General features: G+C 66.5%; 50 protein-coding genes, 1 other RNA gene and 1 pseudogene. 27 read left to right on the top strand and 25 right to left on the bottom strand.

The genetic code is table 11. From position 1 onward, the window contains the following. Positions 1–329 precede the first annotated feature (329 nt). Positions 330–1,262 carry an SURF1 family cytochrome oxidase biogenesis protein gene (locus AB0N05_RS14270; RefSeq protein ID WP_364692709.1) on the bottom strand — a complete coding sequence of 311 codons (933 nt, stop codon included), beginning with the start codon at positions 1,260–1,262 and terminating at the stop codon, positions 330–332. Continuing rightward, positions 1,259–1,759, bottom strand: a complete 501-nt coding sequence (locus tag AB0N05_RS14265) for a low molecular weight protein-tyrosine-phosphatase (RefSeq protein WP_364692706.1) — start codon at positions 1,757–1,759, stop codon at positions 1,259–1,261. Before AB0N05_RS14265 ends, AB0N05_RS14270 begins: the two co-directional genes overlap by 4 nt. A 401-nt stretch (positions 1,760–2,160) precedes the next feature. On the opposite strand from AB0N05_RS14265, the gene cobC reads away from it, so the two are divergent. Then, complete coding sequence (gene cobC / locus AB0N05_RS14260; RefSeq protein WP_364694550.1) at positions 2,161–3,222, top strand: Rv2231c family pyridoxal phosphate-dependent protein CobC; 1,062 nt, start codon at positions 2,161–2,163, stop codon at positions 3,220–3,222. A gap of 60 nt (positions 3,223–3,282) precedes the next feature. Next, positions 3,283–4,413, top strand: a complete 1,131-nt coding sequence (locus AB0N05_RS14255; RefSeq protein WP_364692703.1) for a Nif3-like dinuclear metal center hexameric protein — start codon at positions 3,283–3,285, stop codon at positions 4,411–4,413. Positions 4,414–4,521: 108 nt separating this feature from the next. Here the strand turns inward: AB0N05_RS14255 and AB0N05_RS14250 are convergent, their stop codons facing one another. Further along, positions 4,522–4,962 (bottom strand): OsmC family protein, encoded by a 441-nt coding sequence (locus AB0N05_RS14250; RefSeq protein WP_364692700.1) that lies wholly within the window; start codon positions 4,960–4,962, stop codon positions 4,522–4,524. A 165-nt stretch (positions 4,963–5,127) separates the two neighbouring features. On the opposite strand from AB0N05_RS14250, the gene AB0N05_RS14245 reads away from it, so the two are divergent. Continuing rightward, the gene (locus AB0N05_RS14245; RefSeq protein WP_364692697.1) at positions 5,128–5,865 is read left to right on the top strand and encodes a C4-type zinc ribbon domain-containing protein; all 738 of its coding nucleotides are present in this window, start codon (positions 5,128–5,130) and stop codon (positions 5,863–5,865) included. Positions 5,866–5,995: 130 nt separating this feature from the next. Then, positions 5,996–7,444, top strand: a complete 1,449-nt coding sequence (locus AB0N05_RS14240) for a bifunctional RNase H/acid phosphatase (RefSeq protein WP_364694547.1) — start codon at positions 5,996–5,998, stop codon at positions 7,442–7,444. A 59-nt stretch (positions 7,445–7,503) separates the two neighbouring features. Here the strand turns inward: AB0N05_RS14240 and AB0N05_RS14235 are convergent, their stop codons facing one another. After that, entirely contained in the window at positions 7,504–8,391 is an 888-nt protein-coding gene (locus AB0N05_RS14235; protein ID WP_364692694.1) for an alpha/beta fold hydrolase, read from the bottom strand. A gap of 30 nt (positions 8,392–8,421) precedes the next feature. Here AB0N05_RS14235 and rnpB point away from each other — a divergent pair. The 5 genes from rnpB (at position 8,422) to AB0N05_RS14210 (ending at position 12,202) form a co-directional block, all read left to right on the top strand. Beyond that, an RNA gene (gene rnpB / locus AB0N05_RS14230) (RNase P RNA component class A) lies at positions 8,422–8,832 on the top strand. A gap of 88 nt (positions 8,833–8,920) precedes the next feature. Beyond that, the gene (locus AB0N05_RS14225) at positions 8,921–9,853 is read left to right on the top strand and encodes a slipin family protein (RefSeq protein ID WP_364692691.1); all 933 of its coding nucleotides are present in this window, start codon (positions 8,921–8,923) and stop codon (positions 9,851–9,853) included. Between the two features lie 389 nt (positions 9,854–10,242). Then, complete coding sequence (locus AB0N05_RS14220; protein WP_364692689.1) at positions 10,243–10,575, top strand: hypothetical protein; 333 nt, start codon at positions 10,243–10,245, stop codon at positions 10,573–10,575. Positions 10,576–10,589: 14 nt separating this feature from the next. Continuing rightward, the gene (locus AB0N05_RS14215) at positions 10,590–12,059 is read left to right on the top strand and encodes an RNB domain-containing ribonuclease (RefSeq protein ID WP_364692686.1); all 1,470 of its coding nucleotides are present in this window, start codon (positions 10,590–10,592) and stop codon (positions 12,057–12,059) included. Beyond that, complete coding sequence (locus tag AB0N05_RS14210) at positions 12,056–12,202, top strand: hypothetical protein (protein WP_364692683.1); 147 nt, start codon at positions 12,056–12,058, stop codon at positions 12,200–12,202. The genes AB0N05_RS14215 and AB0N05_RS14210 overlap by 4 nt, the downstream gene beginning before the upstream one ends. Before the next feature lie 125 nt (positions 12,203–12,327). On the opposite strand, the gene AB0N05_RS14205 is transcribed toward AB0N05_RS14210, so the two are convergent. After that, positions 12,328–13,410: a DUF4436 family protein gene (locus AB0N05_RS14205; RefSeq protein WP_364692680.1), complete on the bottom strand. Its 1,083-nt coding sequence runs from the start codon at positions 13,408–13,410 to the stop codon at positions 12,328–12,330. 98 nt (positions 13,411–13,508) lie between these two features. Beyond that, a complete protein-coding gene (locus tag AB0N05_RS14200; RefSeq protein ID WP_364692677.1) occupies positions 13,509–14,459 on the bottom strand; it encodes a DUF4436 family protein in 951 nt (316 codons plus the stop codon). Between the two features lie 153 nt (positions 14,460–14,612). On the opposite strand from AB0N05_RS14200, the gene AB0N05_RS14195 reads away from it, so the two are divergent. Then, a complete protein-coding gene (locus AB0N05_RS14195; RefSeq protein WP_364692674.1) occupies positions 14,613–15,332 on the top strand; it encodes a TIGR00645 family protein in 720 nt (239 codons plus the stop codon). A 9-nt stretch (positions 15,333–15,341) separates the two neighbouring features. On the opposite strand, the gene AB0N05_RS14190 is transcribed toward AB0N05_RS14195, so the two are convergent. The 4 genes from AB0N05_RS14190 to panB all read right to left on the bottom strand — a co-directional run bounded on the left by AB0N05_RS14190 (position 15,342) and on the right by panB (position 18,695). After that, complete coding sequence (locus AB0N05_RS14190) at positions 15,342–16,232, bottom strand: CHAD domain-containing protein (RefSeq protein ID WP_364692671.1); 891 nt, start codon at positions 16,230–16,232, stop codon at positions 15,342–15,344. Continuing rightward, complete coding sequence (gene pip, locus AB0N05_RS14185) at positions 16,233–17,189, bottom strand: prolyl aminopeptidase (RefSeq protein WP_364692668.1); 957 nt, start codon at positions 17,187–17,189, stop codon at positions 16,233–16,235. Continuing rightward, positions 17,189–17,653 carry a hypothetical protein gene (locus AB0N05_RS14180; RefSeq protein ID WP_364692666.1) on the bottom strand — a complete coding sequence of 155 codons (465 nt, stop codon included), beginning with the start codon at positions 17,651–17,653 and terminating at the stop codon, positions 17,189–17,191. The genes pip and AB0N05_RS14180 overlap by 1 nt, the downstream gene beginning before the upstream one ends. A gap of 190 nt (positions 17,654–17,843) precedes the next feature. After that, on the bottom strand, positions 17,844–18,695 hold the full coding sequence (gene panB / locus AB0N05_RS14175) for a 3-methyl-2-oxobutanoate hydroxymethyltransferase (protein ID WP_364694544.1): 852 nt from the start codon (positions 18,693–18,695) through the stop codon (positions 17,844–17,846). 221 nt (positions 18,696–18,916) lie between these two features. Between panB and AB0N05_RS14170 the strand changes: the two genes are divergently transcribed. The 3 genes from AB0N05_RS14170 to AB0N05_RS14160 all read left to right on the top strand — a co-directional run bounded on the left by AB0N05_RS14170 (position 18,917) and on the right by AB0N05_RS14160 (position 25,076). After that, positions 18,917–20,428, top strand: coding sequence for an alpha/beta hydrolase (locus AB0N05_RS14170; RefSeq protein ID WP_364694541.1), 1,512 nt, complete (start codon positions 18,917–18,919; stop codon positions 20,426–20,428). Between the two features lie 64 nt (positions 20,429–20,492). After that, on the top strand, positions 20,493–21,833 hold the full coding sequence (locus AB0N05_RS14165) for a glutamine synthetase family protein (protein ID WP_364692663.1): 1,341 nt from the start codon (positions 20,493–20,495) through the stop codon (positions 21,831–21,833). Between the two features lie 231 nt (positions 21,834–22,064). Then, the gene (locus AB0N05_RS14160) at positions 22,065–25,076 is read left to right on the top strand and encodes a bifunctional [glutamine synthetase] adenylyltransferase/[glutamine synthetase]-adenylyl-L-tyrosine phosphorylase (RefSeq protein WP_364692660.1); all 3,012 of its coding nucleotides are present in this window, start codon (positions 22,065–22,067) and stop codon (positions 25,074–25,076) included. Positions 25,077–25,093: 17 nt separating this feature from the next. On the opposite strand, the gene AB0N05_RS14155 is transcribed toward AB0N05_RS14160, so the two are convergent. Both AB0N05_RS14155 and AB0N05_RS14150 read right to left on the bottom strand, forming a co-directional pair. Beyond that, positions 25,094–26,527 (bottom strand): hypothetical protein, encoded by a 1,434-nt coding sequence (locus AB0N05_RS14155; RefSeq protein ID WP_364692657.1) that lies wholly within the window; start codon positions 26,525–26,527, stop codon positions 25,094–25,096. Positions 26,528–26,597: 70 nt separating this feature from the next. Next, positions 26,598–27,437 carry a class I SAM-dependent methyltransferase gene (locus AB0N05_RS14150; RefSeq protein ID WP_364692653.1) on the bottom strand — a complete coding sequence of 280 codons (840 nt, stop codon included), beginning with the start codon at positions 27,435–27,437 and terminating at the stop codon, positions 26,598–26,600. Between the two features lie 114 nt (positions 27,438–27,551). Here AB0N05_RS14150 and AB0N05_RS14145 point away from each other — a divergent pair, with 114 nt between their 5' ends. Together AB0N05_RS14145 and AB0N05_RS14140 are read left to right on the top strand one after the other, a co-directional pair. Continuing rightward, positions 27,552–28,688, top strand: coding sequence for an endonuclease/exonuclease/phosphatase family protein (locus AB0N05_RS14145; RefSeq protein WP_364694538.1), 1,137 nt, complete (start codon positions 27,552–27,554; stop codon positions 28,686–28,688). Positions 28,689–28,792: 104 nt separating this feature from the next. After that, a complete protein-coding gene (locus AB0N05_RS14140) occupies positions 28,793–30,244 on the top strand; it encodes a metallopeptidase (RefSeq protein WP_364692650.1) in 1,452 nt (483 codons plus the stop codon). Between the two features lie 6 nt (positions 30,245–30,250). Here AB0N05_RS14140 and AB0N05_RS14135 read toward each other — a convergent pair whose 3' ends face one another. From AB0N05_RS14135 to AB0N05_RS14125, 3 genes are all read right to left on the bottom strand, one after another. Further along, positions 30,251–31,090, bottom strand: coding sequence for a lysophospholipase (locus tag AB0N05_RS14135; RefSeq protein WP_364692647.1), 840 nt, complete (start codon positions 31,088–31,090; stop codon positions 30,251–30,253). 163 nt (positions 31,091–31,253) lie between these two features. Then, on the bottom strand, positions 31,254–32,861 hold the full coding sequence (locus AB0N05_RS14130; protein WP_364692644.1) for a M20/M25/M40 family metallo-hydrolase: 1,608 nt from the start codon (positions 32,859–32,861) through the stop codon (positions 31,254–31,256). Beyond that, the gene (locus tag AB0N05_RS14125; RefSeq protein ID WP_364692641.1) at positions 32,858–34,612 is read right to left on the bottom strand and encodes a CocE/NonD family hydrolase; all 1,755 of its coding nucleotides are present in this window, start codon (positions 34,610–34,612) and stop codon (positions 32,858–32,860) included. The genes AB0N05_RS14130 and AB0N05_RS14125 overlap by 4 nt, the downstream gene beginning before the upstream one ends. Positions 34,613–34,660: 48 nt before the next feature. On the opposite strand from AB0N05_RS14125, the gene AB0N05_RS14120 reads away from it, so the two are divergent. Further along, positions 34,661–35,221, top strand: a complete 561-nt coding sequence (locus AB0N05_RS14120) for a GyrI-like domain-containing protein (protein WP_364692638.1) — start codon at positions 34,661–34,663, stop codon at positions 35,219–35,221. Positions 35,222–35,412: 191 nt separating this feature from the next. Here the strand turns inward: AB0N05_RS14120 and AB0N05_RS14115 are convergent, their stop codons facing one another. The 3 genes from AB0N05_RS14115 to AB0N05_RS14105 all read right to left on the bottom strand — a co-directional run bounded on the left by AB0N05_RS14115 (position 35,413) and on the right by AB0N05_RS14105 (position 37,181). Then, positions 35,413–36,327 carry an oxygenase MpaB family protein gene (locus AB0N05_RS14115; RefSeq protein WP_364692635.1) on the bottom strand — a complete coding sequence of 305 codons (915 nt, stop codon included), beginning with the start codon at positions 36,325–36,327 and terminating at the stop codon, positions 35,413–35,415. A 103-nt stretch (positions 36,328–36,430) separates the two neighbouring features. Then, the gene (gene tsaA / locus AB0N05_RS14110; RefSeq protein WP_364692632.1) at positions 36,431–36,817 is read right to left on the bottom strand and encodes a tRNA (N6-threonylcarbamoyladenosine(37)-N6)-methyltransferase TrmO; all 387 of its coding nucleotides are present in this window, start codon (positions 36,815–36,817) and stop codon (positions 36,431–36,433) included. Between the two features lie 19 nt (positions 36,818–36,836). Continuing rightward, the gene (locus AB0N05_RS14105) at positions 36,837–37,181 is read right to left on the bottom strand and encodes a VOC family protein (protein ID WP_364692629.1); all 345 of its coding nucleotides are present in this window, start codon (positions 37,179–37,181) and stop codon (positions 36,837–36,839) included. A 431-nt stretch (positions 37,182–37,612) separates the two neighbouring features. Here AB0N05_RS14105 and AB0N05_RS14100 point away from each other — a divergent pair, with 431 nt between their 5' ends. The 4 genes from AB0N05_RS14100 to AB0N05_RS14085 all read left to right on the top strand — a co-directional run bounded on the left by AB0N05_RS14100 (position 37,613) and on the right by AB0N05_RS14085 (position 39,808). Further along, positions 37,613–38,497, top strand: coding sequence for a sigma-70 family RNA polymerase sigma factor (locus AB0N05_RS14100; RefSeq protein WP_364692626.1), 885 nt, complete (start codon positions 37,613–37,615; stop codon positions 38,495–38,497). A 337-nt stretch (positions 38,498–38,834) separates the two neighbouring features. Next, positions 38,835–38,969: a hypothetical protein gene (locus AB0N05_RS14095; protein ID WP_364692623.1), complete on the top strand. Its 135-nt coding sequence runs from the start codon at positions 38,835–38,837 to the stop codon at positions 38,967–38,969. Positions 38,970–39,054: 85 nt separating this feature from the next. Beyond that, positions 39,055–39,231: a hypothetical protein gene (locus AB0N05_RS14090; protein WP_364692620.1), complete on the top strand. Its 177-nt coding sequence runs from the start codon at positions 39,055–39,057 to the stop codon at positions 39,229–39,231. Positions 39,232–39,349: 118 nt separating this feature from the next. Beyond that, the gene (locus AB0N05_RS14085) at positions 39,350–39,808 is read left to right on the top strand and encodes a hypothetical protein (RefSeq protein WP_364692617.1); all 459 of its coding nucleotides are present in this window, start codon (positions 39,350–39,352) and stop codon (positions 39,806–39,808) included. Positions 39,809–39,906: 98 nt separating this feature from the next. Here AB0N05_RS14085 and AB0N05_RS14080 read toward each other — a convergent pair whose 3' ends face one another. Together AB0N05_RS14080 and glnA are read right to left on the bottom strand one after the other, a co-directional pair. Further along, a complete protein-coding gene (locus AB0N05_RS14080) occupies positions 39,907–40,737 on the bottom strand; it encodes a tyrosine-protein phosphatase (protein ID WP_364692614.1) in 831 nt (276 codons plus the stop codon). Between the two features lie 333 nt (positions 40,738–41,070). Beyond that, positions 41,071–42,507, bottom strand: a complete 1,437-nt coding sequence (gene glnA / locus AB0N05_RS14075) for a type I glutamate--ammonia ligase (protein WP_364692611.1) — start codon at positions 42,505–42,507, stop codon at positions 41,071–41,073. A 478-nt stretch (positions 42,508–42,985) separates the two neighbouring features. On the opposite strand from glnA, the gene AB0N05_RS14070 reads away from it, so the two are divergent. Then, positions 42,986–43,201, top strand: a complete 216-nt coding sequence (locus tag AB0N05_RS14070) for a hypothetical protein (protein ID WP_364692608.1) — start codon at positions 42,986–42,988, stop codon at positions 43,199–43,201. A gap of 372 nt (positions 43,202–43,573) precedes the next feature. On the opposite strand, the gene AB0N05_RS14065 is transcribed toward AB0N05_RS14070, so the two are convergent. Beyond that, positions 43,574–44,020: a hypothetical protein gene (locus tag AB0N05_RS14065; protein WP_364692605.1), complete on the bottom strand. Its 447-nt coding sequence runs from the start codon at positions 44,018–44,020 to the stop codon at positions 43,574–43,576. Between the two features lie 136 nt (positions 44,021–44,156). Then, on the bottom strand, positions 44,157–44,468 hold the full coding sequence (locus AB0N05_RS14060) for a hypothetical protein (RefSeq protein ID WP_364692602.1): 312 nt from the start codon (positions 44,466–44,468) through the stop codon (positions 44,157–44,159). A gap of 1,347 nt (positions 44,469–45,815) precedes the next feature. Between AB0N05_RS14060 and AB0N05_RS14055 the strand changes: the two genes are divergently transcribed. The 5 genes from AB0N05_RS14055 to AB0N05_RS14035 all read left to right on the top strand — a co-directional run bounded on the left by AB0N05_RS14055 (position 45,816) and on the right by AB0N05_RS14035 (position 51,338). Next, positions 45,816–46,082, top strand: coding sequence for a MerR family transcriptional regulator (locus tag AB0N05_RS14055; RefSeq protein WP_364694535.1), 267 nt, complete (start codon positions 45,816–45,818; stop codon positions 46,080–46,082). Positions 46,083–46,199: 117 nt separating this feature from the next. Continuing rightward, positions 46,200–48,098 carry a potassium transporter Kup gene (locus AB0N05_RS14050; protein ID WP_364692600.1) on the top strand — a complete coding sequence of 633 codons (1,899 nt, stop codon included), beginning with the start codon at positions 46,200–46,202 and terminating at the stop codon, positions 48,096–48,098. Positions 48,099–48,222: 124 nt separating this feature from the next. Next, complete coding sequence (locus tag AB0N05_RS14045; protein ID WP_364692598.1) at positions 48,223–48,399, top strand: CsbD family protein; 177 nt, start codon at positions 48,223–48,225, stop codon at positions 48,397–48,399. Positions 48,400–48,513: 114 nt separating this feature from the next. After that, positions 48,514–50,358 carry a glycoside hydrolase family 15 protein gene (locus AB0N05_RS14040; protein ID WP_364692595.1) on the top strand — a complete coding sequence of 615 codons (1,845 nt, stop codon included), beginning with the start codon at positions 48,514–48,516 and terminating at the stop codon, positions 50,356–50,358. A 32-nt stretch (positions 50,359–50,390) separates the two neighbouring features. Further along, positions 50,391–51,338: an SDR family oxidoreductase gene (locus AB0N05_RS14035; RefSeq protein WP_364694532.1), complete on the top strand. Its 948-nt coding sequence runs from the start codon at positions 50,391–50,393 to the stop codon at positions 51,336–51,338. Between the two features lie 177 nt (positions 51,339–51,515). Here the strand turns inward: AB0N05_RS14035 and AB0N05_RS14030 are convergent. From AB0N05_RS14030 to AB0N05_RS14020, 3 genes and pseudogenes are all read right to left on the bottom strand, one after another. Then, a pseudogene (locus tag AB0N05_RS14030) lies at positions 51,516–51,668 on the bottom strand (mandelate racemase); the annotation flags it as partial. Continuing rightward, positions 51,665–54,523, bottom strand: coding sequence for an FAD-linked oxidase C-terminal domain-containing protein (locus AB0N05_RS14025; RefSeq protein WP_364692592.1), 2,859 nt, complete (start codon positions 54,521–54,523; stop codon positions 51,665–51,667). The pseudogene AB0N05_RS14030 and the gene AB0N05_RS14025, both read right to left, overlap by 4 nt. Positions 54,524–54,576: 53 nt before the next feature. Further along, positions 54,577–54,897: a hypothetical protein gene (locus tag AB0N05_RS14020; RefSeq protein ID WP_364692590.1), complete on the bottom strand. Its 321-nt coding sequence runs from the start codon at positions 54,895–54,897 to the stop codon at positions 54,577–54,579. Positions 54,898–55,082: 185 nt separating this feature from the next. Here AB0N05_RS14020 and AB0N05_RS14015 point away from each other — a divergent pair, with 185 nt between their 5' ends. Then, positions 55,083–55,283: a hypothetical protein gene (locus AB0N05_RS14015; protein ID WP_364692587.1), complete on the top strand. Its 201-nt coding sequence runs from the start codon at positions 55,083–55,085 to the stop codon at positions 55,281–55,283. The last annotated feature ends 167 nt before the right edge of the window (positions 55,284–55,450 follow it).

Genomic DNA, 55,450 nt, shown 5'->3' with positions numbered 1-55,450 from the left:
AACCCCGGACCCCCCCTCTACCGCCGGGGGATCGCTGTGGGCCTAACCCCGCCCCTTTTTCCGCCACCACAGCTCCCTGACCTTGGTGGCCCTCGGTGGGGCTAGCGGGATTCTCGGCTCGCGCCCTCTACAAGCCGGTGCAGCCCAATCTCAATCGTCGAGAGAGTCGTGGCGGCGGGAATCCGTGCTGGTTCACACCACCCACGGCTCCCTGATCTTGGTGGCTGCCGGTGGTGGTGGATTCTCAACCCGGTGTGCGGTGGGCGTTGGGATCGGCCGAGGTGGCTCATATCGCGATTGTTGTCTGGCGCGGGGTTAGGCCCGAGGGGTCAGTGGCGGGTGCCGCCGTAGCGGTCGGCTAGGCGGGCCTCGTTGGTGGGGGGTGTGGTCGCTTCGGCTGTCGGCGCGGGGGTGGTCGAAGGTTCCGCGGTGCCTGGGGAAGTGGGTTGGGCTTCGGGGGATTCGGCGCGTTCGCGGCGGCGGGCTCGGATTTCGGCGTAGATGAAGTAGCCGAGGCCTAGGGGGGCCATGATGCCGAAGGCCAGCCATTGGAGGCCGTAGGAGAGGTAGGGGCCTGCGTCGAGTTGGGGGAGGGGGACGGGGGTGAAGGCGCCGGGCTGGTTTTGGTCCAGTTGGAGGTAGCCGCCTCGGGCGCTGGTGGGGATGGGGGTCAGGGGGGAGGCCAGGACTGTTGAGAGTTGTTGGGTGTCAACGGAATAGACCTGGCGGTAGCCGTCCTCGGTCATGGGGGGTTTGCTGTCGATGATGCCTTCGGAGGCGCGGACTCGGGCCTCGATGTGTTGGATGCCGGTGGGGGCGGCGGGGATTTGCGGGGGGCGGGAACCGTTGATGGCGGCCACCAGGCCGCGATCCACCAGGAGGGTGCGGCCGTCGTCGAGGCGGAAGGCGGCCAGGACGGCGAAGGCGGGGGCCTCCTCGAGGTGGCGCAGGCGCACCAGGACTGTCGAGTCGGGGACGTAGGTGCCGTCGGCGGTGACGCGCCGCCACTCGGTGTCCTTGCCCGACCCGCCGAGCATGGTGGTCACATCGACCGGCGCGGCATCCACCGAATCGGAGATGCGCTGATTGCGTTCGGAGGTCGAGGTGTTCTTGCCGAGCTGCCAGGGCGCAAGCACCGTGAAGCACAGGTAGGCGAATCCGGCGACGATGACGGCCAGGATCACCCAGCTGGGCCGCAGCAGGAAGGTGAAGCGCCGCAGCAGTGAGATCGACTTGCGGCCGGTGTTGTTCGAGCCGCTCATGCGCGCTCGCCCGCCTCGGGTTCGCCGAGTTGCTCACGCACCCAGTCCAGCAGGCCCGGCACCGCCGCCTCGATCTGCACGCGAACCAGCTCGAAATCGGACTGGTCGCCGTAATACGGGTCGGGCACATCGCGCCCATCCGCGTCCGGGTCGAAGCTGCGCAGCAGTCGCCGCCGATCCGACGGCACACCGATGCGCGCGAGCTCCCGCTCATGCCCGGTGTCCAGCGCGACCAGCAAATCCGCACCCATATGGTCGGAGTCGATCACCGCCGCCCGATGCGCGACCGGATACCCATGAGCGCGCAACTCAGCGATAGTCCGCCGGTCCGCGCCATCGCCGACATGCCAGCTACCGGTCCCGGCACTGCTCACCCGAACCCGGTCCGCCAGCCCGGCGCGCTCCAGATGCGCGGCGAAGATCTTCTCGGCCATCGGCGACCGGCAAATATTTCCGGTGCAGATGAAGGTCACATGCAGCTCGCCCACGACAGCCATTCTGTCCGGTACCCCCGCAACCCGGCCACGTAGGGTGTTCAGCTGTGCCCCAGGACACCGCGGCAACCCGCAAACCCGACCCCGCCGCAGGCCGCGAACCGGCCACGGCGGTCGGTGGGCCGCGCGCTGACACGAACCCGGCGAGTCATGCCGCGGGCGATGTGGTGAACGCTCTCACGGGTCAGCGCGCCGGTGAACTGTCCACCGAGACGGGCTGCGCACCTGCCACGGCAGTCGACGGGACGCGCGCTGACATGGACCCGGCGAATGATGCAGCGGTGGGCGATGTGGTGAACGTTCTCACCGGCCGGGGCGCAAGTGAATTCGCCACCGAGGACGTTGGTGAACCCGCCACCGAGGTGAGCCCGGGGTTGCGTGGGGAGGCGGGCCGGGAACGCGGCATGGCAGCTGCCACGGCTGGGCTGGATTCTGTGGGTGGGGCCGACTATGCGAAGTTGCGGCATCACGGGGATGTGGAGACGCGGCCGGGGATGGTTGATTTCGCGGTGAATGTGCAGGGGAGTGCGCCGCCGGAGTGGTTGCGGGAGCGGTTGGCGGGGCGGTTGGGGGAGCTTGGGCGGTATCCCGCGGGGGCGGATGAGTTGCGGGCTCGGGAGGCTGTGGCGGCCAGGCATGGGCGTCGGGTTGATGAGGTGCTGTTGTTGGCGGGGGCAGCTGAGGGGTTTGCGATGTTGCCGCGGCTGAAGCCTTCGCTGGCGGCTGTTATTCATCCTTCTTTCACTGAGCCTGAATTGGCTTTGCGGGACGCTGGGGTGGCGGTGGCCCGGGTGGTGTTGGAGCCGCCCTATGAGCTGGCGTCGGCGGTGGTGCCGGGGGATGCGGATTTGGTGGTGGTGGGTAATCCGACCAATCCGACGTCGGTTTTGCATGGGGCGGAGAGCATTCGGGCCTTGCGGCGGCCGGGGCGGATCGTGGTGGTGGATGAGGCGTTCGCCGATGCGGTGCCGGGGGAACCGGAATCGCTAGCGGGGGTGAGTTATCCGGACGTGCTGGTGCTGCGGAGTCTCACCAAGACGTGGGCATTGGCGGGGCTCCGGTGCGGGTACGTGCTCGGAGAGCCGGAACTGCTGACTCGGTTGAGTCATGGGCGGCCGCATTGGCCTTTGGGGACACTGCAATTGGAGGCGATCGCGGCTACCAGTGAGCCGGGGGCGGTGGCCGAATCGCAGCGGAAGGCTCAGGCCATTGCCGCTGATCGGGATGCGATGATTCCACGGTTGCGGGAGCTCGGTGTCGAGGTGCATGAGCCTGCTCGGGGACCGTTCCTTTTGATTCGGGTGCCCGATGCGGAATTATTGCGAAAGCAGCTTGCCGACAAGGGAATAGCGGTGCGGCGCGGGGATACCTTTCCCGGGCTGGAATCCGGGTTCCTGAGGTTGGCGGTGCGACCGGCGGCCGAAGTGGATCGGCTGATCGCGGCGATACGGGAAGTCGGGCTGTGAGCGATCACGGCAGGTGTGACATCAGGTGAATGTGACGGTCTCCGAGGAGGTTCGGTTGTGGTGACGGCGATACGGCTGGCGGATCTCATTGCGGCGCTGGATGCGGCGTATCCGCCCAAGCTGGCCGAATCCTGGGATTCGGTGGGACTGGTATGCGGTGACCCCGGCGACTCCGTATCCCGGGTGCTGTTCGCCGTGGATGCCACCGCAGCGGTGGTCGACGAGGCCATTGCCTGGGGTGCACAGGCATTGGTGGTGCATCACCCGCTGCTGCTGCGCGGCGTGGACACCGTCGCGGCCGATACCCCCAAAGGCGCACTGCTGCACCGGCTCATCCGCTCCGGCTGTGCCCTGTTCACCGCGCACACCAATGCCGACTCCGCGGACCCCGGCGTCTCCGATGCGCTGGCGCACGCCATCGGCTTGACCGTCACCGGCCCGCTCGAATCGAAACCCATTGCCGCCCTCGACAAATGGTCGGTGGATGTACCGCGTGCCCACAGCGAGGCGGTGCTGTCCGCATTGTTCGCCGCAGGCGCGGGCGCGGTCGGCAATTACCGCGACAGTGCCTGGCAGGCACCCGGCACCAGCCAATACCGCCCACTCGACGGCGCGAACCCGGCGCTCGGCACCATCGGCGAACTGCACACCGAGGAGGAAGTCCGCCTCGAGGTGGTCGCCCCGCCCGCCCTCCGCTCGGCGGTCCTGGCGGCGCTGCGCTCCGCCCACCCTTACGAGGAACCCGCCTTCCATATCTCCGAACGAGCGGCCCTCCCCTCCGCCCTCGGCATCGGCCGAATCGGCGAACTGGCCGCACCGGAAACCTTGCGCGAGTTCACCGCTCGCGTCCGAGCCGGTCTCCCCGCCACCACTTGGGGTGTCCGCGCCGCCGGTGACCCCGACCGCATCATCCGCAAGGTGGCGGTCTGCGGCGGCGCAGGCGATTCCTTCCTCAACACCGTCTCCCGCCTCGGCGTGGACGTGTATGTAACCTCCGACCTGCGCCATCACCCTGCGGACGAGCATTTGCGCGCCGGGGGTCCCGCGCTCATCGATGCCGCCCACTGGGCCACTGAATTCCCTTGGTGCGCACAAGCGGAAGGCGTCGTCCGGGCGGCCCTCCCGACCCTCGAAACCAGAGTCTCCGCAACCCGCACAGATCCTTGGACGCTCGGCGCAGCCGACTGCTGAACCCACGAACCGGCCTAGTCATGCATTAACCCCCGGATTCCGTCAGGAAACCGCCATTTCGAGGGTAAGAGTGCATGAATAGGCCGGATCCGTCTCAGCCGACCTCACCTACTCCGCGGTGATCGTCGGCTCGTGGGCTACGGGGAAGTTCACCGAATTGGCTATGAAGCACTTCTTATGTGCTTCGACATGAAGCTGTTCCGCCACCTCGACTTTGGCCGGATCGGTAATGGTGATCTGTGGGCGCAGGGTCACCTGCAGGAACTGGACGTCGTTCATGATGCCGAGGGCATTGTCGCGGTATGTGGTGACCACCACTCCGGCCTCGGCGCAGAGATGCAGGTACCAGAGCATGTGGCATTCCGAGACGGACGCAACCAGGAGCTGCTCCGGATTCCAGCGGGTGGTGTCGCCGCGGAATTTGGGATCGGCGGTGCCCGGGATCGGTGGGCGTCCGGGGGTATTGACCTCGTGATTTCGGGAGTAGGAGCGGTAGCCGGTGGTGGCTCCGGACCAGTTCACCTCGACCTCGTATGCGTGCTCAGCCATGCCACACAGTGGCATATGCGGTGAGTGCGTGCCGCCTATTTTCCGGCAGGAGGCGGACTGTCGCGGGCGAATGTCCAGGTTGTGGCGGGGTTGGCCGAATCGGGCTCCCGAGGCGGGTACGGTAGGAGTCTTGAATCGTCCATAGCGTCCAGGAGACCTTCCGCGTTGAATGCCGAACCATCGATCCAGGCCAAGCTGCTCGACCTCGCCGCCGTCGACGCCGAGCTGACACGGATCGAGCACCGCCGCAAGGTGCTGCCCGAGCAGCAGGAAGTGCAGCGGCTGGAGAGCGAACGCACGGAGCGCAAGGACGCCGCGGTCAAGGTCGAGATCCTCATCGATGATCTCGACCGCGATATCCGCAAGCTCGAGGGCGAGATCGAAGCCGTCCGCAAGCGCGAGGAACGCGACCGCGGCCTGCTCACCGCCGGATCCGTCGGAGCCAAGCAGCTGTCGGAGCTACAGCACGAACTGGGCAGCCTCGAGCGCCGCCGCAAGGTTCTCGAGGACGACCTCATCGATGTGATGGAGCGCCGCGAGGCCGCCGCCGATAATCACAAGCACGCCGGGGCCAACCTGGACGCCGCCGAAACCGAGCTCATCGATGCCGAGCGCCGCCGCGACGACGCCGTCGCCGACCTCGATGTCGCCCAGCAGCGCTGCATCTCCGACCGCGCGGCCTTGACCGGCGTCTTCCCCGCCGAACTGCTCGCCGCCTACGACAAGCAGCGCACCGGTGGCGGTGTCGGCGCGGCCCTGCTCCAGGCCCGCCGCTGCGGCGCCTGCCGCATCGAACTCGACCGCGGCGAAATCTCCCGCATCGCCGCGGCCGCCCCCAACCTCGTCCTCCGCTGCCCGGAATGCAACGCGATCATGGTGCGCACCAAGCAATCCGGACTGTAGAAGACCGCCGCGCCCGGCTGATCCCGGTACGCGGTAGAGCAATACACATCGCCGATGGCAGTACGCCGTCGGCGATGGTTCGTAATGGCTTCGGGTTCGAGCGAGTTCCAGGCATGGAGGGTGAGCGGTGGTGGACAAAGTTGTCGTCGAGGCGGATGGTGGGTCGCGCGGGAATCCTGGGCCTGCCGGGTATGGGGCCGTGGTGTTCGATGGCGAGCGCGATCGGGTGCTGGCTGAGCGCAAAGAGTTTCTGGGGACTGCCACCAATAATGTTGCCGAATACCGTGGGCTGATTGCGGGTTTGGAGGCGGCGGCGGAGTTGGGTGCGCGCGAGGTTTCGGTGCGGATGGACTCCAAGCTGGTGGTGGAGCAGATGTCCGGGCGCTGGAAGGTCAAGCACGAGGCCATGATTCCGCTTGCCGACCGGGCTCGGCGGCTGGTCGCCGGATTCGATCGGGTCAGCTTTACCTGGATCCCTCGCAACCAGAACTCGCACGCCGACCGCCTCGCCAATGAGGCCATGGACGACGCCACCATCGTCGACGAGGTGCGCGAAGCTCTGTGGCGTCCCGACGCCACCCCACCTGCCCGATCAACCGGCACGCAGACAGCGCCCGATACGGCGGAATCTGCTCGTGCGCAGGGCGGCTCGACCAGCGCAGACCCGGCCGCCAGCGGATCAGCGGCCCCCTTGAACACCGGTGCGGCCACCCGCACCAGCGATTTCGACCCGGCCGAGGCCGTGAACACGGCAGGAGATGCCCGCGCCACACAGGGTGCTGCTGAGCTCCGGGCCGCTGCGACCGAGTCCTCGGAACATTTCGATGCTGCGGCGAATCCCGGTGCGGGGCAAGCGACTGGCCAGGGTGCTGCCGAACACCGAGCAACTGCATCCGGGTCTGCGGGAGGCCACGGGGCTGAGGCGAAATCGGCGCAGGCGGTGGCTCCGGGGTGGACGGGGGCTGTGGGGCGGCCTACTCGTTTGTTGTTGTTGCGGCATGGGCAGACGGAATTGTCTGTGCAGCGGCGGTATTCGGGGCGGGGGAATCCGGCTTTGACGGAGTTGGGGCGGGAGCAGGCTGGGAAGGCGGCGAAAATGCTTGGGGGGAAGGGGGATATCGCGGCGATTGTCTGTTCGCCTTTGGGGCGGGCGAAGGAGACCGCGGAGGCTGCCGGGCAGGTGCTCGGGTTGCCGGTGCGGGTGCTGGAGGGGTTGATCGAGACGGATTTCGGGGCCTGGGAGGGGATGACGTTCCTGGAGGCTCGCGAGCAGGATCCGGAATTGCATGCACGATGGCTGGGGGATCCCTCGCTGCCTGCGCCGGGTGGGGAGAGCTTCGATCAGGTTCGGGAGCGGATCGAGGGGGTTCGGCGGGATCTGGTTGCCCTGTACCCCGGTGCGAATGTGCTTGTGGTCAGCCATGTCACGCCGATCAAGACGCTGTTGCAGCTTGCGCTCGGGGTGGGACCGTCGCTGCTGTATCGGTTGCACCTGGATTTGGCGTCGCTGTCGATCGCGGAGTTCTACCCCGACGGCGGTTCATCCGTGCGCTTGGTGAACGACACCTCGTACCTCTGACTGAACTTCTGACAGTCGTACGCCGCCAACTGATTTCGGCTGGCGGCGTACGGGTCAGCTCAGGGGCGAAGGACTGCCGTGAGGAATTCGGTCTGGTCGTAGACGGCCTTTTCGAACCAGTCGTCGAAGTAGATGTCGAAGTGGCCGATCGGGTATCGCTTGACGACAGCGTGTTTGGTGCGTTCGGCCGCGCGGAGGGTGGGGGCGGCGGGGGCTACCGTGTCGTTGTCGCAGACGGCGAACAGGACGGGGGCCTTGATGTCCTTGGTGCGCCGAGCGGGGGCGTCGAACAGGACCGACATGCCGATGCGGGCAGCGACTTTCGGACGGTATTGGGCGCTTTCCTCGGCGAGGCGGCCGAAGCCCGTGGGGACGTCGGCGGCGCTCATGAGGGCCGAGGAGTGCTTCTTGCCCGCGAGGCGGGCGCGGATCGGGCGGCGGATGATCGGGCCGATGATCTGGTCGGTCAGCGCCACCGTGCCGGTCTTGATGAGGCTGATCGGGCCCTTCGCCATGGCGGAGGACCAGCCGCTGGTGAACGGGCACTGCGCGACCACGGCCGCGATGTAATGATCGTCGGGCGCGACGGAGAGCACATGCCCGCCGCCGAAGGAACTGCCCCACAGCGCGATTCGGGTCGCGTCGATACCGCGAATGGTACGTGCGTACGCGATTGCGGCATGCCAGTCCTCCCGCTGCCGCGCAATATTGATCATCTGGCGGGGTTCACCCCCACTCGCCCCGAAATGCCGGTAATCGAACGCCAGCGCCGCGATTCCGGCCGATGCGAAGCGCCGCGCGTAGCGGTCCAATCCCATTTCCCGGTCCGCCCCGAGTCCGTGTCCCATGACGACGAGCGGGCGCGGCCTGGGCGGGCCATCCGGCAGATACAGCCACCCCGCACACTGTTCACCACCGGAAGAGAACCCCACCTCGACACGCTCCATGGCGCATTACGGTACCTTGGTGCCCGCGGACGAGTCGGTTGGGCGGCCGCGGCAACGGGAACGGGCATGCGAATGCCGCCGCCCGTCGTCGAGGAAAGTCCGGACTCCACAGAGCAGGGCGGTTGCTAACGGCAACCCGGGGTGACCCGCGGGACAGTGCCACAGAGAAGAGACCGCCGAGGGCGCAAGCCTTCGGTAAGGGTGAAACGGTGCGGTAAGAGCGCACCAGCGCGCCGGGTGACCGGCGCGGCTCGGTAAACCCCGCCCGGAGCAAGGTCGAAGGCCGCACTCGCGAGAGTGCGACTGCGCAGGCGTTCGAGGGCTGCTCGCCCGAGCCTGCGGGTTGACTGCTCGAGGCACCCGGCAACGGTGTGTCCAGATGGATGGTCGCCACCCGGCGCGAGCCGGGGACAGGATCCGGCTTACAGACCGACTCGTCCGCCCCTTTCGGGGTCGCCCCGCCGGTGCCATGATTGATATTGGCGCCGGCGGATTTCCAAGGCGCAGCGGAAAATTCACGGAGCGAACAATGGACGTTCTGTACGTGATCCTCGCCTTCCTGGCCGTGCTGGTCGTGGTCGGTGGGATGGTCATCTCCTCCGGGGTGCGAGTGGTCGCCCAATATGAACGCGGGGTGGTGTTCCGGCTCGGCCGGGTGCGCGCAGTCCGCGAGCCGGGACTACGAATGCTGATTCCCGGCGTCGACAAGATGCGCAAGGTCTCCACGCAGGTCATCACCATGCCGGTGCCCGGGCAGGACGGCATTACACGCGACAATGTGACGGTGCGGGTGGACGCCGTCGTCTACTTCCGGGTCATCGACCCCATGCGCGCGATCATCGAAGTGCAGGACTATCTGTACGCGGTCGCCCAGGTGGCGCAGACCTCGCTGCGCTCGATCATCGGCAAGAGCGAACTCGACGACCTGCTCTCCAATCGCGAGCAGTTGAACAAGGGCCTCGAGCTCATGATCGACAATCCGGCCATCGGCTGGGGCGTGCACATCGATCGGGTGGAGATCAAGGATGTGGCGCTACCGGATTCGATGAAGCGCTCCATGTCGCGCCAGGCCGAGGCGGAGCGGGAACGCCGCGCGCGGATCATCTCCGCCGAGGGCGAATTCCAGGCGTCGCAGAAGCTGGCCGATGCGGCCGCGAACATGTCACAGCATCCCGCCGCATTGCAACTGCGGTTCCTGGAGACCGTGGTTCAGGTTGCGGCGGAAAAGAATTCGACGCTGGTACTGCCATTCCCGGTGGAACTGCTGCGCTTCCTGGAGCGCATCGACACCCCGGGAGTTCCGCTCAAAGCCTCGCCCGAGGCCGCGAAGGATCCCGAACTGCCGAAGGACGACGCCCGCGGCTTGGCCTCGATGCCTCCGCTGGAAAGCCTGGAAAGCCGCGCCGCCGACCCCGTGACGACGGAAAACTCGGGAGCCCGAACCGCTCCCGTCGAAGAATGATGAGGGTTCGAAAATGTCCATGCTGATCCAGCCGCTGGCGGTGGTCGTCCTGTTCGCCATCGCCTATCTGTTCAAGTTCATTTCGGCCGCGCTGCCGAACGGGCTACGCGGCGAATAGCTGCCACTGGATCCGATCCGACGGGAGCGTCGAAGAGCGCGGCGTGAGCGACGCCGCTCGGTGGCTGGTGTGCGCAGTCCGCCGAGTTGGATGACAATGACGGCGCGCCACACGGTGTGTACCGGCGCGGCTCGGCGTGTCGGAGAGTTGTTACTCTCGGAACTGGCCTCGAACGTGATCGACGTCATAAAGTGTTGCGCGTTGGAAAGTTCCGTTGTGCTCGCAACGGACAAAGGGCTTCAACTCTCGTCGGAAAGCAGGTCACATCTATATGCGAATTGCTCGCAAACTGGCAGCAGGCGCGCTCCTGGCCGCTGCCGCTTCCGTTTCGGTCTTGCTGGGTTCCGGTTCCGCTTCGGCGTTCTCGGTGACTCCGCTGCCGGGTGGGGTGCAGGTGGATCTCACCCCGGCGGATACGCAGTGGGTGGCGGGCACCCACTTCGGTCAGACGCTCGCGGGTCTTCCGCATCCGTCTGCCGCCTCCTTCGGCGAGGCATTGGATTCGGCGGCGGCGTTGTCGTCGCAGTATCCGAACGGGCGCGTGGTGTTCACCGTTTACGGACCGTTCGATACGTTGAACGGCACCATGCTGGCTCTTCAGTAGGAGCAGCTTCCCTCGTGGAACTGCATCAGCGGATCGTCTCGGCGCCGGTGGACTTCGGCGCCGTCCGAACCGAATTCGGATTGGCCTCGGACTACCCGTCCGAGGCCGTCTCGGAAGCCCGCGACGCGGTGGACGCGTTCGCGGGCACTCGAGTCGATCGCCGCGAGATCGCGCTGGTCACGATCGACCCACCCGGTTCCATGGATCTGGATCAGGCGCTGTATCTCGAGCGCACCGCGACCGGGTTCCTCCTCTATTACGCGATTGCCGATGTCGCCGCCGTCGTGACTCCCGACGGGCCCCTCGCACGCGAATCCCTGGCCCGCGGCCAGACCTATTACCTCCCCGACGGCACCGTTCCGTTGCACCCGCACGAGCTTTCCGAGGACCGCGCCAGCCTGCTGCCCGATCAGGACCGCCCGGCCGCGCTGTGGACCATCGAACTGGATGAGAACGCCGAGCCGCAGCGCTTCGAGGTGACCCGCGCGCTGGTGCGTTCGCGCGCCCGTCTCGACTACGCCGGCGTGCAGGCCGATGCCGATGCCGGTCGCCTGCATCCCTCGATTGCCGCGCTCCCGGATTTCGGGCGGCTGCGCATCGAGGCCGGATTACGCCGCGGCGCGATCAACCTCCGCCTGCCCGCGCAGAGCGTCATTCGCGACGGCGAGCAAACCGGCCTCGACCACTGGCAGCTGGTGATCGAACCGCGCACCGCCGCCGACGATTGGAACGAGCAGGTCTCCCTGCTCACCGGCATGTGTGCGGCCCGAATCATGCTCGACTGCTATGGCTCCGAGCATGTCGGCCTGCTGCGCACCATGCCCCCGCCCGCCGCCACCGCCATCGAATCCATGCGCCGCACGGCCACCGCGGTAGGCGTCTCCTGGCCCAAGCCCGATACGGCGGGCCGCATGCTCGCCGGCTTGGACCCGAACACCCCCGCCGCCCTGGTTCTCATGTCCGAGGCCACCAGCCTGTTGCGCGGCGCGTCGTACACCATCCTCAACGGCCAACCTCCGGAAACCGTGCAGCACAGCGGAATCGGCGCACCCTACGCCCACGTCACGGCCCCCCTCCGCCGACTGGCCGACCGCTACGCCACCGAAATCTGCCTGGCCCACTGCGCGGGAACCCCCGTCCCCCAATGGGTTCGAGACGGCCTCACCCCGGTCACCGACACCATGCGCCGCACCGACGCCCTGGCGAACAAACTCGAACGCGCCTGCATAGACCTCACCGAATCCACCATCCTCGCCCCCCGAGTAGGCACCGACTTCGACGCCACCGTCCTGCGCGAAGCCAACGGCACCCGCCCCGCCGAAATCTTCGTCGCCGACCCACCCGTCCTCGCCAAATGCACCGGCGGGCCGCCGGAAGGCAAGCGAGTCCAAGTGCAACTCGCCGAGGCCGACCCGGCCACCCGCACCGTAACCTTCGCCTACCCTGCCCCACCTGCGGATTCAGTGCCATACTCGCAGCCATGACCGACGGGCGACCGGTCGTGTACGTGTACGGACTTGACCCGGCGACGAGTTGCTACGCGCTGACCGGTATCCACCATGACCGACTGCTATTGAGCGTTCCGTTCGAGCTGGATATCAACCTCTCCGAAATCGAGCGGCTCTAGTTCCTGCGGCGCAATCATTGCGCGGGTCGGCGCTGCGTGAATTCGTCGGGACACGTGTGGCCCGCTTCAGCCGATGCCGACTCGCGCGCAGGAGCTTTCGCTCATTGCGCGCGGTCGGAGGGTGTCTACCAGCGTTGTACCGGCCCGTGTGGGTTCGCTGATGCGGGCGGCTGGGGGTAGTTCGGGCCCGGGCCCATGGGCGTGGGCGCTCCCGGCCCGGTGGGTATCGGTGCGCCGAGCCGGGGAGGTATCGGTGCGGTCGCACCGACCGGAATCGGCGCGGGGTGTTGATTGCCGCCTTGGTCGAGGGGGCCGAGCTGGTTCTTCGTGGCTTGCTTCTTGATGTGTTCGGCGCGCTCTTTCGCGATTTCGACGCGGTAGCCGATGACGACCGAGCTGATCAGTGCGGCGGAGATGATGCCTTCGGCGATGAAGAAGGAGAGGAAGTCGATGACGGAGCCGATCGGGGGGCTGCCGGGCACCGCGTTGCGGAGGGGGACGAGGGCGAAGAGCAGGGCGGCCATCATGGAGCAGGCGGGCCAGAGGAGGCCGCGCCGCCAGCGGAGGACGTAGAAGGCGGCGGTCGCGGCCGCAACTGCGAGGCCGAGCATGAGGATCATGATGAAGACTGCGAAAACCAGTGTCGGAGTGGAACGTTTGGCTCGGATCGTGACATCGACCGCGGCCACGGGGTCGGTGGCGGCGGCCACCGAGACCTTGAAGAAGGAGTCACCGCTGGCGACGGTGGTGGCGAGCGGGACGGGTTTGCCGCCGCTGAGGAGATCGAAGTGAAGGGGGACGTCGTAGCGGTCGAAGGGGTAATCGGTGAGGGTGCCGCCCAGGGCCAGGCGCAGTTCGGAGACCGAGATCGGCTGGCCCGCTTTGAGTGTGATGGGGTCGGCCTTGAGGGCGCTGGTGTAGAGGACGGCATCGGACTTGAAGTAGCCCTGCTCGTCGGCGAGTGCGCCCTGGGGGAACACCCGGACTTCGACGCTCGCGGTCTGGCTCACGGTGTCGATCTTGCCTATCCAGGCCTCCAGATCGACCCGGTCCGCGGTGTCGGCCTTGCCGAAGACGTGGGCGGCATCGGCGTGATATCGGCCGAGTCGGTACATGGCCAGGCTGGCGAGCATGACGACGATCAGCATTATCGCAGCGCCGACGACCCAGAGCGCTCCTCGGCTTTTCTTCTCGGAATGATTCTGCACGACCGGAATCTAACGGCGGCACAATCACATTCCGCTCATCGGCAGATAATAATGTGGCGGGCGCAGGCTGCTATATATGCCTTCGTGACGTCTTTTGGTTATCGCGGCAACAATGGCGGCCGGTACTGGGGCACCGGGCGCTGCATGGGCGGCGGCATCATCGGCTGCTGCTGGGCCTTCTTGCGCTCTTCCTCACGCTCCTTGGCGATTTCGACGCGGTAGCCGATCGCGACCGTGCCGACCAGCGCGGCCGAGATGATGCCCTCCGCGATGAAGAACGAGGCGAAGTCGATGATCGAACCAATTGGTGGGGCACCCGGTACCGCATTGCGCAGCGGCACCAGCGCGAAGAGCAGCGCACCCATCATCGAGCAGGCGGGGAACATCAAGCCGCGCTTGCCCTTGAGCACGTAGTAGCAGGCGATGGCGGCGGCGGATGCCAGGCCGAGCATGAGGATCATGATGAAGACCGCGAACACCAGGGTGGGGGCGGATCGCGTGGCGTGCAGCGTCACGTCCACACCCTCATTGACGCCGGGCTCCGGGTTCTCCGAGACGTCGAAAAGCGTGTCGCCACTGGCGATGGTGGCCGCCACCGGCAGCCGCTTGTCGCCGCTGAACACATCGAACGCCAGCACCGCGTCATAGCCGTCGAACGGGTAGTCGGTGATGGTGCCCTCGACCACCACCTTCACCTCGGCCGCTGAAACAGGCTCGCCCGCCTTGATTTTGATGGGATCGGCCTTGAGTGCGGACGTGTAGATGAGCACGTCGGAGACGAATTCGCCTTGTTTGTCGGCAAGTGCGCCTTTGGGCCGGGCGAGCACCTCGACCGTCGCGGTCTGGGTGGCCGGATCGATCTTGCCGATCCAGATGTTCAGGTCCACCCGATCGGCCGTATTGGCATTGCCGAACGGATGCGATGTCTCCGAACGGGTCCGGCCCACCCCGTAGGTCGACAGCGCGAGCACCAGGGCCACGATCGTCACGGCGACGGACGCGACGACCCAGAAGGCCCCGCTATGCCTTTTCTTGATTTCGTGTTGCACCCGCCGAACCTAGCGGCGGCGAAATAACTTTCCCGTCATCGCGATAATCTTCGCATCAGGAATCGATAATTATCGGCCGGGCGGGACGCTCGAGGGGCCCCACGTGATGGCCAGTTTATCGGGAGATTATTCGGGGCATGATGTATTGAGGCCATGGCATTTTCGAGCATGCACGATCCGTATCAAACCCCCGTACCGCCGAGGGCGGCCGCGCCGGTTCGCAATCTGGGCTACTTCATCTTCCTGAGCCGGTGGCTACAGCTGCCGCTGTACGTCGGCTTGATCGTGGCGCAGGCCGCGTATGTGTGGCAGTTCGTGCGCGAGCTGTGGGAGCTGGTGCGGCATCTGTTCGGGCAGGGGAACGCCGAGACCACGATCATGCTCTCCGTGCTGGGCCTGATCGACGTTGTCATGATCTCCAACCTGCTGATCATGGTGATCGTCGGCGGCTATGAGACGTTCGTGTCGCGGCTGCGCATCGACGGGCATCCGGATCAGCCGGAGTGGCTGGCGCATGTGAATGCCAATGTGCTGAAGGTGAAGCTGGCCATGTCGATCGTGGGCATCTCCTCGATCCACCTGCTCAAGACGTTCATCGGAATCACCCAGGACCCCGATCCGGGCACGCACAGCGCGGTGTACCTGTGGCCGGTGGTGATCCACCTGGCGTTCGTGCTGTCGGCGGTCATGCTGGCCTGGATCGACCGGATCATGCCGCACGCCAATGTGAAGGACCATCGGCCGCATCAGCACGAGACCGCGCAGGTGGAATCGGTGGCGCACCAGCACACGGGTCAGCATTCAGGTCCGCACACGGGTCCGCACGAGGTGCACCGGCCCAACGGCGATCACTCGGCCACCGTCAGGTACTGAGGCCGGAGCTCAGAGTGCGCGGTGGCGCAGGAATTCGATTGCGGCCGGGTACTCTTCGAGCGCCTTGGCCGCGGCGGCTTCCTCCGCATCGCACAGGCGCTGATAGCCCGGTTCGGGGCGGTCCGGGGCATGGGCGTGCAGGGTGTCGAGCGCTTCGACCGCGTCGCGGTGGTCGCCCAGCACACCCTGTAGCTTCTTGGCATTGCGCGCGAGCGCGCTCGCGGGATCGCCGAGGATGTCGGTGGCGGCCTCGGCGGAGTAACGCAATCGCTTGGCGGCCTTGCGAATATCGTGCAGATGCTCGACACGGTCGGGATCCCCGACGGCGGGCTCGGTGCGGACCAGGCGGCGCAGGTCCCGGAAATCATGGCGCAGCACGGAGGCGAAGAGTTCGGTCGCGGGCTTGTCGGAGTGGGCGGGGCGCAGCGGCGGATCGGCGACCAGGCCGTGCACCCGCTCCTCGAGCGCGCCGTAGCGGCGGCTGTCCAGGCCTTCCAGGATCGCCAGGTGCGCACCGGCGTAGATGCGGCGTTCCGCGGCGACCAGCAATGCGCCGAAATCGTTTCCGCGCGAGGCCTTCTTACCCTTCTTGGTCTTCTTGTCGACCCCGCTGCCGCTCTCACCCAGCAGCGACTCGAAGCGTTCGGCCCGCACCTCGGCATCGCGGGCGACCCCGAGCAGCCCTGCCAGCCAGCGCAATTCGTCCCGGAGCTCACCGGTCGGGCCGCGCCGCAGCACCCGCCGGTAGGAGCGCAGCACGCTGCGCAGTCGCCGGGTCGCCACCCGCATGCTGTGCACCGAGTCCGGAAGGTCTTGGCGCACATCGGGTTCGGCGGTACACAGCCGGTCCACGTCGGCGGCGAGTGCGACGACCAACGCGGAACCGGCTGTGGTGCTCATCTACGTCCTGAACTTATCCGTGGCTTCCACCAGATGGTGGGTGATGCCTGGTTCGGCGGCGGAATGACCGGCATCGGGCACCATGTGCAATTCCGATCCGGACCAGGCCTGATGCAGATCCCATGCGCTCACGGCCGGGCACACCACATCGTGGCGGCCCTGCACGATCACGCCGGGAATGTGCGCGATGCGGTCGATATCGCGGAGCAGCTGACCATCGTCGAGGAAGCCGCGATGGTGGAAATAATGATTCTCGATGCGCGCGAAGGCCAAGGCGAAGCGCGGATCGGCGGTTTCGGCGACCCGATCAGGCTGGGGCAGTAGGGAACTCGTGGCGCCCTCCCAGGTAGACCACGCGACGGCCGCATCGGTGGCGAGCTTCGTATCGGGGGAGTGCAGCAGGCGGTGGTAGACCTCGACCAGATCACTCTCGCGTTCGGCCACTGGCACCGGCGCCAGGAACTTCTCCCACTCATCGGGATACACGTATCCCGCAGCGCCATTGTAATACCAGTCGATTTCCTTGCGCCGCAGCAGAAATATCCCGCGCAGCACCAGTTCGGTCACTCGCTCGGGATGGGTCTGCGCGTACGCCAGCGCCAGGGTGGAACCCCAGGAACCGCCGAAGACCTGCCACTGTTCGATGCCGAGATGCGTTCGCAGCGCCTCGATATCGGCCACCAGATGCCAGGTGGTATTGGTTTCCAGGCTCGCGCCGTCGGCGATGTGCGGTGTGGATTGCCCGCAACCCCGCTGATCGAACAGCACGATCCGGTAGGCGGCCGGATCGAAGAATTGGCGATGAAAGGGCGCGGTGCCGCCGCCGGGTCCGCCGTGTAGGAACACCACCGGCTTGCCGTCCGGGTTGCCGCTGACCTCCCAGTACAGCTGCTGGCCGTCGCCGACATCGAGCATGCCCTGCTCGTACGGCTCGATCGGCGGGTACATGGTGCGCATCAGAAGGCCAGTCCGGAGGCCAGATTCGAGAGCTCGAGCGCCGAAAGAGCCTGATCACGGACGTCGGAGCAGCTCTTGGTGGTGACCCGGTCGATCACGTCCTTATCGGCCAGCACCTGCACATTGATGCCGCCATTCTTGAGCGCCCACTCGTGCACGGTGGCATTCAAGGAGATCTTGCCCAGCGTCGGGCCCTGCACGCGCCAGTCCGACAGCTGCGGGCGGATCATGTCGCACAGCTGCTTGGCGGCGTCATCGGAGATGTTCAGCGGCTCGCCGGACTTGGTGGGCGAGGTGCTGCCGCTCGGGGACGGCTTGCCCGAGGTGCTGCTCGTGGACGGTGCGGAGGAACTCTGCGACGTCGACGATCCGGTGGTGGTGCTGCCGCCACAGGCGGCGGTCAAGGCGACCGCCGCGGCGGTGGCGACCAATAGCGGCGTGCGCCGAATCCAGCGACTGCTCATCCAACGGCGATGCATAACTTCCCTTTGGTCGGTCCAGCTCGTTGTGATCGAGTCTGCCATCTATTTCTGACGGCGGTCTGTGAAGGCCTCGGGGAAAACTGCGTCGATAGCGAACGGCTATACACCTCATTGCGAAGCGCCCCCGCGGACATCCGCGAGGGCGCATCGAATCGAACCGGTAGGCCGGAACTCAGTAGCTGTGCTCCGGGCCCGGGAACACGCCGCGCCGCACCTCGTCCGCGTAAGTGGCTGCGGCATTACGCAATTCGCCGCCCACATTGCCGAACTGCTTGACGAACTTGGCGGTCTTGCCGGAGGTGTAACCGACCATGTCCTGCCAGACCAGCACCTGCGCGTCGCAGTCCGCGCCGGCGCCGATGCCGACGGTCGGAATGGTCAGCTTGCGGGTGACCTGACCGGCCAGCTCGGCCGGAACCATCTCCATCACGACGGAGAAGGCACCGGCCTCCTGTACCGCGATGGCATCTGCGACCAGCTGATCCGCACCGTCGCCACGGCCCTGCACCCGGAAGCCGCCCAGCGTATTCACGCTCTGCGGGGTGAAACCGATGTGCGCCATCACCGGGATACCGGCGGCGGTCAGCTTGGCGATGGTGTCGGCGACGCGCTCGCCGCCCTCCAGCTTGACCGCGTGCGCACCACCCTCCTTCATGAAACGCACGGCCGTGGCCAGCGCCTGCTCCGGCGAGGATTCATAGGAGCCGAACGGCAGATCCGCCACCACCAGCGCGTGCGGCGCACCGCGCACCACGCCCCGGACCAGCGGGATCAGCTCATCGATGGTGATGGACACCGTCGTGTCGTAGCCGTACACCACATTCGCGGCGGAATCGCCGACCAGCAGGACCGGGATCCCGGCCTCTTCGAACAGTCGAGCGGTGGAGTAGTCGTAGGCGGTGAGCATGGACCACTTCTCACCGGATTGCTTCATCTGCTGCAGATGCTGCACGCGGGTCTTGCGCTTGGCAGAAGGCTTGGGTGCGGACCCGTAGGCAGGGGTCTCCGCATCGGATACGGACATCATCGTCCCTCTTTCGTCGTCCTCGAGGCCCAACCGGGTCCCCGGGTTTGTCTGACGCAATCAGTCTGCCACCCGAAGCCCTCCCGCTCGGGATGGAATTCCTCACAGTGCCGCCGCGGGCCCGGCCGGACTCGCGGGCGACTCTCCGGCGTAGGACGGTCAAGCGCACGCTCTCGGCGGGACGGCCTCGCACCCCATGGCACGATCGGTGCATGGCGTTGATGCGAACCGGCCGGGCCGTCCTCATGGCGACGGCGTTGGCGATGACCGTGGCCGGGTGCACCTCGGTCGTCGATGGAAATCCGACCGCGACCGCTCCGGCGGGAATGGAACAGTTCTACAACCAGCAGTTGAAGTGGGGGAGCTGTGCGGATTACGGGGATGACGACATCCCGGCCGCGGCCGAATGCACGCGGGTGACGGTGCCCGTCGATTATGCCAATCCGGGCGGGGATACCGCCAAGATCGCCATCTCGCGCATCAAGGCCACCGGTCAGAAGATCGGGTCGCTGCTGTTCAACCCGGGCGGTCCCGGCGTGGCGGGCCTGAACATGGTGAATATCGCCGACACCACCAAGCTGGCCGAGCGCTTCGACCGCGTCGGGTTCGACCCGCGCGGCACGGGAGCCTCACTGCCGCAGATCAAATGCATGACCGCCGCCGAGAACGACGCCGAGCGCGCCGAACCGCCGCGCGATAACTCGCCCGCCGGGATCGCCGGGTCCGAGACCGAGAACAAGCAGTACGCCGACAAGTGCGTCGAGCGCACCGGCAAGGATTTCCTGGCCCACGTGGGCACGCATGAGGTCGTGCAGGACATGGACGTGATCCGCGCGGCGCTCGGCGACGCCAAGCTCAGCTACGTCGGCTACTCCTACGGCACCCGCCTCGGTTACGCCTACGCCGAGAAATTCCCCGACCATGTGCGCGCCCTGGTCCTGGACGGCGCCCTCGACCCGCAGCAGGATCCCGTGAAGGAATCCGTGCTCCAGGCGCAAAGCTTCCAGAAGGCCTTCGACGTCTACGCCGCCGACTGTGCCCAGAAGCCCGACTGCCCCCTCGGCACCGATGCCACCCAGGCCACCGCCAAATTCCGCGCTCTCGTCAGCCCGTTGTGGGACAAGCCCGTCCCCACCGACGACCCCCGCGGCCTCCACTATGGCGACGCCATCACCGGCGTCCAGCAAACCCTCTACTCCAACCGCTTCTGGCCCGCTCTCACCAAGGGCCTGCGCGAACTCACCCAGGGCCGAGGCGACGTCCTCCTCGCTCTCGCCGATCTCTACGACGGCCGCCACGACGACGGCACCTACGACAACAGCGCCGACGCCTTCAATGCGATCCGCTGCGTGGACGATCCGGCCATCACCGACCGAGCCGTAGCCGCCAAACAAGACTCCGAATACCGCCGCGTGGCCCCCTTCCTCGACGACGGCCACGGCAGCGACGCCGCCCCCCTCGAACTCTGCGCCATCTGGCCCGTCCCCAATACCAGCACCCCCCACCGCCTTTCGATCCAAGGCCTCCCCAAAACCGTCGTGATCTCCACCACCGAGGACCCCGCCACCCCGTACCAGGCAGGCGTGGACCTCGCCGACCAGCTCGGCGCGGCGCTCATTACCTACAAGGGGACCCGACACACCGTGTCGCTGTCCGGCGTCGAATGCGTGGACAACCCGGTGATCGACTACCTCATCGACCTCAAAGAGCCCGCGAAAGGACTCACCTGTTGAGAGTCTCGCGACTCGAGTCATTCATGTAACACGGATTTAACTCCGGGAACCTACGCTCGCGGTCATGGACCGTCAGAAGGAATTCGTCCTCCGCACGCTCGAAGAGCGCGATATTCGCTTTGTACGGTTGTGGTTCACCGATGTCCTGGGGTATCTCAAGTCGGTGGCGATCGCGCCCGCAGAGCTAGAGGGCGCTTTCGAGGAGGGCATCGGCTTCGACGGTTCGGCCATCGAGGGGTTTGCCCGCGTGTCCGAGGCGGACATGGTGGCCAAGCCGGACCCGTCCACCTTCCAGGTGCTGCCGTGGTCGACCTCCAAGGGTCATCAGCATTCGGCGCGCATGTTCTGCGATATCGCCATGCCCGACGGTTCGCCGTCGTGGGCGGATCCGCGGCACGTGCTGCGTCGCCAGCTGAACAAGGCCGCAGATCTGGGCTTCAGCTGCTACGTGCATCCGGAGATCGAGTTCTTCCTGATCAAGCCGGGCCCGTACGACGGCTCCACCCCGGTGCCGGTCGACAATGGCGGCTTCTTCGACCAGGCCGTGCATGACGAGGCCCCCAACTTCCGTCGGCATGCCATCGACTCGCTGGAGTCCATGGGCATTTCCGTCGAGTTCTCGCACCATGAGGGCGCACCCGGCCAGCAGGAGATCGACCTCCGCTACGCCGACGCGCTGTCCATGGCAGACAACGTGATGACCTTCCGCTACCTGATCAAGGAAGTGGCCATCGACGAGGGCGTGCGGGCCACCTTCATGCCCAAGCCCTTCGCCGAGCACCCGGGCTCGGCCATGCACACCCACATGTCGCTGTTCGAGGGTGAGCAGAACGCCTTCCACGACCCGGACGACCCGATCAACCTGTCGGAGACGGCGCGCGCGTTCATCGCGGGCATCCTCGAGCATGCGCACGAGATCAGCGCGGTCACCAACCAGTGGGTCAACTCCTACAAGCGGCTCATTCACGGCGGCGAAGCGCCGACGGCCGCCTCGTGGGGACGCTCCAACCGCTCTGCGCTGGTGCGTGTCCCGATGTACACGCCGAACAAGTCGTCCTCGCGTCGCGTCGAGGTCCGCAGCCCCGATTCGGCCTGCAACCCGTACCTGGCGTTCGCGGTGATCCTGGCCGCCGGTCTGCGCGGTATCGAGAAGGGCTACACCCTTCCTCCGGAGGCGGAGGACGACGTGTGGTCGCTGACCTCGGCCGAGCGACGCGCCATGGGCTTCCGGGAACTCCCGGCCAGCCTGGATGAGGCGCTGCGCAATATGGAGCGTTCCGAACTGGTCGCCGAGACCCTGGGCGAGCACGTGTTCGACTTCTTCCTGCGCAATAAGCGTCGCGAGTGGGCGGGCTACCGCAACCAGGTGACGCCTTACGAGCTGAAGGAATACCTGGGTCTGTAAGGGCTGGGTATATAAGGGACTTCCGGGTCTCGACGGTCGATTCGGCGCCGCTTTCGAGCGGTGCCGTTTTCGTCGGTCACCGCGTCCGAAGTAATCGATCCATCGGGTCCGCCGAGCGCGCGGCGGAGCGTTCTCGGGACGCCGTATCGGGTCGGGCTCGGCTCGGCCACGATGTCGGTTTTCGGAGGGTTCGCCGGTTCCGGCGTTCGACGTGACCTGTAGGTTGAGATAATGGTCCGGCCACCGACTGCCCGCTCCGCTGTCCCAGGTGTCGGACGGCTCGGTTTACTCGAGCCGTCGGCTGCCGAATCGCTTCGAGAGTTGGCGTGGGACAACGTCGAGAGTGTTCCGCTGCTGTGGGCGCTATCGCGTTCACCCGAGGCCGACCTCGCTTTGATCACCCTGATCCGGTTGCGCGAAAAACTCGGAACCGACTGGGATGTGCTGGATTCCGCGCTGCGCAAGGACACCGCGCTGCGCGGCCGACTGTTCGCGCTGATCGGTTCGTCGAGTGCGTTCGCCGATCATCTGGTGGCCGATCCGACGGCCTGGCAGCTGCTGCGTCGGCCCGAACTGCCGTCCAAAACGGAGTTGCTGGCCGATCTCCTGGATGCCGTCAAGGCCGTACCGGAGACCGGGCCCAACGCCGGACCGATGCTCTTCCGCGCCGGAGTAGCCGGACCCGAGGCAGTTGCCTTGCTGCGCAAGCGGTATCGCGATCAGCTCATGCTGCTGGCCGCCATCGACCTGGCCGCGACCGTCGAGAACGAGCCCGTGCTGCCGTACCAGCAGGTGGGCTGGCATCTCACCGATCTCGCCGACGTGGCCTTGACGGCGGCGCTGTCGGTGGCCGTCGCGCGAGTGTGCCCGGACCGCGAGGTGCCGTCCCGGCTGGCCGTCATCGCCATGGGCAAATGCGGTGCGCGGGAACTGAATTACGTCTCCGATGTGGATGTCATCTTCGTCGCCGAACCCGCCGACACCACCTCCACCCGGCTGGCCGCGGAAATGATGAGCGTCGGCGGGGCCGCGTTCTTCGAAGTGGATGCGGCGCTGCGCCCGGAGGGCAAGGCGGGGGCGCTGGTGCGCACCCTGGAATCGCATATCGCCTACTACAAGCGGTGGGCGCGGACCTGGGAATTCCAGGCGCTGCTCAAGATGCGGCCCGCCACCGGTGATCTCGAACTCGGCGGACAGTACCGGGACGCGCTCATGCCGATGGTGTGGGCGGCGAACGAGCGGCCCGACTTCGTCACCGACGTGCAGGCCATGCGGCGGCGCGTCGAGGATCTGGTGCCCGCCGACCTGCGCGAGCGGGAACTCAAGCTGGGGCACGGCAGCCTGCGCGATGTCGAATTCGCCGTGCAGCTCCTGCAATTGGTGCATGGCAAGGCGGACGAATCGCTGCATGTGCAGGGGACCGTCGACGCCCTGGCCGCGCTGGCCGCGCGCGGATATATCGGCCGAGACGACTCCGCCAACCTGACCGCCTCCTACGAATTCCTGCGACTGCTCGAACACCGTTTGCAGTTGCAGAAACTCAAGCGCACCCACACGCTGCCCGCCCCCGAAGACGAGGAGGGCATGCGCTGGCTGGCCCGCGCCGCGCATATGCGGCCGGACGGGCGGCAGGATGCGGTCGGGGTGCTGACCAGCGAGATCAAGCGCAATGCCCTGCGAGTGCGGCGCTTGCACGCCAAGCTGTTCTACCGGCCGCTGCTGGAATCGATTGCGCGCATCGACGCGGATCAACTGCGGCTGAGCCCCGAGGCGGCCGTGCGGCAGCTCGCGGCGCTGGGTTATGTCGCGCCGGAGAATGCGCTCGGACATCTGAAGGCTTTGACCAGTGAGGTCGGCCGCAAGGGGCGCATTCAAGCGCTGCTGTTGCCGACGCTGCTCGAATGGCTCGGTGAGACACCGAATCCCGATGCCGGACTGCTCGCGTATCGGCGGGTCTCCGAGGGCCTGGACAATGAGATCTGGTTCCTGCGCGAACTCCGCGACGAGGGCGCGATCGCCCAGCGGTTGATGATCGTGCTCGGCTCCTCCGCATACCTGCCGGACCTGCTCATCAATGCGCCCGAAACCATCCGCATGTACGCCGACGGTCCCGACGGGCCGCTGCTGCTGGCTCCCCAGACATCCGATGTGAAGCGTGGAATCCTTTCCGGCGCAGGCCGTTACGAGGATCCCAAGCGCGCCATCGCGACGGCCCGCTCGCTGCGCCGCCACGAACTGGCCCGCGTGGCCTCCGCGGATGTGCTCGGCATGCTCGACGTTCGGCAGGTGTGCGAGGCCCTGTCCTCGGTCTGGATCGCGACCCTGGAAGCCGCCATTCTGGCCGTAATCCGCGCCACCGAAGCCGAACTCGGCAAACCCGCCCCCGCCGATTTCGCCGTCATCGGCATGGGCCGCCTGGGCGGTATGGAACTCGGCTACGGCTCCGACGCCGACGTCCTGTTCGTTTGCGACCCGCGACCCGGTGAGGACGAAACCGTCGCCGTCAAATGGGCGATCAGCGTCGCCGAGCAGGTCCAGCGCCTACTCGGCGCGCCGAGCACTGACCCGCCGCTCCAGGTGGACGCCGGTCTCCGCCCCGAAGGCCGCAATGGCGCACTCGTGCGCACCCTGGCCGCCTACGCCGCCTACTACGGCCAGTGGGCCCAATCCTGGGAAATCCAAGCCCTGCTCCGCGCCCGCTTCATCGCCGGTGACGCCGACCTCGGCACCCGCTTCCTGCACACCGTCGACCCCATCCGCTACCCCGACGGCGGCATGTCCCCCGAAGGCGTCCGCGAAATCCGCCGCATCAAGGCCCGAGTCGATGCCGAACGCCTTCCTCGCGGAGCCAACCCGGCAACCCACACCAAACTCGGCCGAGGCGGCCTCGCCGATATCGAGTGGACCGTCCAACTCCTGCAACTCCAGCACGCCCACGAGGTCCCCGCCCTCCACAACACCTCCACTCTCGAATCCCTCGACGCAATCGAAGCCGCGGAACTCATCGACTCCGAAGACGCAGCCCTACTCCGCGACGCCTGGCTGACCGCCACCAAGGCCCGCAACGCTCTGGTCCTGGTCCGAGGCAAACCCGCAGACCAACTCCCCGGCCCCGGCCTCCTCCTCTCCGCCGTAGCCAAGGTCGCAGGCTGGCCCAACGACGACGGCAGCGAATTCCTCGACCACTACATGCGAGTAACCCGCCGAGCCAAAACAGTCGTAGAACGAGTCTTCGGCGGCTGACCCAACCCACCTTCGATTCATGACGGATTCAGGAGTGACCTGTCGTCGGTCGGGTCGGGGGTGAGGTCGGTTCGGGCGGAGGGGATTTCGGCTCCGATTGTTTGAGGGACTGTTGGGGGTGGGGTGCCCAGGAGCTGCTGTTGGCGATTTCGGATCAGCCAGGCGGGGGATTTGTGGGTGGGGTCGGTGGTTGAGGTGGTGCGGGCCCCCGGGGCGTACATGCCGGGGACCATTCCCGTGGTGGGAGAGGGCTGACGGGTGGTTGTGGTGAAAGGGGATGGGGTCGAGGGGATTCCGGCGGAGGGAGGAGCTGGGTAGCTACGGCCGGGGTCGGAGGTGGGGATACCGCCGGGGTGGTTCGGTGTGAGAGGGGAAAGGCTGGAGCGAGGGTTATTGAAGGAGTTCGGGATTCCGGCCGGGCTGGAACTCGCGGGCTTGGCGGTGAGATTGGCGGTCGGATCCGAATCGGCGGATCGGGTGGTGTCGGATGAGGGAGTTTGCCTGATGGAGGACGGAGGATTGGTGCCCGAGGCGGACTGAGCGGCAGCGCGATTCGAGTCGTCCGGGGACGAGTTCGAGCCATCCGGAGATGCGGCGGCGGGTTGGGTGCGGTTGCTCTGGTCGGTGGGGGTGCCGGAGTCTGGGGGAGGGATGTTTCCGCGGAGTGGGCTTCGCGGATCGGAGGGGGCGAGGTGCGGCGACGGCGGGGTGAATGGGGCTGGGCTGATGGCGGTTTCGGCGGAGCTGTCGAGAGGGTTGAAGGCAGGCACGCCGGAGCCTGCGGGTGGGTAGATGGGGATGTAGTTGGCTTCGAGGGCGGCCAGGGCGAGCTGGAATTGCTCCTCGCGGTAGGCGGCCAGGGCCGCGGAGTGGTCGGGGGCGGTGGAACCGATTGTCAGGCGGACGTATTCGGTGGATGTGCTGGGGACCTTGGCAGAGGAGTTGCCGGTGCCGGACAGTAGGCCGGTGAGTTGAGGGCCTGGGGCGGGCGGGCCATCGGCGGGGACCATGTCCGAATCCGGCGGTGGGGGCACGGATTTGCGGAGGGCTTCCGCGCCATAGGCGGCTGCGGATATGCGATGGCCGGTGCAGTGGGCGATATCGGCGACGTCGAGGACGTCCTGGACGAATTGGCGAGCTGCGGAGTCGGCAGCCGAGGCTATGCGGCCCTGCATGCCTTCGGAAAGAACTGATTGGACCGTGGTGTGGAGTCCCATGGCGGCTCCACAGAGGCTGTTGGCAATGCTCACCCAGGTATCGGCGGTGGCGTGCATGGCGGCGGGGTCCATGGCTTGGACCCGGGTGTAGATCTCCTCGTGGGACAGGGCCGGGAAGTGTTCCAACTGCTGGATGTAGTCGGGGTCCGTGCCCGCGTGCGAGACCCGCGCTTGTTCCCGCTCCGCGCCTTGCTGGCTCTGTTGCGCATTGCGGCGCAGCGCATTCGGGTCCATCGGCGTCTCCCGTCGGTTCGGCTATATACCGATTGGACGCGGGCGATGGGTCGTTGGTTCCGCCGGATTCTCAGGGTTTGCGGGCTTGGAGGGTGTAGGAGAGCGGCAGTTGTTCGCGGTGGGTTTCGAGGCGGTATTCGCCGTCGTTGCCGCGAATCATTCTGCCGGGCAGAGCATCCCAGGGGACGCTGTCGTGTTCTTCGAGGCCGGTGAGGGTCAGGCCCGCGCCCAGGACCGCGCCGACGATTTCGCCGAGGCCGTGATTCCACTGGTGGGTGGTGGTTTCGGTGAGGGTGTGGTCGGCGGCGACGTAGGTGGTTTCCTCGGCGAAGACCATGGGCTCGGGGGTTTCGAAGTAGGCGTAGCCGATGGTCAAACGGTCGGTGCGGGTTTCGTCGATGGACCAGAGCATGGGGTGGCCTTCGCGGATGAAGAGGCGTCCACCGGGGCGGAGCAGGGCGGCGACCGTGTCGGCCCAGCGCTGGACGTCGGGCAGCCAGCAGAGTGCGCCGATTCCGGTGAAGACCAGGTCGAATCGTTCCGCGCCAAGGACTTTCACGGCGTCGTACACCTCGGATTGCACGAATTCGATCGCGGTGCCGGTGCGTTCGGCCAGCGCGCGGGCCTGCTTCAGGGAGGCGGGGGAGAAGTCGAGTCCGGTGATGGTGACGCCGAGCCGGGCCAGGGAGATCGTGTCGGTGCCGATATGGCATTGCAGGTGCACGCCGTCGAGGCCGCGAATGTCGCCGAGCCGGGGGAGGTCGAAGCGAATCACATCACTGAGGAACGACCGGTCGGTGCGGAAACGGTCCACTGCGTACTCGGGGGAGGCGGCATGCAGGGGAGCGCGGTCATCCCAATTGGCCTGGTTAAGGCGGCGGTATTCGCTCACATTGTCCGACTGTGCCATGCCCGGCGTGGCCCGCGCAGCTGATTTCGGGGCGGGTCGCGGGCCGGTCGGGTCGCGGGCGACGTGCAGTAGGGTGGTCCGCGATCGGGTGGAGGAGTTGTGGGGGTGGATCGAATGCCGGAGCAGGATCGCGGGTTTGAGGGGCTATCGGGTGGGACGGCCGGGCAAGGGCGCGGCGGTGAGGTCGGTCATGGCGGTGGAGACGGTTATGGCGGTGGACTCGGCTACGGCGCTGGAGACGGCTATGGCGGTGGAGTCGGTACAGCCACCGTCGATGCGCCCGCGAGTGCCGCGCCGCGCAAGCAATCCCGTCGGCGTGGCCCGTTCGGATGGCTGGCGTCGATACTCGGCTGGTCGGCCTTGCTGGTCGGGCTGGCCGGGGTCGGGCTGCATTACAACCGCTGGGAAACGCTGAGCCTGGTGCTGGCGGCCTCGTTCGCCGCACAACTCATGGCGGCCTCGCTCGTGGCGTTGGTGCTGTTCGCCGTGGCGCGGCAGTGGCGCAGCGCGATCGCGGCGGTGGTGGTGATTGCCGCGGCGCTCTGGTCGCAGCTGCCGATGATGTGGCCGGACGGAACCGCCCCGGCGGGCGTGGATGTGACGGTGATGCAGTCGAATCTGCTCTTCGGCAAGGCGGATGCCGACTCGGTCGTGCAGGCCGTCCGCGACAGTGGGGTCGAAGTGCTGACCCTGGAGGAACTCACCCCGGAAATACTGGAGCGCCTCCGCCGAGCCGGTCTCGGCGACGTGCTCCCCTACGACTTCACGCAGGCATCCCCCGGCGGGGGCGGGACCGCCATCTTCAGCCGCTACCCACTCCAGGACGGCGTCAAGTTCGACGGCTTCTCCATGAACCAGTTGCGCGCCACCATGATTCACCCCTCGCGCGGGCGGGTCACCGTCTTCGCCTTCCATCCCATCCCGCCGAATGTGGACTTCGCCGCCTGGCAGCACGAACTGCGCCGCATTCGCGAACTGCTGGATGAGCAGACCGGGCAGGTCATTGTCGGCGCGGACTTCAACTCCACCTACGACCATGCCCTCTACCGGGATCTATTGAATGGCCGCTACGCCGATTCCGCCGAGCTCGTCGGTGTCGGTGTGCTGCCCACCTTCCCGGAGGATCAGTGGTGGGGTCCGATCATCGGCATCGACCGCGTCCTGGTCGCGGGCGGGCACGCCACCGAGGTGCGTTCGCTGACTATTCGCGACTCCGATCATCGAGCCGTCGTTGCGAGACTGCGTCTTTGAGCGCTGACCAGGTGAGATACTCGGAGGCAGGGCAGGACTGAGACCTCGCCGGGCACGAGTACCGCGACCGGGGTCGAATCCCGGCGCGGCACTCGGGAGGCGTGATGGGGCTGAGCTCGAGCCGTGGGTTTGCGCTGCGGGCGGTCCTGGCCGCCGCGCTGCTGATCATCGGCGTGGTGTCGACCGGCTGCGGATATATCAAAAGCCCTGACGCGCAGAATGTTTCGAATGGCGACAATCCCTTCGACCTGAGCGGTACCGCCTCGGCGACCGGGCCGAACGGTCCGCGCACCGGGGTGCCGAATGCGAAGCTGATCGCCGAGAACGGGGACGGCGGAGCCATCGACACGTTGGTGTTGAATGCCACCTCCGATCTCCAGGAGTACTGGACCACCGAGTACGCCAAGAATTTCCCCGGCGTGTTCACTCCGGTGAGTCGCTTTATCTCCTGGGATGCCAATGCCCCGCGCGAGCAGTCCGTCGAATTCTGTCGGGCGAGCACCTTTCAGGAGGTGAACGCCGCCTACTGCACCGTCGACAAGACCATCGGCTGGGATCGCGGCGTGCTGCTGCCGGAGCTGGTGAAGAAGTTCGGGCAGATGTCGGTGGTGATGGTGCTGGCGCACGAGTATGGGCACTCGGTTCAGGCTCAAGCCAAACTGAACGGACTGTTCACGCCGAATGTGGTGCGCGAACAACAAGCCGACTGCTTCGCCGGAGTGTTCCTTCGCTCTGTGGCGGAAGGGAATTCGCGGCACTTCACCCTCAACACCACCGATGGCCTGAACGGCGTGCTGAGCGCGACCATCGCCGTCCGGGATAAGGAACCGGGAGCCTCCAAGGACGAGCACGGCACCGCGTTCGAACGAGTGACGGCCCTGGAGATCGGCTATACCGAGGGCGCCGCCTCCTGTAAGAACATCACCCGCAAGGAATTACAGCAGCGTCGCGGCACCCTGCCCACCAGCTACCAGCCCGGCGACGAGAATCAGTTGGCGGTCGACCAGTCCTCACTCGGCCTCGTCGCCCAGGCTCTGGCAACCAGCTTCCCGGTCACGCAGCAACCCACGTACGACTACAACGGCGTCACCACCCGCTGCCCGAATGTGACTGCCACCCAACCGGTTTCCTACTGCCCGAGCACCGGCACCATCGGCGTCGACGTCACCGCCCTCGCCAAACGCGCCCGCGGCGACGACGACAACGCCCTGCTCTCAGCCATGGTCGCCGGTGACTACAACGCCTTCGTGGTCTTCGTCTCCCGCTACATGCTTGCCGTGCAAAAGGATCGAAACCTCACCCTGACCGGAGCCGACACCGCAGGCCTGCGCACCGCCTGCCTCTCCGGCGCGTTCACCACCCAACTCAGCCAACCCGGCAGCACCCTGCGCTTGTCCGCCGACGACCTCGATGAAGCCGTCTCCGGCATCCTCGCCGACGGCCTCGCCGCCAGCGACGTCGACGGCAAGGTGGTGCCCAGCGGCTTCGTCCGCCTCGAGGCCTTCCGAACCGGCGTCCTCGACGGCGACACCACCTGCCTCACCACCTACAAGTAGGCGCGGCTACTGCGCGGGGAGGTGGGCTTCGAGCCAGTTCACCAGGTCGGTGATGACCTTGTCCTGCTCCGGCTCGTTGTAGATCTCGTGGTAGAGGCCGTCGTAGCGGAGGACCGTCTTGTCCTTCGGGGCGGCGGACTTCTCGAGCAGGTCCGCGCCTTTCGGGGATGCGAGGCCGTCGGCGGTGCCCTGCTGGACCAGCAGTGGGGCGGTCAGCCGGTCGAGGTGCGCGGTGACGAACTCACCGGCGTGCAGCATTTCGGTGGCGGTGCGGGCGGGAACGCCGCCGTGATGGTTGAGCGGGTCGGTGTCGTAGTCGCGCACCACGTCGGGGTCGCGGCTGACCAGATTCGAATCGAGCTTCAGCACAGGGAGATTCGGCAGCAGGCGGGAGATCAGCGGTGCGAGCGCCTTCTGCACCGCATTGCCCGCCTCGATGACGATCGCCGGGGCCGACAGCACGATGCCGGTCACCTCGATCGGGTCGCGGGTGGCCAGGTATGCCGTGGTGAGCCCGCCCATGCTGTGCCCGATCAGGAAGCTCGGCAGCCCCGGATGTTTCGCGGTGGCGGTGGCCAGCATGGTGGCCACATTGTCGGCCGCGGCATCGAGCGATCCGACATTCGCGTTCTTTCCGTCCGAGCGCCCATGCCCGATGTGGTCGAACGAATACGCCGCGATCCCGGCATCATTCAACCGCTTCGCGACATGCGCATACCGCCCTGAATGCTCCGCATACCCGTGCACGATCACCGCCACGGCCCGAGGATCGCCCTCCGGCAGCCATGCCTGCCAGAAGATGCGGCCACCCGCTCCCTGGAATTCGCCGGTTTCGTTTCGGGTCATCTTCGCTCCCATCGGATCAGGACCAGAGTCCTCATCCTCGCGCACCCACCCCGCATCCGCCTGATTCGGCCGAGATTGGCCGCTCATCCCGCGATGCCGCCGCGCCCCGTTGTCGCGTGCGGGGTCGAGAGGCGGCGCTCGAACGAAGATAGGTAGCTGCGACTCAGCGGGCCAGGCGGTCGATGAGGAGGCGGTTGAAGGTGATGATGCGGGCGTAGTTGGCGCGGGAGATGCGTTCGTCGGTGCCATGGATGCGCTCGAGATCGGCGCTGGTGACGATGATCGGGGCGAAATTGCAGCGGGTGTCGGCGAGGTCGTCGTAGTGGCGGGAGTCGGTCGCGCCGGGGACGATACCCACGGTGACGGCGACGCCCGGCACGACTTCCCGGGTCAGGTCGGCGATCAGGTCGAAGGCGGGACCCGCAGATGGGTTCCGCGAGGGCTCCGAAGCCAGGCCCTCGAGCTCGATCGACACCTGCTTGTCGCGCACCACGCGACGGCAGTGCGCCAGCACATCCGCCACCGAATCACCGGGCAGGATACGGAAATTCACGAAGGCCTCGGCGCGCTGCGGCAGCACATTGGGCTTCACTCCGCCGGTGATCATGGTGGGCGCGGTGGTGGTGCGCACCAGCGCCTCGGTTGTCGGCCGCGCCGCCAGCACCCGCGCCACCGCCGGTCCCGCCACCCGCACCAATCCAAGCAGACTCCTGCGCGGCTCTGAGACGAATGCCCGCAGCCGCGTGAGCATGTCGAGCGTCACCGCCGTCAATCGCAGCGGAAACGGATGGTCCTGAATCCGCGCCACCGCCCGCGCCAACTGCCCCACCGCGGTCTGCCGCCCCGGCATCGACGAATGCCCGCCCACGGCCGACACCGACAGTCGTACGGTCGCAAATCCCTTCTCGCCCACCATGATCGTCGCGACGGGCACGCTCACCCCATCCGCGACGCCCGTGGTGATCACCCCGCCCTCATCGATGAGCAACTCCGCCCGAACCCCCGAATCCCGGAGCCGCCCAGCCATCTTCGCGGCTCCGCCCTCCCCGAACACCTCTTCGTCATGCCCGAAGGCCAAGTAGACAGTCCGCCGCGGCCGCACCCCCTCCGCCAGCGCCTGCTCCACCGCCTCCAGAATCCCCATCACCCGACTCTTGTCGTCAATGGCTCCCCGCCCCCAAATGAACTCCTCATCCACCACTCCCGCAAAAGGCGCATGCGTCCACCCCTGTTCGTCATCCACCGGCACAACATCCATATGCGCCAACAGAATCGCCGCGACCTGCTCCCCGTCGCGCGTTGCCAATCCGGCCCCGTGAGGATCGGCCCGCCCTTCCGGAGCAGCATTGCTCCGCTGCCCGTCCTCGGCGGCCGCGCGCGCCGAATGCGACAGTGTCCCGGCTTGCGCGTGCGGCGGTTCCGACGGTGTCTCGCCCGCCGCGGTCGGCTGTTTCGGACTAACCGTCGCGACTGTTTCAAGCTGGGGCACTGCCACTTTCGCGGTGCACGAGTGGGAGCGGGTTGCGGTGGTCGCCTCCTCCGATTCCGAGCCTGCCCAGCGGTAGAGGCGGCTGTGCCCGAATGTTTCCCAGGTCAGGTGAGAGTGGACGCGGGGGAAGGAGTGCTCCAGGTGGGCCGTGAGCCGGTCGAATTGGGTGAGGTCGATATCGGCCGGATCCTCACGCGACACGGTGGCGCAGCGCAGGGCTGCGGCGAGGCGTTCGGCGGTGGCGTCGTCGACGGTGCGGGTGGTGGGGGCGGTCCGAGTCATCGGGTACCTGTGCGGGTCGGGAAGTCGATGGTCACCTTCGCATTGTCGACCAGATCTGCGGGCAGGGAGGTCGACTTCTCATTGCGCCACTTGGGAATGCCCTCGGTGATGTCGCCGGTCAGGTCCGGGGTGCGAACCGCGGTGAGGAACGGCATCTGCACGCGGGCCGAGGTCACGGTGACATGGGAGAAGGCGGGAGGGTGCGCCCACACGTCATCGACCACATCGGTGATGCGGAAGCCGATGCGGTGCCCGGCCGGAATCGGCCAGTCCTGCGCCAGCATTCGGATCTGGGCGTTCGCCGTCACGGGGGCGATGCCGCGCGTGATGACGGTGGCCACATTGTCCGGCGCGATGTCGTACATCTCCACCGCGACCGTGGCATTCGCGGGACCATCCAGAGTCAGTGCGGCGGTCGGAATTCCAGCCAAGTGCTGATCCTGCGCGAGCGGCTGGCTGATCGACCAGATATCCCGATCGGCCCCACTCACCAGACCACGATCGGTATACCCCCCGGTCCGCAGATCCACGCTCACCGTCCGGTCATCCGCGGGTGGCCACGCCGCCTCGGACCGCCAACTGCCGTCGAACCCATTCACGGTGATCCGCGGTCCCGGCACCGTCACATCCTTGCCCGCCACCAGCCGATCGAAGAACGCCAGCAACTCGGTGCTGAATCGCGGTGTGCCGCACTTATCGCTGCACGTGCGATGCCCCCACTGCCCGAACCACGCCTTGTGCTCACCCGGCCCGAGCCCATTCCACAGCTGGAAAACCCGATCCGCGCGCGTGTTGTAGTCGATGAACCCCTGCCCGAGGAACAGTGGAGTCGTATTGCCGCGCAACTTCTCCACCAGATCGCGATCACGCCAGAACGCCGTGCCCGCATCATGATTGGTGATCTCGGACAGATAGTTCGAGTAGCACTTCGGGTCGATGTCCAGCGCATTCGCTTGGTACTCGGCCGAATCCGTCGGATATCCGGGCGTGGATGCGATCAGCAGATGCTCGAATCCCGCCAAATCCCCTGGCCGGATACCGGATTCACTGACCGGCTTGAGCGTGAACTTCCACGCCACTCCCTGCATGTACAGGTACGAGTTCGGATCCGCCACCGGTTCGAACGCGGCCACCGCCGCCAGCCCCTTCGGCTGCTCGGCCATCCCCATCAGCCCGGTCCAGCCCTCATACGAGATCCCCGCCAGCCCGACCTTGCCGGTCGACCAGGATTGCCCCGCCGCCCATTCCACCGCGGTCTTCACATCCGAGCGTTCCCCCGGCCCACCGAAATCCGGGCAGCCGTTGGACCCGCCGAACCCGCGCAGATCCACGATCGCATACGTGTAGCCCGCCTTCAGGAACAGATCCACCTCGAGATTCTCGGTGGACGGCCCGCCCAGCGGCCGCGGCTGACTCAAATACGCGAGGTGCGCCCGATACGGGCTGACGGTCATGATCACCGGCGTCTTCACATCATCCGCGATCCCGGTCGGCCGCAGAATATCCGCATGCAACCGCGTCCCATCCGACGCGGTGATGTACTCCTGCCGCCACTGATACGCCGCATCCGCACTCGCCCGCCCCGGCACCGCCACACACCCCGACACCAGCAGCAAGCCGACCACAGCCCGCCACAACACCATCCGCATGATCACCATAGTGACCTTGGTGGCAATCCCCCCGAAGAACCAGCCCCAGGAATCGGGGTGCGAGGCCTGCTCCGAACCGCTGACCGTTGACTCTCCCGCCACGGGAGACCGCATGCTCGATCACGACCCCGCGCGACAGGAGGACCCGACGTGAAGCTGGACCTGGCCAAGACCGACAAGCACTACTACGCCGCCCCGGCCGCCCCGGTGCTGCGCACCTTCGAGACCTACAACTACCTGGCGGTCACCGGCTCAGGCGCACCCCTCGGCGACGAGTACACCGACGCGGTCGCCGCGCTGTACCGAGCCGCCTACGGAGCCAAGAAACTCGCGAAGGCCGCCGACCAGGACTTCGTGGTCCCGAAACTCGAGGGCCAATGGTGGGTCGAATCCGACGAACCGCCGCTGACCGTCCCCCGCGAGCAATGGCACTGGACCCTGCTCATCCGCATGCCCGACGCGGTCACCCCCGACATGGTCTCGGGAGTCGACTTCACCCAACTCACCGAGGGCGACGCAATCCAGGTCATGCACCGAGGCCCCTACTCGACCGAACCGGAAACCCTCGCCCGCATGGAAGCTTTCATGCATGCCGAGGGCCTCACCATGAACGGCCGCCACCACGAGATCTACCTCTCCGACCCCCGCAAATCCGCGGACGCGGCCATGCGCACAATCCTGCGCCATCCCGTGCGGCGCATAGCGAAGTAGCTACCAAGATCAGGGAGCTCTGGTGGCGGGAATCGGAGCCCAATCCGACCACCAGTGCTCCCTGATCTTGATGAACCGGCCGCGCATGGTGATTCGGCCTTCGGCCGCGAGCGGTATCAAGATCACCATGCAATGGCGGAGGTAAATCCCGAGAAGGGTCCTCCACCAGTGCATGCTCGTGGGCCCCGCGGTCAGACCGGGCGGAGGTTGATCATTTTGCGAAGGCGGGCGCGGTCGCGTTCGAGGCGGCGGGCCTCGTAGGCGATGGGGAAGTAGCGGACTCGTTCGGGGAGGTGGGGGACGGTGTGGCCGATGAGCCAGCCGAGGGCGCGGAGGGTGCGCTCATCGTTGGCGGTCCAGGGGATGTCGAGCTTCTCGCGGATGATCTCGGGGGTGGTGCCGATCGTGAAGAAGTGCTGCATGCGGCCTACGGGGGTGGCGACCACGCGCCAGACCGGGCGCAGCGGGGTGGGAATCTGCTTGGGCGGGGCCAGGGTTCGGGCCACCTTCAGATAGTCGTAGGCGACATTGGTTGGCACCAGATGGTTTTCGATCTGGTCCTGGAACCAGGGCTCCCATTCGGCGAAGCTGGCGGGAATCTCCTTGGGGGCCACCGAGAAGTTGTGCATGAGCTGCACGACTTCCTGGTAGTACTCCTCTTTCTCCGCATCCGTGAGCTTCTCGCTGGAGAAGTACTTATTGCCCTCGGTGAAGGCGAAGATCGCGGTGTGCAGCACCCACGCCCACGGGCCGGAGGACAGCGCCCGGTGCTTGACGCCGTTCGCGTCGGTGGAGTTCAGGGTGGTGTGCATCTTGCGCAGGCGATCGGCCTCGGCGAGTGCCTCTTCGCCGCCGTAGATCCACATCATGACCGAGGCGATGCTGCGGGCCGCGCGGCCCAGCGCGTCGGTGCGGAAGGCGGAGTGCTCGTCGACGACCGCGGCGATGCTGGGTTCCATGGTCTGCAAGAGGAAGGCGGACCCGGCGGTGAGGGAGAAGGTGATGAGGCCGGTGTCCTCCCACATCCGGCTGCCCGGTTCGAACGGGCGGCGTTCGGGGCGTGTAGCCCGGGTCGTGCCATCGAGGGGAGCGACTGCGGCCGTCATGGTGATCTCCTTTGATCACTTCTGCCGGAGCGCCACACCCCGACAGAATGAGAGAATTACTTACGAATCTTCTCATCATGTCGGGGGAGTGGCAACCCTCACATCAGCGCGCGTCGATCGGACCCAGCGTCGGCTTCACATCCAGCACCGGCGTGCCGTCGATCGCCTCCAGGCCGTCCACCGTGATCGAGCACTCGCTCACGGCGGTGATCCGGACCGGATGCAGCCCGATCGGATTGGGCCGATCCGGCGAACGCGTCGCGAACACACCCGTCGGCGGGCGCTCCCGGAGACATCGCGGATGCACCACGAGCGCCTCGCGATCCGCCTCATGCAGCCAGGTCAGCACAAGCACGGTCATACCCGTCCGCAAATCGGCTGCGGCCGAGGCGAATTCCGGTTCAAAAACGATCTCCGCCGACGGCGCGCCCTCATCGCCCTGCCGCGGCGCGAGAGCGCGATCGGTCAGCGCCGAGCGAACCCGGCCCACCGATCGCGCCTCGAACCGGTCAGGGATTCTGGAGAACGCCGACGACATTGCCGTCCGCACTCTTCACGGTGGCAATCCGACGGCCATTGCCCACATCGCGGATCGCATCCTGCTCGGTCGCGCCGCCCTCGATCAATTCGGCCAGCGTCTTCTCGATATCCGCGACATGCGCATACGCCACCGGCCCGGACATCCCCTTCTCATGCCCCTTCGGGTCCAGGCCGATGTCCTGCCCGTTCACGCTGAAGCCCACGTAGTACGCGGTATCCGTGCTGGGCTGCTCGCCGAGCAGCGTGCTGAACAGGGCTTTCGCCTGGCCTAGATCCTTCACGGGATAAATGATCGTCTGCATTCCTGCGCTCATGAGGTACTCCTCGCTTCGTGTGCCACTCCCGGCCGGGCAGCCGGTCAACTCCACGACCGGCCCCGCGCCGCATATGTGACAGTGAGCCCCGAAACGCGTCGCTGAGGTCCACCTCGCTCTGCTCGCTCGATCGGACCCAGGGTGGTACATCCCGATGCCTTCTGAACGAGGCCGCGCAGCTGGGGGTGGTCGGGTGGGTCGAAGACCCGGAACTCGAGCCGATCGCGCCCTGCCCGCGACGAGTGCGGGGCCGAGACGCGGTGCGGCCGTTGCGGAAGCGGCCGATTGCGAGCACGGAGAGCGTGAGCCCCCACTGTCCGATGCCCTGGGCAGCAGGTTGTCACACCGGGCGGGTTTCGGCGGTCGTAGTCGTGCGGGTGTAGCCGCGCGGTCGGAGGTACCGACCGGTTGTTGTGGAGGAGACTGCGGTGATGGGGAACGGGCAGGGCGATCTCGACCTGGTGGCACGGCAATTCGAGCAGCAGCGCGGACGGTTGCAGGCGGTCGCCCACCGCATGCTCGGCTCGGCGGTGGAGGCCGAGGACGCGGTGCAGGAAGCCTGGCTGCGGCTGAGCCGGTCGGAAACCGCGGAGATCGATAATCTCGCGGCGTGGCTGACCACCGTCGTCGCCCGCGTCTGCCTCAATATGCTGCAATCGCGCAGCACCCGCCGCGAGGATCCGCTCGACGGTCACGATGCCCCCGACGCCGTCTTCGACCCGGAACAGGAAGTGCTCCTGGGTGATTCGATCGGCGCGGCCCTGCTGGTCGTGCTCGACACCCTCACCCCGACCGAGCGGCTGGCCTTCGTCCTGCACGATATGTTCGCCGTCCCCTTCGACGATATCGCCCCCATTCTCGGCAAAACCCCCGCCGCCGCACGGCAACTCGCCAGCCGCGCCCGCCGCCGCGTCCGGGGTGTCGAAGAGGTCAGCGCCGACCGCGACCGCCAGCAGCAAGTGGTCGAGGCCTTCCTCGCGGCCTCGCGCGCGGGTGAGTTCGCGGCCCTGCTGGAACTCCTCGACCCGGATGTGGTGCTGCGCGCCGATGCCATGGCGATCACGGTCGGCGCGGACTCCGAGGTGCGCGGCCGGGACGCCGTCGCGAAAACCTTTGCCGGGCGCGCCAAGGCGGCCCAGCTCGCGCTCATCGACGGCCGCGCCGGGCTGGTGTGGGGGCCCGGCGGCACCCCGCGGGTGGTGTTCGCCTTCGCCGTCACAGCTGGCCGAATCACCGGAATCGAACTCCTCGCCGACCCGGAAATGCTCGCCGGACTGGAGTTGGAGCTACTGCCCCGGACCGGAAAGGATTCGTAAATCCGGAAGCGGAAATCTTGTGCGCCGTGGAATCATCCGGTGTGCTGTAGACATGGCTTGCACTTGCGCCGCGATCAGCGCCACGCATCGCGATTCCGGTAGTTCCGGATATCGCGGCGCAATGCCGCGCCGCACGGGCGCATTGCCATCGGCTCTCGAACGCTACGGATTCGGCTGCGACGATGAACCACCTCAGCGTGGTTCACGATCGGCCTGATTTCCTTTCGGTTGAACCGATTCGTCGCTATGCGCCCTCCATTCGACACCCGCGGCATTCCCGCCGCCGCCGCCGAGACCATCGGCGAGTTCTGTCCGCCGGAGCGCCCCGTCCTCAGCGGTGGCTATTACGACGGGTTGGATCCGGCCAGCCGAGCCCGCCGCGCTGGTGGGCAACTCCCGGGCACGTGCGCGCCTGGCCAAGCTGACCGAGGAGTTGCTGGCACCGAATTCCTTCAGCTTGGCGGTGCGCTGATCTTCACGAGATATATACAGCCGTAACAGCATTCGATTGGCAGAATGAAGAATCGGATGCAGTGAAATAGTGAATGGGAGTGCACATGAGCGCAATGTCGGCGGGTCTTCCTATCGCGTCGCCCTCGGTATTCGAGACGGTTCGCGCTCACGTCCGCGAATTCGTGGCGCACCACACGCTCACCCCGGATCAGCGGGCCGAAAAGCTGGCCGGTTACGCCCCCACCGCAGTCCTCGGCACCGCGCACGGCCACTCGCGGTAGCCGTTCCTCGGGAGCCGCGGCGGTCTCCGATCGAGGCCGCCGCGGCTCTCCCCTCGATCGGACTGTGCGCCAGGTTTTTTCGGTGACCCCCACGATTCGACGGCGTATGATCGCGGCGATGGGCATACTGGGTCAAAGTGAGCGGACAGTGACATCCGACTGGGATGTGTTCATCCAGGCGCTCGCTCGCTGCCTGGCCGAATTACCGTCGCGCGCCACTTTGATCATTGCCGCCACCGGAAATCGCTACGTGCAGTTCCAGCAGTTCGACATCAAATTATCCGCCGAGCTGACCGGCAATTCCTATCTCGCCCAACCGATTTCGGAGGATGCGGCGCAACGGCTACGCGACCTCGGCTGGGTCGCGCCGACGCTGCGGAACGAAATCGAGAACTGGCGGCGGTCCTTACTCTGGCCGATCCCGCAGAGCGGCTTGGTGTCCTTCGCCCGTTCTGTCGCGATCGGCTTGCACGATGCCCTGGGTGTCGCCTCCCCCGAGGAGCTACGCGCCACCGGCTGGGCCAGTACCTCCCGGGATCTCGATCTCACCGCGCTCGGGGCCATTGCCCGCCGCTGATCGGTCCCGCGCAACCTGAACCCTCGAACCGGGGTCGCCCCAATGGAATCGGGCCCCCGCCACGCATTCGCGGCAAGGGCCCGAGTCATATGACCTGATCAGCTGACGAGGTTCTTCCGAAGCTTCAGAATGGTCGCGGCATCCAGCCCCAGCCCCTCGGTGAGGAACTTCCCGAAGTCACCGAAATCCGACTCCAGCTGCGACACCGCGGCATCCAGGTAGTCGTCGCGCACTTCTTGCAGCGGAATCAGCAGATCCGGGTTCTGCATGATCCCCGCCGCCTTCAGCTGATCGCGCAGGGCCTTGTCGGCGGCCGCCCGATACTGATTCGACAGCAGATAGTCCTGCCGCGCAGTGGTTTCCGGCACCCCGACCGCCCGCAGCGTCACATAGGTCAGCCATCCGGTGCGATCCTTGCCCGCCGTGCAGTGATAGAGCGTGGCCGTACCGGTACCCGCCAGATCCTTGACCGACTGCCCGAACTTGGCGAGCGAGTCCGAGTTGAAGAAGCTGCGGTACATATCGGCCATGATCTGCTCGGCCTTGCCGTCCCCCAGCAGTTCCTGCTGTTTCACCGGATCCTTGGACCCGATGGCCTGATTCATCTTGTCGAACATCCCATTGTCGCTGATCGGCCGCGAGACCAGGGGAACCCCCGAGGGTAGTCGATCCGCCCCCAGCACCTGAATCTCACTCGCGGTCCGAAGATCGATCACCGTCTGGATCTTCAGCGTCCCCAGCTTCGTCACATCCGCATCGGTCAGCTTCCCCAGCGCATCCGACCGAATAATCTTCGCCGACTTGACCTTCTCCCCGTCATAAGTCCGATATCCACCCACATCCCGGACATTCGCCGCCCCCTGCAACTCGATCCGAGTAGGCGCCGCCCCCAACCCCGCAGGCTCCGCATTGGCGACACCGATGGTCATCGCGGCAACCGCCACACCGATCAACGAAACTTTAACCCGTGCAATTGAATTCATTTTCATGCGCCGGACAGTAGATACGCCTCGGATACAAGACCCGACTTACGTTCCCATCCGCCCACCCACCAAGACCGCATAACCGATCACCGAGACCACCTCTGGACTCCCGGAAAATCCCCGTATTCCGTTATGCCCCAAAGCAATACCGCCCCGGCATATGCGGACTAGAAATAGTGATACCACCAATTCTCCGCCCGGACAAACCCCGGGAATGGGCGAAGCCCCACCCGCCCGAAGGCGGATGGGGCTTCCGAGAACTATTGCCCTACAGACGATTTAGACGTCGTAGTACAGCTCGAACTCGTACGGGTGCGGACGCAGGTTGATCGGGGCGATCTCCTGGGTGCGCTTGATGTCGATCCAGGTCTCGATCAGGTCGGGGGTGAACACGCCGCCCTCGGTGAGGTAGTCGTGGTCTTCCTCGAGCTTGTCGATGACCGACGCCAGCGAGGTGGGGGCCTGCGGGATGTTCTTGGCCTCCTCGGGCGGCAGCTCGTAGAGGTCCTTGTCGACCGGAGCGTGCGGCTCGATCTTCTTCTTGATGCCGTCCAGGCCGGCCATCAGCATGGCGGCGAAGGCCAGGTACGGGTTACCCGAGGAGTCAGGCGCGCGGAACTCGATGCGCTTGGCCTTCGGGTTGGAGCCGGTGATCGGGATACGCACGGCAGCCGAGCGGTTGCGCTGCGAGTACACCAGGTTGATGGGGGCTTCGTAGCCCGGCACCAGGCGGTGGTACGAGTTGACGGTCGGGTTGGTGAACGCCAGCAGCGACGGGGCGTGGTGCAGGATGCCGCCGATGTAGTGACGCGCCAGATCCGACAGGCCCGCGTAACCGGCCTCGTCGTGGAACAGCGGCTTGCCGTCCTTCCACAGCGACATGTGGGCGTGCATGCCCGAGCCATTGTCGCCGAACAGCGGCTTCGGCATGAAGGTAACGGTCTTACCCTCGGCCCAAGCGGTGTTCTTCACGATGTACTTGAACAGCTGCAGGTCATCAGCCGCACCGAGCAGGCTGTTGAACTTGTAGTTGATCTCGGCCTGACCGGCGGTGCCGACCTCGTGGTGGCCGCGCTCGAGCTCGAAGCCCGCGTTCTGCAGGTTGGTCGAGATCTTGTCGCGCAGGTCCACGTAGTGGTCGTACGGCGCGACGGGGAAGTAACCGCCCTTGTTGCGAACCTTGTAGCCACGGTTCGGGGTGCCGTCGGCGTTGTACTCCGCGCCGGTGTTCCAGGAGCCGGAGATGGAATCCAGCTCGTAGAAGGCACCGTTCATCGCCGAGTCGTAACGGATCGAGTCGAAGATGTAGAACTCGGCCTCGGCACCGATGTAGCAGGTGTCGGCGATACCGGTCGACTTCAGGTACTCCTGCGCCTTACGCGCGATATTGCGCGGGTCGCGGGAGTAGGCCTCACGGGTGAACGGGTCGTGCACGAAGAAGTTCAGGTTCAGCGTCTTCGCGGCACGGAACGGATCCAGGCGGGCGGTGCTGAAATCGGGCAGCAGGAGCATGTCCGACTCGTCGATCGACTGGAAGCCGCGGACGGAAGAACCGTCGAACGCGAGGCCTTCCTCGGCGAGGTCGGCCGTGAAGGCCTTCGCCGGGATCGAGAAGTGCTGCTGCACACCGGGGAGGTCGGTGAACCGTACGTCGACGTATTCGACCTCCTCTTCCTTGAGGAACTTGATGACCTCGTCGGCCGTGCTGAACGCCACTTAGTACTCCTTACGGATCGGTTCCCAGCCGGTTGAATCGCATGGGTTCGTCGCAGCCAGACGGTATGGATGCGGTGTTTCCCTGCCATCAAGGCTGTGTTTCGCCAGTGTTACGCGTTAGGTGTTACCGACGGTTACCGGTACATACCTGTATGCCAGGTCAGGCTACCCGAGTCCATCGATGGCCTTACCGAGGGCTGCCGCACCCTACCGCCAATCTGACTACGAATCTGACTAATCCGCCACTCGGGGACGAAAGTCCAGGCGGCACGCCGTTTTTCGACACGCCAACGAATTTTCAAGCCCGGCATCCCCACAGCAAACGCGATTGGAGAGTGGCATGAGCACCCCTGAAACGCAGACCCATCCGCAGTCAGCCACCGAGGATTCTATGCCTCCGATCGGCGCTCGCCGAGAGGGTGATCCCGAGCACAAAGCGTTTGTATCGACAGTGGGTGCGTGGGTTCGGGTTCCTGTCATGAGCACGGCCGACCGTGACGCCCTCGTTCGGGAACACTTCGCCGAGTGCGCTCAGGCCGTCGCCCTGGGGGAGCGGGCTAGGAAGGCGCGACTGGACCTCATCGCGAAGTTACGGGCAGCTGCGCCCGAGTACTACACCCAAGAGCGGTTGGCCGAGCTGTCGGGGATGACGCAGCAGAACATCTCTTATCACCTCGGGAAGGAGAAGGCGTAAGGGATGATCCGATAACAACGCCCCCACTCCGAGCCCTTGGTGGGGGCTGGTCGACGTCCCGTCAGCCATCCTACGATGATGTACCGCAGCGGGCTGATCACCGTTCTGCCGCTCCGTGTCTACCGAGCCGAGCGATCAGCGGCATGACAGGATGTCGCGTTCGGAAGGCACAGCAGCGATAGCGTCCGGCCTGAACATGCACTTAGACCCATGAACAGTCAGAAAACTGACCGGCAACAGAGGTTAGTGCATGAATAGGCCGGTAATCCGGACCTCGGCAGAAGCGGATGGTCACGTAGATCCCTCGCCTACTACTCCTTCAAGAGATTTGACGCTCCTGCGTTCTCATCGAGCGCGGGTCGGGCCTGCTGGTTACCGGCCACAGGCGATTCCGGGCGAGGCGCCCTGGACTACGGTGATGCCCAGGAGTTCGATGGCGGGGACAGTCCAGTTCCAGCTTCCTGTAGAGCTGACCGGGCGTGCCTGGAAGTTCACCGTGCCCGCAGCCGTCGGCGTCCATTCGATAGTGACATCCTTACCGGGCGAGTACGCGTTGGCACCGATCTTGGTCGCCGAACCTCCCGCCGCCGGCGACCATGTGATGCCGATCTGGTCGTCGTTGGGAGCCTGCGCGATCAGCGTGGCAGCGTCGGCTGCGGCCACAGTAAGCGAGTAGGTGGAACCGACACAATAAGCCAAAGTTGTGATCGTTATCTGTGCCGATGCGGTCGTCGCCGAAACGATGGTGGCCACCCCCATCGCAGCGGCTGCGGTGATACCGACGGTCGCAATGACGCTGGCGTAGTGGGTGATTGACACCTTTTCTGCGGATTACTCAGGAGTTTTCCATCTGATCGATGCGGTAGTGGCCCTGCGAGGCGGGACCTGGTGGTAGCACTCGAAATCACCACAACCCCTTACGCGGTGTGCGAGTGCCTTGGCTGCGGTGAGCACCTCACGGCGACGGGGTCGCCGGCGGCAGCGGGCCAGCGCGGTGATCAACGCTGATGTTGTTGCCCTGCGATACTATTCGCGGATCGTGTCGGGAGCAGCAACCAACAGGGCCTTGATCTGGTTGATTGCGGCAGTGCGAACCGTGATCGAGCGCGGCGAGTAGAACTGGTATCCCACCTCCCGGATCGGATACTTCACCGACCTGGTCCGCGAGAGCATCGACATCACGCGCGGCCTGATCGACTTGTTCGCCGATGACCTGACCGTAGAAGAGCGCCTGCAGGGTCGCCCCACACATCGGCACCGCGGCCATCGCTGCGTTTCTCGACTCCGTCCGATCACTGCACCACAGCACCGAACTGCCCATCGGGCAATCCCGCGGCCTTCCCTCGTCGCGTCACCACCGTCACCGACAGTCGAACAATCACAGTCGGGCACGTATTGGGCACGGTGATTCTAGGAGTCGTACCGCAGTGCCCCGGCGACCTCGAGTCTGCGCAGACGACTGGGTCGCCGCGAGAGCGGGTGCGTGGCCTCGCCCGTCGTGTACGCGGAGGACAGTCCTATGACGAGGGCCCCGGTGCCGCGCAAAGGGCGGCACCGGGGCCCGGGTGGAAACGACCGTGACCCACCTGAAGGGGGTGAATCGGTGGGCCTGCCCGCCGGGAAGACGGAGGCGGGCGATCGAACGGTCGCGCACTTACTTTCTCGTGTTACCTCGTACTCGACGGCTTACGGACCCTGTTTCGGTCCGACCGTCGTCCCTTACTCACGGGCAGTTCGTTATCTCCCGTGCCCTCGTGAATCTTCTTTCACTTGCTACGAGGAAGAAGCTACCGAAGCGATCGCTGTATGTCTAGATCCGCCACTACAGATTTTTGTGGCGGCGAGTCGGCGTGCCTGGAGCCGTCCGCGGGCCGTGAATCCACTCCCTGCCAGACCGGGCCGACTCGACGTTCTGAGCGATCACGGTATCGAATGCGCTCACATCCATCGCCTCCCGGCCGCGGAAGTGGCCAGGATCGCGGTGCAGACCCTGTGCCTGTCCGAGTACGGCCTGCTCACCCCGACCCGCACCCTGGCAATGCGCGCACCTCCTGACAGTCGTTCTGCGTCCGCAAAAAATCTCTACTCTTGGGTGTAGACAATCCGCTCCATCGGTTGTACTGTCTGTCTCGTTCGGAAGTTAGACAAGTGGTAACTCCGTAGCAGGAAGCCGAACGCGCTGCGGAAGAAGTCAGTTGTAAGCCCGGTTCCCTCCGGCGAAGGAAAGAACATGGCAATAGGTAGTGCCGCTGGAGGGAACCGGAAACACCGCACGACGCGCCGGAAGTCGCCACAGTGACCCGCCGGCGACACCGCACCGAGACTGGGTGCGGCCAGCGAATCTACGAGCCGGGAGGTGTTCCACGAGTAGACATCTACGCACGACGCGTCCGTGTCGGCACGAGCGGACACCAGGCGCGTCATCGGCCGGAAATCGGCAACGACTTTGAATCCCAATTGCCTTCTCGATCGACTTCAGGCCCCGGCGCACTGTGCGCCGGGGCCTGAAGTCGTGCCCACACACCGAGGTGCCGTGCAGCAATCCGATAAGACTCCCGCCGACGGACCCCACCTCGGCGACCGGCTCGACGATGAAGACTTCCCCGCCTACAGCATGGGACGCGCCGCCGAAGTCCTCGGCGTCACCCAAGCGTTCCTGCGTGCCCTCGACGCGACCGAACTTCTTACCCCCCAACGTTCGGCGGGCGGGCACCGCCGCTATTCGCGGTATCAGCTGCGGATCGCCGCACGGGTACGCCAACTCGTCGACGACGGCAATCCCCTCGAGGGCGCGTGCCGCATCGTGATCCTGGAAGATCAGCTCACCGAGGCCCAACGCATCAACACCGAACTCCGCCACACCCTCGACGACCAGCGCTGAGACACCGAAGGCCCCACCGCGCGGCGCGACTACGAATCTGACTAATCCGCTATTCGAGGGCGAAAGTTCAGCATTTATGGGTATGGCGATGGCATCAGTCATCGATAAGGAGTAGCCGTGACGCAGCGGCGCGATATCGCGCGGCCGGGGTTGGTGATCGGTGCGCTCGGGGTGGTCTTCGGGGACATCGGCACCAGCCCCATCTATGTGATGCGCGCGGTGTTCGATCCCTCGGATCCGCATCCGGTCGCCGTGCGCAGCGAGAACGTTTTCGGGGTGGTGTCGCTGGTGTTCTGGTCGGTGCTGTTCATCGTGACCGCTACGTACGTGCTGGTGGCGATGCGCGCGGACAACGACGGCGAGGGCGGCATCGTTGCGCTGATTACCCAGGTGCGGCGCTGGGCGGTGGCGGGGCGGACGGCCGCGGTGCTTACGGGGCTCGGAATCTTCGGTGCGGCACTGTTTTTCGGCGACAGCATGATCACTCCGGCGATTTCGGTGCTGTCCGCCGTGGAGGGGCTCGAGATCGTCGCGCCGGCGTCGGCGAAGCTGATCGTGCCCCTCACCGCGCTGATCATCGTGGCATTGTTCCTGGTGCAGCGGCGTGGCACCGCGACGGTGGGACACCTGTTCGGCCCGGTGATGGTGTTGTGGTTCTTGACGATCGGCACGCTCGGCATCACCGGGATCACCCGTGATCCCACGATCCTGCGGGCGCTGTCGCCGACCTACGCGCTGGGATTCCTGGCCGGGCATTTCGGGGTGGCGTTCTTCGCGCTGGCGGCCATTGTGCTGGCGGTCACCGGGGCGGAGGCGCTGTACGCGGATCTCGGCCACTTCGGCCGCCGATCCATCACGCGCGCTTGGCTTTTCCTGGTTCTGCCGGCGTTGGTGCTCAGCTATTTGGGCCAAGGCGCGCTGGTGCTCTCCGATCCGGCGCACGCCGCGAGCCCGTTCTTCCTGCTGGTCCCGGGCTGGGCGCGGCTACCGGTGGTGGTGCTGGCCACCACGGCGACCGTGATCGCCGCACAGGCCGTGATCACGGGCGCGTATTCGGTTGCCGCGCAGGCGGCTCGCATCGATTTCCTGCCGCGATTGCGCATCGTGCACACCTCCGCATCCGAGCGCGGCCAGATCTATGTGCCTTGGATCAACTGGCTGCTCATGGTCTCGGTGCTCACGCTGGTGCTCGCGTTCCGGTCCTCGACCGGGCTCGCCTACGCCTACGGCATGGCGGTGACGTGCACCATCAGCATCACCACGCTGCTGCTCGGCTATCTGGCGCATGCGAAATGGCGGTTGCCGCTGTGGTTGATCGCGTGTGGCGCGGCGCCGCTGCTCACCCTGGATCTGTTGTTCGTCTCGGCGAACCTCACCAAGCTGACGCACGGGGCTTGGCTGCCGCTGCTGGTCGGCATCGTCGCCTTCACGATCATGACCACCTGGCAGCGCGGCCGCGGATTGGTGCATGCCGAACGGGAGCGCCGGGAAGGCTCGCTGCGCGAGTTCATCGATCAACTGCGCCACCATGATTCGGGAATCGACACCGTCGACGGCACCGCGGTGTTCCTGAGCCGCAGCAAGAAGACCGTACCCCTCGCGTTGCGGGCCAATGTCGAACACAACCATGTCCGCCACCGCCAGATCGTGATCGTCTCCGTCGAAACCGAGGAAGTGCCACGGGTTTCGGAGGACGACCGGGTGCGGGTGGATCACCTCGGCTACACCGACGACGGCATCATCCATGCGACCGTCCGCGTCGGCTATCTGGAGCCCCCCGATGTGCCCGCGGCCCTGGCCCGCCTCGACCCGGTCGATACCGAGGGCGCGCTCGACCTCGACCGGGCCGCCTACTTCCTCTCCGAACTGGAATTGCGGCCGGGTGCCGACCCGGTCATGCCGCGCTGGCGCAGAACGCTTTTCATCGCCACCACCTACCTGTCCACCGATTCCAGTGACCACTTCCGGCTGCCACGCCACCGCACGGTGATCATGGGTTCACGCATAGAGATCTGATGGGGTCGGACAGTTGATGTCATGGTGAACCATCTCAGCCTGTTTCGAGTTCCTACACCCGGGTAGGCCAGGATCGGGTCAACGCGAACGGCCCATGGAGTCCGCTCAGTGGGAAGGAATCGACATGAGCGCAACCGACAAGGCCAAGAACAAGGCCGATGACCTCAAAGGTAAGGCGCAGGAGAAGCTCGGGAAGCTGACCGGCGACGAGGACCGCGAGCAGTCGGGCAAGGCCCGTCAGGCCAAGAACGACGTCAAGGACGCGGGCGAAAAGGTCAAGGACGCTTTCCGCGACAAGTGATCCCGCGATCGAGTGCCCGGGTGCCTTCGGTGCCCGGGCGCCGTCGTGTTGGGGGCTGCCGCGCCCCCCGGCGGTTCGGCTGACCGAGAAGTATCTGATGGTGAGCCCCGCGGCATGGTTAACCGTGCGATCGCGTGGTATTCGACGAGCGTGGTCCCGCCTTCGGTCTTGCGGCAGCCGCACGTGCTGCGCGAATACGCGTTCCTCGCGGACGGGGAGCGCGGGGCCCTGGTCGGCCCGCGCGGGGATATCTCGTGGCTGTGCATGCCGGGGTGGGACGGGGATGCCCTCTTTCAGGCCCTGCTGGGCGGCCCGGGCGTGTACGCGGTGACGCCGGTGGAACGGTTCGTGTGGGGCGGGTATTACGACGAGGGGAGTCTGATCTGGAACTCCCGGTGGGTCACGAGCTCGGCGGTCATCGAATGCCGTGAGGCGCTGGCCTTTCCGGGCGAGGCCCACCGGGCCGTGCTGTTGCGGCGGATTCGCGCACGACACGGCGACGCCGAAGTGGACGTGGAACTCGCACCGGTGGCCGGGTTCGGGGCGGAGCCGCTCACGCAGGTGCGGCGCGGCGGCGAGGTCTGGGAGGCGCGCAGCGGTGAGATCCAGCTGCGGTGGGGTGGTGCGGCGGAGGCCGCGGTGCGCGAGGACGGGACGGGGCCGAAATGGCAACTGCGCCTGCGAGTTCCCGAAGGCGAGCAGCGCGACCTGGTGCTGGAGCTGTCGAATCGAGCCCTGCCGCAGGAGTGCGCGAACCCGGATACCGCTTGGACGGCAACGGAATTCAGTTGGAAGCGGGCGGTGCCCGCGCTGGCCGAGGGAGCGGCCCCGCGCGATACCGCGCACGCCTACGCCGTCATGCGGGGAATGACCGGCAGCAGCGGCGGGATGGTCGCGGCCGCGACGACCAGTCTGCCCGAACGGGCCGAGCAGGGCGGCAATTACGACTACCGCTATGTGTGGATCCGCGATCAGTGCATGGCCGGGCAGGCGGTCGCGGCGGCGGGACCGTATCCGCTGCTCGACGACGCGGTGCGGTTCACCGCCGAGCGCCTGCACGCCGACGGCCCGCAGCTCAGGCCCGCGTACACCATGACCGGTGGGCAGGTGCCGCGCACCCGGGACGTCGACCCGCCCGGCTATCCGGGCGAGGAAACCGCGCTGCTGGGCAATCGGGTCCGGGACCAGTTCCAGCTCGACGTGTTCGGTGAGGCGCTGCTGTTGTTCGCCGCGGCGGCCCGGCACGACCGGCTGACCGAGGATCATCGCAAGGCCGTCGGCATCGCCGTGGAAGCCATTGCCGCACAGCGCGATCGACCCGATGCGGGTATCTGGGAGATCGACGACGAGCATTGGACGCACTCCCGGCTGGCCTGCGCGGCCGGACTGCGCGCGGTGGCCGCGGTGCGGGCCAGCGGTGCCGATGTGGCCCGCTGCACCGCGCTGGCCGACACGCTCGTAGCCGAGGCGGCCCGGACCAGCCTCCATCCCAGCGGCCGGTGGCAGCGCTCGCCGCAACACCCCGAGGTGGATGCCGCCCTGCTGCTGCCGATCATTCGCGGCGCGCTCCCGATCGGCGATCCCCGCAACCGCGCCACCTTCGAAGCCGTCCACCACGAATTGTCCACCGACTATTACGTGTACCGCTATCGGCGTGATGCCCGCCCACTCGATCGCAGCGAGGGCGCGTTCCTGCTGTGCGGGTTCGCCATGGCCATGGCCGCCGACGATCTCGGGCTGCCGGTCACCGCAGCCCGCTACTTCGAACGCAATCGGGCCGCCTGCGGCACGCCCGGACTGTTCGCCGAGGAATTCGATGTCATACAACGGCAGCTGCGCGGCAATCTGCCGCAGGCGTTCGTGCACGCGCTGCTGTTCGAGGCGTCGATTCGGGCGGCGCGGCCGGGCCGGTGGGCCCACCCGGACTACGAATCGCCCTCAGGAAGGGGACAGCCGTGACAGTCTCAGCCACACGCGCGGCACCGAAAACCATTGTGATCACCGGTGCGAGCGCGGGTATCGGGCGGGCCGCCGCCTGCCGCTTCGCCGCCCGCGGTGACCGGATCGCCCTGCTCGCGCGCGGCCGCACCGGGCTCGCGGCCGCCGCCGCGGAGGTGCGGGCCGCCGGCGGCACGGCGCTCGAATTACCCACCGACGTAGCCGATTACGAGGCGGTCGACGCGGCCGCCACCCGCGCCGAGCACGAGCTCGGCCCCATCGACGTGTGGGTGAATTCCGCGTTCACCTCGGTCTTCGCGCCCTTCGATCAGATCTACCCCGAGGAGTTCCGCCGGGTCACCGAGGTCACCTATCTTGGTTCGGTGCACGGCATCCGGGCCGCGCTCCTGCGCATGCGCGCCCGCGATCGCGGCGCGATCGTGCAGGTCGGCTCCGCGCTGGGGGACCGGTCGATTCCCTTGCAGTCGGCCTATTGCGGTGCCAAACACGCGGTCAACGGCGTCGTCGAGGCGCTGCGGGTGGAATTGCTGCACGAGCGCAGCAATGTCCACATCACCGTCGTGCAGGCCCCCGCGGTCAATACGCCCCAGTTCTCCTGGGTGCTGTCGCGGCTTCCGCACCGGCCGCAGCCGGTCCCGCCCATCTATCAGCCCGAGGTGATCGCCCGCAGCATCGTATTCGCCGCCGATCATCCACGGCACAAACAGTATTGGGTCGGCGCGAGCACGGTCGGCACGGTGCTCGCGCAGCGGCTCGCGCCCCGGCTGCTGGACCGCTACCTGGCGCGCACCGGATATCGATCGCAGCAGACCGAGGCCGAAGCCCATGGCGGCCAGGACAATCTGTGGACTCCGCTGGATGGCCGCGGCGGCGTCGACTTCGGCGCGCACGGCGAATTCGACGACCGCGCGCACGAGCACAGCCCGCAGGCGTGGCTCGTGCGCGCGCTCACCTCACTGGGCGGCAGCCGACGGCGCTGAGACCCGATAGGGCGCGGCGGTCTCGGCCAGACGCATGCCGTGACCGTACGGATCGGACCCATTGCCATTGCCATTGCCGCGCGGTTCGATCCGCCCGTCCTGCACCTGCGGCGCGCCGTCCACCAAGAGTGGTTCCGGCGCGAGATGTTTCTCGACGACTGTGGCGGCGGGGGAGCTGTAGGTCCAGCCCAGTCCGCGGTCGTGCCCGGCCGATACGGTCACCACCACCGCGGTGGTCGCATCCCAGGTCAGGGTGCCGTCGGCTTCGGGTTGTGGAGTGGGGAATCGGTAGACCTCGACGGTCACGCCGTCGATGTTCGGGATTTTCATGGAAGACCGCCTCGGAGGGCTTCGGCGAGGAGTTCGGCCGTATGCCGCGGCCGCACACCGGGGAGCAGGTGACGGATCTGGGTGCGACAGCTGAACCCATCCGCCAGGATCGCCACATCGGGCGAGGCCGCGCGCAGGGCGGGGAGCAACTGGTCCTGTGCGCAGGCCACGGATACATCGTAATGCCCGCGCTCGAAGCCGAAATTGCCTGCCAGGCCGCAACATCCGGCATCGAGCAGCTCGACCTCGGCGCCGGTGGCACACAGCAGGTCGCGGTCCGGCCCCGAACCGAGGATGGCGTGCTGGTGGCAGTGCGGTTGCACCAGCGCGGAGCCCATGATCTCCGGCGGCCGCCACCGCGGTGCGCGCTCGGCCAGCAACTCGGCCAGCGTGCGAGTCTGACCGGCGAGGCGTTTGGCGTCCTGATCGCCGTCGAGCAGCTCCGGCAGGTCCGAACGGAATACCGCCGCGCAACTGGGTTCGAGCACGACAATCGGGATGCCGTGGCGCAATTGGGGTTCCAGGGTCTTCAGAGTGCGGCGCAGGACCCGTTTGGCGGTGGCGAGCTGGCCGGTCGAGATCCAGGTCAGGCCGCAGCACACGGCGCGCGGCGGCAGGTCGATAGCGAATCCCGCGGCGGTCAGCACTTCCGTCGCGGCGTCGGCGATCTGTGGCTCGAAATTATTGGTGAAGGTGTCCGGCCACAGCAGTACCCGGCCGTTCGGGGCATCCACGAAATCGGCTCGCGGAGAATAGGTTCGGGTGAATCTCCGGGATGCGAAGCGCGGTAGTTCGCGCCGTGGATCGATACCGCCCAGGCGCGCCAGCGCCCGCCGCAGGCCCGGCGCGTGCGTGACGGCATTGGCCAGCGGCGCGGCACCGGTGGCCAGCCGCGCCCACAGCGGAATCCAGCCCATCGAATAGTGCGACATCGGCCGCAGCCGATGCCGGTAGTGGTGGGACAGGAACTCCGCCTTGTAGGTCGCCATATCGACATCGACCGGGCAGTCGCTGCGACATCCCTTGCAGGACAGGCACAGATCGAGCGCGTCACGCACTTCGGTGGACCGCCAGCCGTCGGTGATCACGTCACCCTCGAGCATCTCGAACAGCAGCCGGGCCCGGCCTCGGGTGGAATGCTCCTCCTCGCGGGTGGCCCGGTAGCTGGGGCACATGACACCGCCGGAATCGCCCCGGCATTTGCCGACCCCGACGCACCGGTTGGCGGCATGGCTGAAATGGTGGCCGTCCTCGGGGAACGCGAAGTGGGTGGCCGGTTCCCACGGCCGGTACGAGACACCCTGGCGCAGATCGTGATCCAGCGGTCGCGGATCCACGACCTTGCCGGGGTTCATTCGATTGAGCGGATCGAACAGCCGCTTCACCTCGCCGAACGCCTCGACCACCCGGTCGCCGAACATGATCGGCAGCAGCTCCGCGCGCGATTGGCCGTCACCGTGCTCACCGGACAGCGAACCACCGTAGGCGACCACGAGACGCGCACTGTCCCGGGCGAATCGGCGATAGTGCGCGATGCCGTCCGCGGTGCGCAGATCGAACGGAATGCGGGTGTGCACACACCCCTGGCCGAAATGGCCGTAGAGGGAACTGGATTCGTAGTCGTACAGGCTCAGCAGCCGCTCGAAATCGCGCAGGTAGTCGCCGAGCCGGTCGGGCGGCACCGCCGCGTCCTCCCAGCCCTCATGGGTTTCCGCGCCGTCGGGCGGATACGCGGTCGCACCCAGTCCGGCTTCTCGGGCGGCCCACAGTTCGGACTCGCGCTCGGGGTCGTCGAGCAGGGTGGCGGTCACGTCGCGCCGTCGGGTGGCGAATTCGATGATCATGGCGTGGGCGTGTTCGTCGGCCTCGGAGGCCGAGTCGCCGTCGAATTGTGCCATCAGCCAGGCTTTTCCGCCGGGCAGCTGTTTGATGGCCCGCTCGGCCAGGTGCTGAGAATGTTCGAGTTGCACCAGGCGGTGATCCAGGCCCTCCAGGGCGGCCGGGTCGTGGCGCAGCACATCCGGGACCGCGTCCGCCGCGCTGTAGATGTCGGGGAAGCCGAGCACGACCAGGGCCTTGGCGGCCGGGACGGGCACCAGTTCGAGTTCGGCGCGCAGCACGGTGACCAGGGTGCTCTCGCTGCCGACCAGGAACTTCGCGGCATCGGTATGTCGTTCGGGCAGCAGCGAATCCAGGTTGTAGCCCGACACCCGGCGGGGAATATCGGGATAGTTCTTGCGAATGTCATCCGCGTAGCGCGCCATGAGGGCGGTCAGGCCCTCGCGCAGCGGCTCGGTCAGGCCCTCCATGCCGGGCCCCACCCACATCCGATCGCCCGCGTAGGTGAGGATCTCGAGGCGGCGCACCGAGTCGGCCATCTTGCCGTACGCCTGCGCGGTCGAGCCGCAGGAGTTGTTGCCGATCATCCCGCCGATCGTGCAGCTCACGTGGGTCGAGGGCTTGGGACCGACCATCAGGTCATGGGGCCGCAGGGCCGCATTGAGCCGATCCAGGCTGATGCCCGGCTCCACCACCACGGTCCGCGCCCCCGGATCGATCGACACCACCCGGTCGCAGTACTTGCTCCAATCCAGCACGACCGCCGCATTGCAGCACTGACCGGCCAGACTGGTGCCGCCGCCGCGCGAGAGCACCGGCATATCGTGCGCCCGGCACACCGCAATCGCGGCGATGGCGTCCTCCGGCGTGCGCGGCACCACCACACCCAGCGGCACCGCCCGATAGTTCGAGGCATCGGTGGAATACGCCGCCCGGGAACCGGGATCGAACCGCACTTCCCCGGCGACGCGGTCGGCGAGATCGGCACGGACGGCGTCGAGCAGCAGCGCGGGCATCGATGCTCCTCCATTCGGGTTGGCGCATGCGGATATTCACGGCTCGGCCGCGGCTATTTCTTCGGTACGAAGATCCCGGTGAGGTCGGCCTCGCGAATCGGGGTATCGGGGTTGGCCTGGGCCTGGCACATCAGGGTGATGGCGGCGATGGACGCGTCCACCTGGTCCGCGTCCGGCGTCGGAGTGGCCTTGGTGTCTTGTTCGAGGTATTTGCGCACCGTGACGTGCTGGGTGTCGTCGTCCTGTTTGGTGAATTCGCTGCACGGCGTATTGCCACCCTTGTTGACGACTTCCTTGGCCTGTTCGCAGGCTCCGAGCAGGAACGTCGAACACAGGGCCGCGACCGCGACGAACAGGGAGTACCGGCGTGTCATAGCTCCTCCTCTGGCGGACGAATGCTTCGCCCATCGCAATGCCCGGTACGGCGGCGACCAAACCGGTCGACGATCAGGCCGCGGTGGCGGCTGTTTCGGCTCCGAACCGGCGGGTAGGGCCGGAATGTGGGCGGCACGGAGATCGCACCACACACGAAAACCAGGAGCTTGAAGGAGGTTTCGCCATGCCCGATCCGAAGAACCCGGGTCAATTCGGCAACCGGTCCGATACCGCGGAACAAGCCAGCAAGGGCGGTAAGGCCAGCAGCGGCAGCTTCGGTGCCGAGCACGGGGCCGACCCGCATGAGGCCGGACGCAAGGGGGCCGCGGCACAGCCGACCGAGGCCAAAGTCGAAGGCGGGCACCACAGCCACGGCGCGAAGTGACACAGCCACGGCGCGAAGTGACACCCGCGGCGTTATTCAGATAGCCGGACCAGGTCGGGGCGGGGGGGATTACAACCCGCCCCACCGAAGCGAAGGCCCGGCCGCCCCGCCAGCGTGGAGAAAGGAAAAAGGGAGGGGTGGGGGGGAAGGTGAAAGAAAACGAGGAG

Source organism: Nocardia sp. NPDC051030 (assembly GCF_040683015.1).
Taxonomy (GTDB): Bacteria; Actinomycetota; Actinomycetes; order Mycobacteriales; family Mycobacteriaceae; genus Nocardia.
Note: the sequence above shows the minus strand (reverse complement) of the source record. Positions and strands in the feature narration are given on the sequence as shown.

Excerpts from the sequence above, each read along its gene's own strand:
- AB0N05_RS14270 (WP_364692709.1), bottom strand. The coding sequence starts at position 1,262 with ATGAGCGGCTCGAACAACACCGGCCGCAAGTCGATCTCACTGCTGCGG.
- AB0N05_RS14265 (WP_364692706.1), bottom strand. The coding sequence starts at position 1,759 with ATGGCTGTCGTGGGCGAGCTGCATGTGACCTTCATCTGCACCGGAAAT.
- cobC (WP_364694550.1), top strand. The coding sequence starts at position 2,161 with ATGGCAGCTGCCACGGCTGGGCTGGATTCTGTGGGTGGGGCCGACTAT.
- AB0N05_RS14250 (WP_364692700.1), bottom strand. The coding sequence starts at position 4,962 with ATGGCTGAGCACGCATACGAGGTCGAGGTGAACTGGTCCGGAGCCACC.
- AB0N05_RS14235 (WP_364692694.1), bottom strand. The coding sequence starts at position 8,391 with ATGGAGCGTGTCGAGGTGGGGTTCTCTTCCGGTGGTGAACAGTGTGCG.
- AB0N05_RS14225 (WP_364692691.1), top strand. The coding sequence starts at position 8,921 with ATGGACGTTCTGTACGTGATCCTCGCCTTCCTGGCCGTGCTGGTCGTG.
- AB0N05_RS14220 (WP_364692689.1), top strand. The coding sequence starts at position 10,243 with ATGCGAATTGCTCGCAAACTGGCAGCAGGCGCGCTCCTGGCCGCTGCC.
- AB0N05_RS14210 (WP_364692683.1), top strand. The coding sequence starts at position 12,056 with ATGACCGACGGGCGACCGGTCGTGTACGTGTACGGACTTGACCCGGCG.
- AB0N05_RS14195 (WP_364692674.1), top strand. The coding sequence starts at position 14,613 with ATGGCATTTTCGAGCATGCACGATCCGTATCAAACCCCCGTACCGCCG.
- AB0N05_RS14190 (WP_364692671.1), bottom strand. The coding sequence starts at position 16,232 with ATGAGCACCACAGCCGGTTCCGCGTTGGTCGTCGCACTCGCCGCCGAC.
- pip (WP_364692668.1), bottom strand. The coding sequence starts at position 17,189 with ATGCGCACCATGTACCCGCCGATCGAGCCGTACGAGCAGGGCATGCTC.
- AB0N05_RS14180 (WP_364692666.1), bottom strand. The coding sequence starts at position 17,653 with ATGAGCAGTCGCTGGATTCGGCGCACGCCGCTATTGGTCGCCACCGCC.
- panB (WP_364694544.1), bottom strand. The coding sequence starts at position 18,695 with ATGTCCGTATCCGATGCGGAGACCCCTGCCTACGGGTCCGCACCCAAG.
- AB0N05_RS14170 (WP_364694541.1), top strand. The coding sequence starts at position 18,917 with ATGCGAACCGGCCGGGCCGTCCTCATGGCGACGGCGTTGGCGATGACC.
- AB0N05_RS14165 (WP_364692663.1), top strand. The coding sequence starts at position 20,493 with ATGGACCGTCAGAAGGAATTCGTCCTCCGCACGCTCGAAGAGCGCGAT.
- AB0N05_RS14160 (WP_364692660.1), top strand. The coding sequence starts at position 22,065 with ATGGTCCGGCCACCGACTGCCCGCTCCGCTGTCCCAGGTGTCGGACGG.
- AB0N05_RS14155 (WP_364692657.1), bottom strand. The coding sequence starts at position 26,527 with ATGGACCCGAATGCGCTGCGCCGCAATGCGCAACAGAGCCAGCAAGGC.
- AB0N05_RS14150 (WP_364692653.1), bottom strand. The coding sequence starts at position 27,437 with ATGGCACAGTCGGACAATGTGAGCGAATACCGCCGCCTTAACCAGGCC.
- AB0N05_RS14145 (WP_364694538.1), top strand. The coding sequence starts at position 27,552 with ATGCCGGAGCAGGATCGCGGGTTTGAGGGGCTATCGGGTGGGACGGCC.
- AB0N05_RS14140 (WP_364692650.1), top strand. The coding sequence starts at position 28,793 with ATGGGGCTGAGCTCGAGCCGTGGGTTTGCGCTGCGGGCGGTCCTGGCC.
- AB0N05_RS14135 (WP_364692647.1), bottom strand. The coding sequence starts at position 31,090 with ATGACCCGAAACGAAACCGGCGAATTCCAGGGAGCGGGTGGCCGCATC.
- AB0N05_RS14130 (WP_364692644.1), bottom strand. The coding sequence starts at position 32,861 with ATGACTCGGACCGCCCCCACCACCCGCACCGTCGACGACGCCACCGCC.
- AB0N05_RS14115 (WP_364692635.1), bottom strand. The coding sequence starts at position 36,327 with ATGACGGCCGCAGTCGCTCCCCTCGATGGCACGACCCGGGCTACACGC.
- AB0N05_RS14105 (WP_364692629.1), bottom strand. The coding sequence starts at position 37,181 with ATGAGCGCAGGAATGCAGACGATCATTTATCCCGTGAAGGATCTAGGC.
- AB0N05_RS14100 (WP_364692626.1), top strand. The coding sequence starts at position 37,613 with ATGGGGAACGGGCAGGGCGATCTCGACCTGGTGGCACGGCAATTCGAG.
- AB0N05_RS14090 (WP_364692620.1), top strand. The coding sequence starts at position 39,055 with ATGAGCGCAATGTCGGCGGGTCTTCCTATCGCGTCGCCCTCGGTATTC.
- AB0N05_RS14085 (WP_364692617.1), top strand. The coding sequence starts at position 39,350 with ATGGGCATACTGGGTCAAAGTGAGCGGACAGTGACATCCGACTGGGAT.
- AB0N05_RS14080 (WP_364692614.1), bottom strand. The coding sequence starts at position 40,737 with ATGACCATCGGTGTCGCCAATGCGGAGCCTGCGGGGTTGGGGGCGGCG.
- AB0N05_RS14070 (WP_364692608.1), top strand. The coding sequence starts at position 42,986 with ATGAGCACGGCCGACCGTGACGCCCTCGTTCGGGAACACTTCGCCGAG.
- AB0N05_RS14060 (WP_364692602.1), bottom strand. The coding sequence starts at position 44,468 with ATGGCCGCGGTGCCGATGTGTGGGGCGACCCTGCAGGCGCTCTTCTAC.
- AB0N05_RS14055 (WP_364694535.1), top strand. The coding sequence starts at position 45,816 with ATGGGACGCGCCGCCGAAGTCCTCGGCGTCACCCAAGCGTTCCTGCGT.
- AB0N05_RS14045 (WP_364692598.1), top strand. The coding sequence starts at position 48,223 with ATGAGCGCAACCGACAAGGCCAAGAACAAGGCCGATGACCTCAAAGGT.
- AB0N05_RS14040 (WP_364692595.1), top strand. The coding sequence starts at position 48,514 with ATGGTTAACCGTGCGATCGCGTGGTATTCGACGAGCGTGGTCCCGCCT.
- AB0N05_RS14025 (WP_364692592.1), bottom strand. The coding sequence starts at position 54,523 with ATGCCCGCGCTGCTGCTCGACGCCGTCCGTGCCGATCTCGCCGACCGC.
- AB0N05_RS14020 (WP_364692590.1), bottom strand. The coding sequence starts at position 54,897 with ATGACACGCCGGTACTCCCTGTTCGTCGCGGTCGCGGCCCTGTGTTCG.
- AB0N05_RS14015 (WP_364692587.1), top strand. The coding sequence starts at position 55,083 with ATGCCCGATCCGAAGAACCCGGGTCAATTCGGCAACCGGTCCGATACC.